Origin of the sequence: Roseburia rectibacter (genome assembly GCF_014287515.2) — a bacterium.
Classification (GTDB): Bacteria; Bacillota; Clostridia; order Lachnospirales; family Lachnospiraceae; genus Roseburia; species Roseburia rectibacter.
In genome coordinates this window covers 3,086,513-3,144,183 of record NZ_CP092473.1, presented here as the reverse complement: position 1 = coordinate 3,144,183, position 57,671 = coordinate 3,086,513, and the positions used below count along the sequence as shown (strand labels likewise).

The following is a 57,671-nucleotide window of genomic DNA, read 5'->3' as shown; positions in this document are numbered from 1 at the left end:
TGAAACTGAAAGGAATCGGTCATTATACAGCAGGTGCGGTTGCGTCTATTGCATATGGAATCCCGGTTCCGGCAGTCGATGGGAATGTGCTTCGTGTTTTAACACGCGTTTCGGCAGATGATACGGATATTATGAAACAGTCTTTCCGGAGTGAGATGGAAGCATTGTTGGAAGAACTGATGCATGGGACTGGTGACAGAAATGAGAAAAATATATTCCCATGGATGGAGGATGCAGTGGATCTGAGGGCACAGGTATATCATGGAAACCTTGCCGGTGCGTTTAATCAGGCGCTTATGGAACTTGGAGCGACAGTCTGTGTGCCAAACGGTGCGCCGTTATGTGAAGAATGTCCGTGGGAAAAACTGTGTGAGGCAAAAAAACAGGGACTGATAGAACAGATACCGGTTAAAAGCAAGGCGAAACCGCGTAAGATCGAGAAAAAAACGGTTCTGATCTTAAGGGATGATCAAAAGGTTGCAATCAGGAAAAGACCGGGAAAGGGACTTTTGGCAGGACTGTATGAACTTCCAAATGTTGAGGGAAATCTGGGGCAGGAGGAAGTACTTTCTCTGGTAAAAGAGATGGGATATGCACCGATCCGTATTCAGCCGTTGGGGGATGCAAAACATATTTTTTCCCATATAGAATGGCATATGACAGGATATGCGGTCCGTGTGGAGGAACCGGAAATGCAGCCACAGGTGCAGAGCGAAAAAATTGGTACAGACGGATTATTATTTGTGGATGCAGAAGATGCGAAAGAAAAATACGCCATACCATCTGCATTTGCTGCTTATGCAAAGTATATGAATATTTTGCTTGGAAATGAAAAGAACAGATAAAAAAGAGGGAGCCGGTGCAACAGCACCGGCTATTCATTATGAAAAAGAGTGTGTATGGAAAGTGAAGTGATTCACTATTTGCTGGGAGGAACCTTGCTTATCTGATAAGCAAGGCTGCCTGACTTACATCAGGTATGAAAAAAAGTTCTATGAAAAATTTTAACTTGTTGCCTTAACTGTGAGTTTAGTATACCGGGGAATTGTGACCGTCGTATGCCTTGTTTGTGAGAAATATGTAAATAAAATATGAACAACTACGGAATATGGTAAGAATTAAGAATATCTAAAGAAAAAATTGATTGGTTTGCAGTGGGAAAATGTGTATAATAAAGTGGCTATGATGTTATGAAAATCGGAAAACAAGAAGGAAAATCGTGCCGAGTTTGCTGGGCATGCTTGCCAGGGACTCGCATTTTCCTTCGGAAAACAAGGAGGATTTTATGTACGATTGTATCGTGATCGGCGCAGGAATTGCAGGTGCTGTCAGTGCGAGAAAACTTGCGGAAGAAGCCGGAAAGAAAGTGCTGGTTTTGGAGAGACGCAGTCATATCGGAGGCAACTGTTATGATGAGCCGGATGCACATGGAATATTAATACATAATTACGGACCACATATTTTTCATACAGGAATCGAGGAAGTGTATCAGTATCTGTCAAGATTTACGGACTGGTATGCATTTGGGCATGAGGTGGTAGCAAAGGTTGGAGATCGTCTGATCCCGGTTCCATTTAATTTAAATACACTTCATATGGTATATGATAAGGAAAAAGCGGATGCCTTAGAGCAGAAACTGATCGCTGCATACGGTGAGGGAAGCCGTGTACCGATCATGAAATTACGTGAAAATGATGATCCTGATATTCGTGAGATCGCACAGTTTGTATATGAAAATGTATTTTTAAAATATACAATGAAGCAGTGGGGACAAAAACCGGAGGATATCAGTCCGGAAGTAACAGGACGAGTTCCGGTGCTGGTTTCCTATGATAACCGTTATTTCCAGGATAAATATCAGGGAGTACCCAAAGAAGGATTTACACCGATGTTTGAGCGTATGTTAGATCATGAGAATATCACGGTTGAGACAGGTGTTGACTGCAAAGAACGGCTACATTTTGAGGAAGATCAGATTTATTTTGATGGAAGACCGTTTGATGGGGATGTTATTTATACAGGTGCACTGGATGAATTGTTTGACTGTCAGTTTGGAAGACTTCCGTACCGTTCCTTAAGATTCGATTTTGAACATTATAATGAAGAATCTTATCAGGGACACAGTGTGGTCAACTATACGGTCAGCGAAGATTTTACGAGAATTACAGAGTTTAAATATCTGACCGGACAAAAAGACACGGATGGAACCACGATCGTGAAGGAGTATCCGTTTGCTTATACAGGAGCGGAAGGAGAAATTCCTTACTATGCGATCTTAGAACCGAAAAACCAGGAACTGTATGAAAAATATCATGCACTTGCAGGCAGACTGCCACATTTTTATCTGCTTGGACGACTGGCAGAATACAAATATTATAATATTGATGCGATGACGAAAAAAGCGATGGAACTTGCCGATGCGATCATGGCAGAAAATACAAAAAACTGATCGGAGGATTTATATATGAAATTAATGACATTTGCGATTCCATGTTATAACTCACAGGATTATATGGAAAACTGTATCAAATCACTGCTTCCGGGAGGTGATGATGTTGAGATACTGATCATTGATGATGGATCAAAAGACAGTACCGGAGACATTGCAGACGCTTATGAGAAAAAATATCCGGGGATCATCCGGGCGATTCATCAGGTAAATGGAGGACATGGGGAAGCAGTTAATGCAGGCATCCGCAATGCGACAGGACTTTATTTTAAAGTGGTAGACAGCGATGACTGGGTAGATGGGGAGGCTTATAAGAAGATTTTAGATAAACTTCGTGAGCTGACCGGCGGCAATCAGACGCTTGATATGTTTATTGCCAATTATGTCTATGAAAAAGAAGGTGTACGCCATAAAAAGGTAATGCATTACACAAACCTGCCGAAAGACCAGATTTTTACATGGAATGATGTGTCACGCTTCCGAAAAGGCCAGTATATCCTGATGCATTCTGTGATTTACCGTACAAAACTGTTGCGGGAATGTGGATTGGAACTGCCGAAACATACTTTTTATGTGGATAATATTTATGTGTACAAACCATTGCCGAGCGTAAAGACGCTGTATTATATGGATGTCGATTTTTACCGTTACTTTATCGGAAGGGAAGATCAGTCAGTCAATGAGAAGGTGATGATCAGCCGTATCGATCAGCAGATCAAGGTAAATAAGATCATGGTGGATGAGTTTGATCTCTGGAAGATTCCAAACCGCAAACTGCGCCATTATATGTTTAATTATTTAGAGATTATTACAGTTATTTCTACGATCATGCTGATCCGCTCCGGCACCGAGGAAAACCTTCTGAAAAAACGTGAACTATGGAAGTATATCAAAGACCACGATATCCGTTTATTCCATCATTTACGTGCAGGAATCATGGGGAATGCAATGAATCTGCCGGGCAAGGGAGGCAGAAAGATCTCGGTTGCTGCATATCGTTTGTCGCAGAAAGTAGTTGGATTTAATTAAGAGGTAATGGGAATATGAGTGAAGAAAATAACTGGGATTATGGAACAAATGAGCAGAATATAAATCAGGGGAATCCTGTCAGCCTGGAGAAAAATATGACTGATGATGCGCAAAAGGTAAATTTAGAGAAGAATACAGCAGACAATCCGTATTATACAAATACTTCATATGGAAACGGTGGTACAAATTATAATTACGGACAGGCAAATGACAGTGCAGGTTATAACTATGGACAGCCGAATGGAAGCGCGGAATATAATTACGGACAGTCAAACGGAAGTACAGAATATAATTACGGACAACCGGCTGGCAGGTATGGAAGTAATAAGTCAGAAAGTGAAGGCTTTGGTATTGCGTCGTTAGTACTTGGAATCATTACGGCTTTGCTGTTCTGTACCTGTATCAGCTGGATCACCGGTATTCTTGCGATTATTTTTGGTATCATACAGCTTGTAAAAGGAAATAAAAAAGGAATGGCGATCGTTGGTCTGATCACAGGCGGAATCGGATTTATCGCATCGGTCATTCTGTATATTCTGATCTTCTTTACCGGTCTTGGATCGTATAGCAATTATGATGATATTTACAATCATATTTACGATGATATTTATGATGATATCGAAAATAGCATGGATGATGGAACAATCTGAAAAATTTTTGCTGGAACAGCATAGATGATGACAGAATGATTCATTTGTTTTTATGGAGAGGGTTATGGAAGAATTATTGAAAGTCAGTGGATTGTCTAAGACATTTCATCTGTCGAAGAAACAACAGAAACTGGAAAAGACCGCAGCCAAAGTTAAGGTTGCGGTGGATGATCTTTCCTTTTGTACTTACAGGGGGGAAGTTTTTGGATTATTAGGACCAAATGGAGCGGGAAAGACAACAACGCTTCGCATGTTAGCAACGCTGATCAAACCAGATAAAGGTGATGCTCTGATTGACGGAAGCAGTATTGTGACAGATCCGAACGGTGTTCGGAAAAAGATCGGATTTCTGACGAGTGAATTAAAACTGGAAGAATTTTTTACACCGAATTACCTGTTTGACTTTTTCTCAGAATTATACGGTATTGATCCGGCAGAGCGGGATGAGAGAAAACGGCTTCTGTTTCAGAAGTTTGGTGTGGATGAGTTTGCAGAGGTAAAAGTTTCTAATCTTTCAACCGGTATGAAGCAGAAGGTTTCATTGATCATTTCACTGGTACATGATCCGCAGATCATTATTTTTGATGAGCCGACGAACGGACTTGATGTTATCACGGCAAAGGTGGTGACTGATTTTCTGCAGGAGCTGAAAGCTGAAGGAAAAACGATCATTGTTTCAACGCATATTTTTTCGCTGATTGAAAAAATATGTGACCGTGTTGGAATTATTATCGATGGGAAAATGGTTTTGTGTGATACGCTCTCTCACGTGACTGCGGAAATGACGCTTGAGGATAAGTTTTTTGAAATCTATCAGGAAACGGCAGGTGAGATAGTATGAGTAAAAAAATGATTGCAATCATGAAAAAAGAGTTCGCCCGCTTTTTTGGAGATAGAAGACTGGTATTCACCACGATTTTGATGCCGGGATTGATGATCTACATTCTGTATACACTCCTTGGACAGGGAATCATGAAGCAGTTTGCAGCTTCTGAGGATTATGTGTATCAGATCTATACGGTGGATCTGCCGGAGTCATTTTCTTATTTAAAGACAGAATCTGATTTGGAAGTGACGGAAATTTCAGCAGAAACAGAGTCCGATGTCTTAGAAAAGATCGAGGCAGAGGAAGCAGATCTTTTGATGGTATTTCCATCAGATTTTGATGCGGCTGTTGCTGCATATGATCCGTTAGATACAACGCAGGTAGCTCCGGATATAAAGATGTACTATAATTCGGTTTCGACAGAATCGTCAACAATTTACAATCAGATGTATCAGGTTTTTGATGATTATGAATCTTCTCTGGCAAATAAGTTTGATATCAATGCCGAAGAAGGTGTGAAATATGATGTTGCAACGGAAAAAGATACTTCCGCGCAGCTTTTTTCCATGCTTTTACCGATGCTTTTGATGTCATTTTTATTCAGTGGCTGTATGGCGGTTGCCCCGGAATCCATCGTCGGGGAAAAGGAGCGCGGAACGATCGCAACGCTGCTTGTCACACCGATGAAACGCAGCGAGCTTGCCGTCGGAAAAGTCTTAAGTCTGAGTGTCATCGGACTATTGGGCGGAGTTTCCAGCTTTATCGGCACGATGCTGGCACTTCCGAATCTGATGGGCGGTGCGGCGCTTGAGGATGACAGTATGACAGACGGGGTGAGTGCAGCAGTATACAGTGGAGCTGATTATGTACTGTTGTTATTTGTCATTTTAAGTACGGTTCTGGTAATTATCGGTGCAATCTCCCTGATGTCCGGCCTGGCAAAGAGCGTCAAAGAGGCAGGAACGATGGTTTCGCCTCTGATGATCGTCGTCATGCTGATCGGTGTGTCGACGATGTTCGGGGATGGTGCGCCGAAGGAGGTTTACTGGTATCTGATCCCGTTTTATAACAGTGTACAGTGCATGAATGGAATTTTTTCCTTTGATCTTGTGCCTGTTAATTTTGTGGTAACAATCGTGGCAAACCTTTTGTATGCACTGGTTATGACGGCCGGGTTAGCAAAGATTTTTGACAGCGAGAAGATTATGTATAGTTGAGAGGCAGCAGGTTATAAATAAAAGTATAAAATCCGCAATATCAGTCATATATTACAGATAAGAGAAAATATAAAGTTATACAAATATGGGAGATTGCGCGGGTGCTTTTATCTGTAAAAAAGATTTTTCATAAACAAAGAGTTCATTATCCGAAAGATGTTCTGATCGCTGCAGTTATTTTTGCAGCAGCAGTCTGTCAGTGGGGCGGCAATCATGAAAATGCCAGAGAGACATTGTCTTTTGCGGCACAGGAAGATACCGCAGAAAAAAAGGTGGCGATTACTTTTGATGATGACGTTATAATAGGACTAAGTCAAGAGATTAGCTATAAAGAAGCGGTTTCTATGATTTAGTCCTATTTTCGCTATTCTAAGGAGAGTAGATAGGGCAGCGCTGTTATATTAAAATCTTATAGTGAATAGCCGGGATCTGTCAATATTAGGGATATTGGCTGATGTCGTTATGACCAAAGCAGGGCTAAATCTAAATTCCATGAAAATGGGATACTTGATTTAGCTCTGCTTTAATTTTTATCGGGAGGAGGCAAGTGCTTAACCCTATTTTTATCCAAGTGCATATAAAAAATGTGATGATATGCTGTGACAGTCTGATTATTCCGGTACAGTCGGAAACGCTGGCGGTAGAGGGAATGGCAGAGTTTCTAAGGGCTTTCCACAGAATCAAGAGCCACGCAAATGCAGAGACGCAGCAGGAGAAAACTAAGCAATGTCAAAGGAAACAGACTGAAAAAAAGTATTTAGGATAAAATAGAAATATAGTCTGGTTACACATTGGTAATAAACGTAAAATGACGTATATGTTAAGCTTAAAATGATAATTTTGCAAATAAAATAAAAAATTTCTTGTAGATTATTAAACCATAGCAAAATAAATTAGTATACAGAGCATTCTTAAATAGTCAAAGAAAAGATATGATAAAGGAAAATGAGTTTCGGAGATAGAAATGAAATTAGACTATTGCGCAATAGGTATGAGAATAAAAGAGCGTCGGATGAAGAAAGAATGGTCGTAGGAGATGCTGGCATCTACTGTTGGAATTTCTAATCCACATATGAGTAATATAGAGCGGGGAAAGACAAAAGTAAGCTTGGCAACTTTGATAGATATTGCAAACGCTCTGGATACGACATTTGACGCATTGATTTGTGATAATCTGGTGAAAGGGAAAGTTGTTTTTGATGAAGAAATTTCACAGGAATTGGAAGAATGCAGTGAAGAAGACATCAGAATTGTTTATGATATGGTAAAAGCGTTGGTTAAGAGTCTGGCAAAACGGAAACATTAGTTGTTACAGTGGGGGCAAAGATATATGATAAGGATCGGGATTTGTGATGATTTAGTAGAACAACTTCAGATACAGGAAGAGATGGTTAGGAATATCGTTTGCCGTTTGGGGCTGAATACAGAAATAAAATGTTTTCAAAGCGGAGAAGATTTGCTATGGGAAATGGAACAAAAAGGCAATATGGATATCATTCTTTTGGATATTGAAATGGGCGGGATAAACGGAGTTGAAACGGCAAGACTTATTCGGGAAAAGGATAACAGGGCGATTTTGTTCTTCATTTCCTACTATGAACAGTATTGTAAGGAAATCATTAATGTACAGCCATTTCGGTTTATAGACAAGCCTGTTTCGGAGGAGGAACTGGATCGTGGGTTTAGAGAAGCGTTTAAGGCGATGAGTCAAAAAGAAGAAATTTTTGAGTATACATATAAAAAAGTTCCACATAAGATTTTGGTAAATAAAATTCGTTATTTTGAGAGTGATAAGCGACAGGTGAATCTTTACAGTACAGACGGTGTTTCTTCCTTTTATAAAAAACTGGATGAAGTAGAAGTACAGTTAGAACAGATGAATATCAAGTTTTTAAGGATTAGTAAATCTTATCTGGTCAATGTGAACTATGTAAAGGAATTTCGGTATGAAAAAGTAGTGATGGATGACGGCAAAGAATTTAAAATAGGTCCCAGATATAAGGATAAAATAAGAAAAAGTTATATTGAATTGATGAGGATAAGCTAAATGATGAAAGTAATGCTGGCAGCCATTGAAATTTTTTCTTTAGTGTATCAGAGAATTTTTGCACAAAAAGTCCTGACACAAAGAAAGTATGGAAGAGTGTGGGAGTGTTTTGTATGGGGAATGTATTTTGTTATTTCTAATTTTTTTACTTACAGTTTTGCAAAAAGTGCGTGGGACAATACAGGAATATTTGTTGTCTCATTTTTTTTTGCTTTACGTATTTTATATATAGATTCTGCATGGGTTTTATCGGCAGTTACTGCTTTTATGGCAATTAGTGGAGCATTATCAGAAGTATTGACTTATTATGGATGGCAGATATTTGTTCAGAAAAGTGGAGTCAAAGTAGATACGGCAAATGAGGATTACTTACTATTGCTGGTTTCCAAGCTAGTTATGTTTTTCTTTATAAAAATATTGCTGGCGCTTATCAAGCGGCATAAAAATATCAGGTTGAATACACAGGAATGGGTTGAAATTTTTATGATTCCCGGAGGAAGCATTGTCATTTTAGCTGAAATGATCTGTCAAAAGGAAAGCATGAGCGAGACATTGGATTTTGTGGCAGCGCTTATGGTAATGCTGATAAATATTTTTACATATTATTTGTATGATAAAATTGGAGAAACAGCAGAAAAAAGAGTACGGGAAGAGGTTTTACAGGAGCAAAGTGAATATTATCTCAGACAGTACAATGAAAACATGAATCTGTGGGTAGAAATGAGTGAGTTCCGCCATAATATGACGGAACGGTATCTGATGGAGAAAATGTATCTGGAGAAAGGAGACTATGAGGCACTCAAAAAATATTGCGATAATTCTTTAGAAAAGTTACATAAGCAGAGAAAAGTATCTAATACAGGGTGTTTCTATTTTGACAGTATTATTAACTATAAAGCGGCGGTTGCTGAGACATTTGATATTAAATTTGAAACAAAGCTGATGATACCGAGAGATTTAAAAGTGGAAACAGAAGATATCTGTATCTGTCTTGGAAATTTGTTGGATAATGCGATAGAGGCATCCAAAAAAGTGAAAGCAGAAGAACGTAGTGTTTGCGTAGAAATACGAGTGGATAGAAGAAACCTTATGATGATGGTTTCTAACCATTACGAAGAAGAACGGAAAAAGAGCGGAAATCATTATATGACAACAAAAAAAGAAAAACACAGGCATGGATTTGGACTGAATATAATAAGGAAGATAGCCAGACGGTATGATGGGGAGGTTATCATTGATGATGGGAATCATCAATTTGTGGTGACAGTATTATTGTATGAGATTTTTTCTATGTAAAGAAATGTAAAGGGAAATAAGAGATGCGTGAGTGAGAGACAGGCGTCTCTTTTTTTTGCATAAAAATAAAAAAGTTACAGATAACCATACGATTCTTGACGTTTTGAAGATTCTGTGTCGAAAAATGGTATTATTAGGAAAAAAGAGAGGGGGAATCAAGATGAGAAATCTGTTAAACCGCTATTTGAGCAATTTAATGACATTTGGTCTGGAGAAAGTAGCAACAGGCGCTGCAACAAAATGCTGCTATTTTATTCTGCATCAGCCCAAGGTGCCGGAAAATCTCAAAAAGTTTTCTGAGAGTAAGAAATGAGAAAACTTTTTGAAAGAATCGTAGACTTCATGGAAGAAAATGGAAGCATTCAATCGGAGTACAGGGATATATATCTATTCGCGTTGCAGACCGTTGCTGTATATGCTTTCAATATTGGAACGGGTGTTGTCATTGGCGCGGCCTTTGGGGAATTGTTATATTGCATGATATTTCTGATTGCATTTATGCTGTTGCGGCAGGAAGCAGGAGGATATCACGCACCGGGATGGATGAGCTGCTATTTTCTTTCATGTGGGATTCTGGTTTTAACCTTGTTATGGATAAAAGCAGAATTTGCTTATCAGACCTGTCTTACAATCGCTGCGGCGTTGGCAGCGGGGATGGGGATATTTCTATTTGCTCCCCTGGAGGATAAAAATAAGCCTCTGGAGGAAGCAGAAAAGAAAGTAATCGGAAAAAAGGCGCAAATCATAGTTGTAACAGAGCTGATACTCGGAATGGTATTCTTAGCGGTAAATCAGAGAGCTGCATATGCGGTTTTGGGCGCAGTTATCTGGTGTGGAGTGATTTATCTGGCATGGTCAGTAAAAAGATATACGGAGAAAAATGGGAAAAGTAGAGAAGATAACAATTAAATTGGCAATGCTGTTCATAGGGCTTTCTTTGCTGTTTCCGGCAAGGGTTTTGGCAGCGGAGAAGAATGAAATCAATGAAATCACCGAAAAAAAGCAGATTATATTTTTGCTGGATGCAAGCAAATCAATGCAGGGAGACGGACAGTGGATTGAGGCAGCGGACAGCGCATGCATGATAGCGTCGGCGTTGCCGAAAGAATACGAAGTGGCATTGCTGGTATATAACACGGAAATTGTTTATGAGGAAGATTTCGGAAACATTAATCAGAAAACCAGACATGCACTCGAGACGGTAGAACTGCAGGGCTACACCACCCCAGCGGTGGCGTTGGAAACGGCGGCTGATATGTTTGACAGTGCGGCGGCAGATAAAAGAGTGGTATTTATTTCCGACGGGGAAATTTCTCTGCGGGATCAAAGCGAAACAGAAACTGCAATCAGGCAGTTTGAAAATATGGTGGATCAGATTGCAGAACAGGGAATAAAAATTGACATGTTTGCAATCCCCAATGATAAGACGGAGAATGAGGTTTCGTATGGAACGAAAGTGACGTCAGGAGAGCAGTATACAGTAGGCGAAAACCAGACGATTGAAGAAATCACTGCAAAATATCTGTTCCAGACGTTACAGATAGAAAAAATAGAACTTGGCGAGGCGGTTTCCGGAGAAGGAAATATGACAGTGGATCTGCAGGATACTTATATGCAGAATGCAAAGATACTTCTCGTGTCAGGGGAAAACATCGAGGATTTTCATGTTGCAGGACAGTGTGAGAGCCTGAATATGCTTCAGGGAAACAAGTTTGCGGTTGCTGAATTGGAAAATCCATTGGAACGGCAGATTACAATGGACTATTCTCTGGAAAACAGAGGAAATGTCCATACTTATCTGATAAAAGAATATTTTTTAAAAGCTGATATGGAGAAATCCTATACATCAGAGGAAGGGACATTTACCCTGAAGGTAAATGTTGTAAACCATCAGGAGAAGCCGGTTTTGGATTCGGAAACTTTAAAAGACAGTATTTCTGTTTTGATTAATGGCAAGGAAGCGTCTTACCGTGTGGAAAATGGCACGGCGATGGTTCCGTATCAGACAGACGAGACGGCAAAAGTGAATGTGGAAATTGCAATTCAGCCGTCGGGAAATGTGGTTCATTACATAAAAACGGCAGATACGGTGGAATTGACAGTTCCGGTTGTAGAGGAGGAACCTGATTATACGGTTCTTTGGATTGTAATTATATCTTTATGTGCAGTGGTACTTTTGCTCTCTGTTTTATATGAAAGGAAAAAGCAAAAAAAAAACGATGGTGAGACGGGTTCCATTATCATAGAGAAATCGGAACCTCCTGTGCTGCCGAAATATGATTTCTCGGGACAGTTGGCGGTATATTTGTTAAAGGGGGAGCAGGAAGACGACGTTGCGCCCTGCAGTATTAAGTTATTCGGAAAATCACGAAAAAGTATATCCTTTGACTGGATCAAAGACCGCTGCGGGATTGACTATAAATTATCGGATGCAGATAAAATCAGGTTTACTGGCGGAAAAGACCATGCACTGTGTTTCAAAAACAGTGGTTATGCAACAATCGTAAAAGAAAACCAGATTTTGAAACGGGAGAGAAAGTATTCTTTATACTATGGAGAAAAAATATTGCTGATTTTTAATAATGGAGGAACAGAAATTGAACTTCATTATAAAAATATGAAACCAAGCGAAAGGTAAGGAGGAACAAAGTGAATACAATAACACAGACAAACAGGACGATTCTCTTTGAGGAAATCAATCCGGAAAAGCTGAATCTTCTGACACTTGTTGGAGACGTCAGGGGGGTAAACAGCGTAAGTGACGACAAAATCAAAGAAATAAACGATGCCTTGCTGGTGAGAAGTTTTGACGAATTTTTGGAGAAATTTGAGCCGGTGGTGTATTCGTATTTTGACGCAAACAATCAGAAAGTAATCTATACGCTGAAAAAACCTGAAACGATTGAAGATGAGTTACTGAGTGAAATTCATCTGAACCGCCAGAATGATTATCTGAAAATGCTGATGACGCTTGTTGAGGCAAAGCGGGCGGAGGGAAGCATCAACGTAGATTTTAAATTTGAGAAACTGACGGATATGATTTCACCCAAAAAGGTCATGGACGATATCCGACAGAACCGAAAAGAACTTCAGTATACCTACAGCGAATATGCGAAACTTGAGGACGGCGATCCGAAGAAGTTAGATACGGCAGATAAGCTGAATCTGATGTTTGAAGAAGCAAGTGTCAATTACAACAATGTAATGGCAATGCTGCCGCTTGCGATAGAGGATATCAAGACAAGGCTGTTGTTGGGCGATGGACAGAAGAAAAAAGACGAAGCGCCGTTAAGCATTGGCGTGCTCAGTATGGATGAACACGGAGAACTTAAGATTTTAGAGGCGCCGAAGGAAAACAAAAAAGAGCTGATGGTATTAGACGACAATGCCAACGCCGGACTGATTCAGGCAATCGAGAAAGACTATATGGATTTGAACGAGGACGGAAATGAGTATGTTATGTCGTTGGTTGCAAGAACTTTCTGTCCGCTGGCATCTACGATGGAGAGTGTGGTAGATATTGAGAAAGAAGTAGCGAACTACAATTCTTACCTTGAGTTCTACAAGCGGAGCAAGGATGATTTTATCAAGACAGTAAAACCGTTGGTGGAAAAAATCATGGGGGTATGGGCTTTCTTCGAGCAGTATCCGAGAAACTGCAAGGGAATGAAACCTTCTCTGGTGGTATCGAATGTGAGCAACGATATGCTGGCAAAGAGCAGCAACATTCCGCGACTTTTAGCATATCTCAATACGGTAAACGCAAAAAATGATTTTGAGAATACCATCTGGTATGCCATTGTTCCGTCGGTTTCCTTAAACAGCAGTTCTAAGCTGAAGGCGGTAAAGGAGCGTTTTAAAGGAAATGAGAACGTAGAGAAAGAGGATGTGAACAGCATGGAATCGCTGGTTCGGATTCTGGATGCGCTGAAAGATTATGAAGTGCAGTGTTTCTTCAGCTATGAGACGGGGGACAAGACCACCTTTAATGTTATGGCGACAGAGGGAATTGAAAAATATGAAACAAAATGCACGCAGTTGATTGGCAAGCCTTTTAGTGAATATGCAATTCCCTGTATCCCGAATTTTACCGTAATACCAAAAGACAAGTCCGGCGTCATTCTGGATAACAAAATGTACATTACAGAGCAGAATACGGCAGCGCTGTCTAAAGAAAAAGAAGATGTTATGAAAATCTGGATTGATGGTGTCTACATAGGAGCTGCTTATGTGGCAGCCGGTTTGGTGGCAGCTTACCAGAGTCCGGACTACTTAAAAGAAGTGTTTAAGAAAAACGTGGACGATGAGCTTCCGGGTGTCCGGTTTGACATTGAGTCAGGAGATCACGCACTGCAGGTTCGGACTACCATGGCAAAAGAGATTACAGGATACACCAACGATATCAAGAGCGATATCAACCGGAAGAATTTCGGATTTGTATTTTCTTCCGAAAATGCAGTGCTTAAGGATATGAATATCCAGAACATTATGGTCTACAAGGCACGTAACCTGCTGACAGACGGAAAGAGTTATGAGCCAATCTATAAGACACAGGTGACTACTTACATTCAGAGAGTGATGCGTTTAGCGACAGGCGATTTTAAGCAGGAAAATATTGTGGAGTTTTTCTCCAGCAAGCCTACCAGCCAGAGAAGCAGATGGATGGAGAAGAAGGATTGCATCAATGCGATTATCGGAAACGGAGACGATATCCGGTATTCCATCGACGAGGCAGCGGGATACTGCACGCTTGATATCGCATTTAACGGTAACGTGAAGAATCTCGAAATCGAGATTAACCGGGTCAACAGCGAGGACAGAACATTTTAAATAAAGTCTAAAAGAAAAGAAGGAGGAAACGAACATGGGTTTTAGATTAGCAGTGAGTGGAGGCGCAGAGAACATCAATCTGGACGAGAAAACTATCCAGAAAGTTACGTTCAGTTCCGATTCCGCAACAGATTCCAACGCAAGGGCTACAGATTTTGGCATTGCAGTAAAGATTACCGGAAAAATGTTGTATAAGGTGGGAGCAGACGGAGAAGACGGAACACTTGGATTATCCAAATGGTCTCAGGTTCCGTCCGAGCAGGCAGACTGCTACAGAAATGCACAGATCGATGTTGTATCAGCAGGACAGGTGGTAAGAAAGTACACAATCCCCAATGCGTTTGTCATGGAATATGAGGAGCATATGGATGATGAAACCGGTGTGGGTACATTTTATCTCCACATCAAGCAGAAAAAAGACGAGAATGATGCGGTGAAGATCGAAGGCGGCTACGGTGAATAAAGAAAGGAGAGGAAATTATGTCATTTTTAGTAAAAGTCGAAGGAAGCGAGAGCTTTGAAGTGGCGAAGGAATGTGTCAGAAGCGTAAAGGTTACTACTGATATTCCGCTGGATTCTAATGCGAGAACGAAGGATGTCGGCGCAACTATGGTAATTACCGGAAAGATTTTAGCGGCTTTGGACGGGGATATTACTGACAGTACCAGGAAGCTGGCATTATGGTCCGTTGTTCCGGCGGAGAAAGTGGACTGTTATCGGAAGGTGACAGTAGAGCATGTGGCAGGCGGTGTAATGGAGAGAAAATATTGTTTCCCAAACGCATTCGTGCTTGACTACAAAGAAGAGTTTGGCGATGTAGAGGGAACCGGAACCTTCACATTAGTACTCAGACAGAAGAAAGACAAAATCGCTTCTGTAGCGGTAGAAGGAAATTATTCAGCATAACAGCAGGGCGCAGATTGTCAGCAAATAGGACAGCCTGCGCCTTAAATCGGCAATAGAAAGCGCATTTTACGGGCTTTCTATTGCCATGAATGAAAGGTTGGAACAAATATGAATCCATATCATGTATTAGGGGTTTCGCAAACGGCTGATGAGGACACCATAAAAAAGGCATATAGAAAAGCGGCAAAAGAATGCCACCCCGATACACATCCGGGAGATAAGCGGGCAGAGGAACGGTTTAAGGAAATCGGAGAGGCATACCGGATTCTGAGCGATAAACAAAAAAGAAAAGAGTACAACGCTAGGGCAGCGCAGAAAGAACAGAAAAGTGCGGCAGGAAGGAACAGCGCTGGGACAGGAAGGAACGGTGCTGGGACGGGCAGAAAGAATACCGGAGGAGGAACGATTGATCCGGGAGATATTGAAAAGGAATTTGAACGATTTTTTTCCATGGGAAAGCAGAGTGAGAAAAAGGAGAATCGCACGCAACAAAAGATTAATCCCATGGATGTGACAGATTTATTTGAACGTTATATGGGATTGAAACGTTGAGAAAGACGATTTGATTTTTCAGACGCAGATTTGCGGTGATATTGAGGTGAAAATGAATAAGAAAAATTTCATGGACATGATGATATGCAGTCTTTCCGCTGCAATTATAATTCTATGTTTTACATATATGGAGCAGAGCAGGGGGCGGGATACGCTTATGGCTGTCTGCGGGATTGTATTTCTGGCATTTTTGCTGCTGGCAGTGACGGATTCTCTGTCCGGCAGACAGAAAAAAAGAGGAAATGGGCGGGGAATACAGGAACTGTTGCTGTTAGATGAAGAGGGAAACGAAATATCAGCCTGGCATATTGGCGGAAAGACGTCCCTTTTAATCGGACGGGACGAGCATAAGGAAAACGTGGACATTAATCTTCAGAATACAGAGTATGGCGGAATGGCAGACCGTCAGCACGCCGTGTTAAATTATGCGGCGGGGCAGTGGTATATTGAAGATTTAGGAAGCAGAAACGGTGTAAGAATCCAGGATGCGAAGGATGGCAAAGTGTATCAGGTGTCAAGGGAGCATCCCTGCCGGATTAACACAGGCGATATTATTTTTATCGGGAATACCAGATTAGGGGCAAAATAGCGTGTACATATGGAGGAAAAAACATGAGTGGAAATTTAATTCGCTGTCAGAACGGACATCTTTTTTCAAGCAGGAGATATGGAACAGTGTGTCCGTACTGCAATATTGAGACAGCCACGAAAGAAAAAAAGTCAGTGGAAAAATCGCAGGAAGAAATTGAGGACATTCTTTTTCTGGAGGAGGAGAATCCGGTCTGCGGCTGGATTGTATGCGTAAAAGGTCCGAGAAGAGGCAAAGATTACCGGGTCATGGACGGAAAGAATTTTGTGGGACGGGCAGATGATATGGATATTCAGATTCTGGGGGATAACAAAATCGCACGGAGAAATCATGCGGTGATTGTATTTGATGCGAAGAAACGGGAGAACATGATTTTGCCGGGAGACAGCAACGGTCTGGTCTATCTGAACGGTGAAGCGGTCTATCTGCCGCAGCCGTTAAGTGCATATGACGTGATTGAGATGGGGGAGAGCACATTCCTTTTTGTCCCTTTCTGCGGGGAGCATTATATGTGGGAGGACGATAAATGAATGTCCCGTACCTGACAGTCTGTATCTTATGCGCTTTCTTAGGGATTGCATTTTTGTACCGTTTTTGTCTGGTATTCCGGAGCAGCAGAGAGGGATATGAGACGGGAGCCTGCAAGACCATCGGCAGCCGTGAAATACAGATGGATTACTTTACAATAGAAGAAAATGAGAATGGTTTACTGGCGGTTTTAGCAGACGGAATGGGAAAAGAAGCGGGCGGCAGAATTGCTGCTAAGACAGTCATTCGGGTTTTTAAAGAAATTTTTGAAACGTACAACATGGCAGACCACCCGTCCTATTTTTTTAAGAAAGCGTTTCAGATGGCAAACCGGGAAATTTTAAAACAGATGGATGAGGGAAGAGGAATGGCGGCAGTCAGCGCCGTTATGATACAGGGAGGATTTCTGTTTTACGGGATTGTCGGGAATGTAAAGATTGCAGTATTCCGAAATGAGGAATTGGTTCCCCTTGGAACGGGACACACCGTAGATGTGCTGGCACAGGATAAGTATGTGGAAGGCGTTCTGACAAGAGAAGATGCCCTGTCTATGCTGCAGGAAAAAAGAATTTACAATTACCTGGGAAGAGACGGTTTTAAGGAAATACAGTTCTACGACAAGCCGGTTCGCTTACAGGAAGGGGATGTGGTGGCAGTTTTCAGTAATGGAATGCAGGAGAGCGTGACATGGAAAGAGATGGAAGACTGCTTAGCCCGGAAGAAAAGCTGTAAGAGAATGGCATTTGATTTGGTGGAACTGGTAAATCAGAAAAAAGGCGATAAGGATAATGCCAGCGTAATTCTGATAAGAGTTGGAGAAATGACATGAGAAAACAGAACAGTGATTTTGAGGCACGGTTTATTTCCGAAGAGGGAAGCAGGTTAAAAAACAGAGATTATTTTGGGTATGTGGAATTAGATGAGTTCGCCTGCTATGTCATCGCAGACGGAATTACGGAGGTCACGGATGTAGAAAGCGCAAGGCTTGCCATTGAGACAGTCATTCTTAGTTTTCAGGAAAATCCATCTCTGTCAAAGCGGGCTGTAAAGAGATTGTTAAAGCGGGCAAACCGGGCATTGTTAGGAAAAGAAAGTGACAGACGGTTAAAGGCATCTATTACAGTGGTTGTAACGGATTACCAGAAGATGAGATATGGCTATGTGGGGAACACAAGGCTCCGCATGTACCGGGGAGGGGCGGTTTACCGTCAGACGAGGGATATGTCTCTTGCCCAGGAGATGGTGGAGCAGGAGAAAATTGCCAAAGATGAGTTGATGCAGCATGAAGAGAGGAATAATCTTTATGCCTATCTGGGACAGAAAAATTTTAAGCCCGTGGTTTCAAAGAAGATAAAGCTGGCGGAAACCGACATGATTGCTCTGTATACAAGGGGAATCTGGGAGAATGTGGACGAGGCGGAACTGGATGATGTCTTTGCAGAAGCTGACAACGAAGTGCAGACAACGGTGGATAATATCGAGGACTTACTGCTTTCAAGACAGCCGGAGAATCTGGACAACTATACGCTGGCAGTTATTTTTGTAAATAAAGTATACCAAAATCCAGAGAAGCGGAAACGGATAAAAAAAATAGTGATGATTACGGTTATTGTTGTCATAGCGGCAATCGTTATCGGTGTGGTGCTGTGGTTTCTGCGTGATAGAAAAGTGCAGCGTACTGAGGATATGAATTATCATTTTACCAATACGGTGGAATATATCAATACCGGAAATTATGTCAGGGCAAAGGAGGAATGCGAGCAGGCGCAGAAACTGGCAGAAAAGCTGAAAAACAGCAGTATGAGAAACCGTCTGCAGGAATATTCCTTTGTGATAGAGACTGTGATACTGGCAGATGAAAGCTACAGCAGCGCAGATTATGAAGCGGCCGAAGAATACTATCTTTCTGCATTGGATCGCACCAGATATGCGGACAATGTAGGGACGGATTACATAGAAAATAAGCTGGAGAATATCAGCGTATTCCTGTCGGTGGAGGATTATATAAACCTTGGAGATTCCCTGTTAGAGCAGGGCGATTATGATGGGGCGGAAGAGAAGTATCTGCTGGCAAAAAAAGCTGCATTGTCCGTACATGATACGGAGGGCAAACAGACCGCTATGGATTCTCTGGAAAAGCTTTATGAGGAAAAGGCAGATGCCGAGAGCGCGGCACAGGAAGAAGCAGACAGTCAGGCACAGCAGACAGTTGCCGCAGCGGAGATGGTGGCAGCGGGAGATAAGGCATGTCTGGAAAAAGATTATGTTGGGGCGAAAGTTTATTATACGATGGCAGTTACCAAATATGGTGAAGTAGCGGATACGGCGGGACAGGAAGATGCACAGAAAAAATTGGATGCCGTAGAAGAAAAATTAAGTGAACAGGAGAAACAGAAAAATACGGCGGCTGCCTATGAAAGCCAGGGAGAAGCCTGCCGGCAGTCCGGGGATTTGTGGGGAGCAAAATCACAGTATCTGTCTGCAAAATCGGTTTATCAGGAACTTGGGAGTGATGAAGATGTGCAGAGGATAGAGGGAATTTTGAGCGATATTGATATGCAGATCACAGAGGGGTAAATATTGTGGAAAGTATTACAGATTTACAGCAGCACATACGAAAAAGGCTGACAGAAATAGAGGATCTGGACGAGCGGAAGGACGCAAGGGAAATATTGTTGGAAGGTCTTGTGCCCATTTTTGAACGGATGGAAAAACGGTATCTGGATTTGGAAAATCAAATCAAACGGGAAATAGAGATTCCAAATGAGAAATATGCAGTCTCTATGACGGTTATCACCCAGAAAGATTATGACCCTATCAACGGAACACTGTACCCGGTTGTTCCGGCATTACTGCAGGAGGATAAGGAGCAGGAGAAGCAGGAAGCAATGCCCTGCATTATCTATTTTGCGGGCAGTTATCAAAAGAAAGCAGAATTTGAAAAAGCAGCAGATTTTCAAGGGGTCGATGACAGCGGCAAATCCTATACCGTCCGGGTGCACAAAGCAAAATGTTATCAGCAGGCGTTGTCGGAGCTGTATCAGGTATTCGTCTATAACAAGATATGCTGGACAACAGTCAATACGGGATATCTGGATAGATTTTATGAAATAGATACGGACGGGGAAACGGATGGAAACGGTTTGAAAATAGATTTTGGCAGCTATGAGGAAGATATTAAAAATGACATGCTGCTGTTATGGAATATAGAAAAGTTCACATTTCAGTGCCGTAAATTTATGGTTCCGTGCATTGATGAGAAATATTATGAACATGAACTGGATTTAAAAAACTATGATTTGGACAGCGGATATATGCTTGGAATCAATGAAGATGTTCTTAAGGTCAGGCATGAAAAAGACAAAATTATCATGACCTCATTGAAAGAATCCTTTCGTGATTGGGAGGCATACCGCTTTATTGGAAAGATAGATACAAGTTCCCATGGGTATACCTGCGAAATGTTAAGCAACAGCAGAAAAAGCAGTTTTTTTCAAAATTACAGAGAACGGCAGGAAAGTTCCCTTGACAGCCGGACAGAGTTGTTTTGGATGGTACAGAGCTTTGAACATAATGTTTATGTAGAGTTAGAAAAGTGTGAGGTGCTTGAAACACCACCGGAGTCCTGTCTGGAAGGGGATATGAATCCATTTTTGGGAAATACCGTTTTCCCGATGGAGACAAGAAAAATTCTGGCATTGTATTTTAGACGAAAGGGACAGAAAAACAATTTTTGCGAAGATATGGTACGTTTTTTTGTGTCACAGATACAGTTATCGGTCTGTGAATATAAGTGTGTTGGTATTCTGATGGATTCGCACCTTTAACCATTTTATGTTAGGCGGTACAGCCTTGTAAAACGACAGGGAGACAGGACATAGGACAAAGGAGTTTAAGTGTATGCAGTATATCTGGGAGGTTGTGCTGGCAGCAGAAAAAAATGGAATCAGGGAAGCCGATTTGCGGTATGAGGTGGCAGAGGTGCGAAACCCATATCTGGAGGTTTCCTTTAGTGACTTAAATACGCAGACCGTAGAGCAGACTGTTGTAGAGGTAAATCCATTTTACCGCTTTTTTGATATTTTCAGTGAGATATTGGATATTAACCAAAAGGAATATGAAAAGACAAGGGAAATCTTTGTGGATACAGTCTTTCATTATCTGGCATTGACGGACTTGAGGATGGGCATGAGCAAAAAAGATTACTATCTTAAGTTCTTAGCAGAGGAATTGGGAAGCGGACAGTTTGGAAGTAAGGCAAAGGCGGCAATGCGGTTATTTTCACGGTATGAAAAAAGATATCTTGTACTGGCTCTCATGGATGTGGTGGCTTCCCGCAATTATCTTGAAATTTTCAAATGGTTGTTTCAGGAGATATATATAAATTCCATGATATACGTCAGCATGGATTGTGCCAATGAGCTTTATATTTACGTTGGAAGTGCAGAAACGCAGGAAGAAAGGAAAAGGGTTCAATTTTTATTAGACACTTTTTTACCGATAGGAGTGAGGACAGAAGTTTTTTATCTGGAACATTTCGGAATTTTGGAAATAGAAGAAACTATGATATTAGATAAGGTACTTTTAATATAGAGGCGGAGGTGATAGGTATGGAGGCAACCGGAACGGATACAAGGAAAAACGAAATGAAATATGAAAAATCAGAACTGGAGTTGATGACCACCTATCAGCTAAGGGAAATCTGCCGTCGTGAAAAGATTATGAACGGTGTGATACACCCTCTCGATAAAGAAGAACTGATCCAGACGATTATGCGTTACATGGGAAAAAGACAGGACTTCCTTATCTGTGACAGGAAAAAAAGGGGAGAAGAGCGGGTAGAGGAATTTTTAAAAAATACCAGGATTGTAATAAAGCCCAGTGAAGAATTATACTGCCAGTCCCAGATTTTAGCTTATGAGGGACTGTCTATCGAGTATTATGACGACTATACCATTCCTTATAAGAAAGAGTTGGCAGGAACAAATGCCTTTTTAATAGGAAGCGATAAGACGCTCTGTGCGATTTTAAATCTCAAAGAGCATGGGGGAAAACAGGAAAAATTGTATCTTACCAAGGCGGCGGAGCTAGAGACACGGGAGACGCAGAGAAAAGATTACAGGATTTTCTGCATGGGACGTCAGAACTCAGAGTGTATGTATCACCTGTACTATGGAGAGCAGACGATACTGCCGGAGCATATCGAGGTTTACAGTATACCACTGATTGATTTTGTGGTGAGAAAACCTGTCACACTGATGCTGCCTATGGCGATTGATTTTGGTTCTGTAAATACCACTGCCGGGGTGTATCTGGATTCTGCTTATTTTGAAAATGTCGGAGAGCAGGCTGCGGTAAAAAATTGCAGGGAAAATGAGATAAATTATACAGCTTTTGAGGATGGTAACGGAGAAAGTATGCTATTGCCTAGCGTGATTGGAGTATTGGCAGTGGAAGAAGAGGATTACAAGCTGCTGTTCGGTTATGATGCGATAAGGCTGGCAAATGCAAGTTATGTGGATGAGGGTTTTTGTGTCTTTTATGATGTGAAACGCTGGATTGGGGAATATGACAAAGAGGAAGAAATTGTTGACAGACAGGGACGGCGGAGGCTGGTAAAGCGGGCGGAGATTTTACGTCGATTTTTCCTGTATATCATAAGAAAAACGGAGAACCGTTTTAAATGCCGCATTTCTCAGGTACATATCTCAAGTCCGGTGAAGCAGAAGCATTATTTCCGCAGAATGTTCCGGGAGATACTGCCGGAATATATGGCGGGTCAGGAAACGATGCTCGATGAGGGAATGGCTGTATTATATAACACCATTTCTAATATGTTAGAGCAGGATACTTTGGAAGAAAATGAAGAATATGAAGCGCTTATCATAGACTGTGGAGGAGGGACAACAGATTTATGCTCTTATCGTTTTCGCATTCAGGACCGCAGAGCCGCTTACAAAATCTATATGGAAACTACATACGAAAACGGCGATACGGACTTTGGCGGAAATAACCTGACATACCGCATTATGCAGATATTGAAAATCGCACTGGTGCGTGCCAAAGGAAATCAGAATGTAAGCAGTGTGAAAGAAATTCTAGAATACATGGATACGGATATTTACCGTTTTATTGATTCGCATGGAGTAAAGGAGTTTTATCAGTATTTGGAACAGGAATATCAGAAAGCGGAAGAGACACTGCCGACACGTTTTGCAGATTTTGAGAGATATAACCGCAGCGAATATTACAAGGTAAAAAATAATTTTTATACCTTATTTAATACAGCGGAACAGATAAAAAAACTATTTTATGGGAAAGTCGGAGCGTTGGAGGTCACGGTAACTTCGGAACAGAAGGAGCAGAGGGAAAATACTGTTTTATTGGATAAGTGGAAGCTGTCTTTCTGGAAAGGGAACAGCCTTACGGTGGAAAAGATGATACCGGAAGTGATGATGAACTATTTTGAGATAGAGCTGCTGTTATCCGGCGAGATATACGGCATTGTACAGAAATTTATGGAGGAATTATACCACAGCGGAAGAATACAGGATTTTTCCTTTATTAAGCTGACGGGGCAGTCCTGCAAGATTGATTTGTTCAAGGATGCGTTAAAAGAGTTCGTTCCGGGGAGAATGATACAGTTTCGGAAAAGGGCGAATATTGATGCGGCAGATTTTGAATTAAAGATGACTTGTGTGGACGGGGCGCTGAAATATCTGCGTGACCGGAAATATGGGCTGGCAGATATTCACCTGAACAATGGGAAAGCTGTGTTCCCCTATCGGATTACCGCTTATACCCATAATGGAAAAGAAGTGGTACTGGTGGATGGTTTTAAAGACTGGGATACGGCGGGAACTATTTCGAGGAATATGGAGGATTTGATTCTTCCGCTGTATTTGAAAAATACGGACGGGGAGGAACATTGCCGTTTTCAGTATGTATGCAGGCAAGAAGATTTTTCACAGAAAAGCTATGAGGAGATTGAGGCGGTTTATGGTTCCCATATTCTACAGAAAGAGACGGACAGTATTGAGAATGGAGATGTGAAGTTCTTCGTATGGGCAGAACAGGAGGAATGGGGATTTCAGGTTGTTCCGGTTTACTGTAAAATAGATGAACTTTATCTGGGGAAAGCAGAATTTTTCAGTTTCGAGAGTGATAACTGGGTGAACAGTTTTTTTGACGGGAAGAAATAGGAGTGTGAAGTTTCATGGAAATCAGGGTTCCGGTGTTTGCGGGCAGGCGTATTTTGAAAAAAGAAAGTTTGTGGGATATCAGGGATTACACCTATGCAGGATGGCAGTTGTATTATTCGGAGTATACGGATGGCCTGTTAAAGGGCTGTGATATACGGGCGGAAGATGGTCAGCTTGTCATTGGGAAGGGAATGTTGAAATTTCACGATTTTATTTATCTGATGATGGAAGAGGAGAGAGTGGATTATCAGCCGAAGAACAGGTGGCAGGTGTTGAAAGCAGAATTTTCAGAGGATGAGACAAATCTGGACTATAAGGCATACCGGGTTAGATTCTTTTTGGACGAAGAGATGGAACTGGGGGAGAACCAGATAGAAATGTGTCGGTTTTATCTGCGGGAGGGTTCGGTGCTGCGGGATAGTTATAAGAATTTTGCGGATATGTCAACGGAGTACGATACGGTAAATCTGATCTGTGCTACGGTGGCGGGAATTGGGGAGAAAACGCTGCATCCGTTGGTGGTTAAGCAGTTTGGTGAAGAGCTTTGGAACATGGAGGAGAAGGATCAGTTTGATTTTGGATTTTGCAGTCTGGTTTGGAATACACAGGGGAGGGTGGAGCGAAAAGTGATTGCGGCATATTTAAGTAATAAGATGAAGAAAGCTGTAGTGGCTAATATCATGTCGTACGATAGCCAAATGGTATATGAGAAGCTGGAGAATATCGTGGATAATATGGGAAAATTCAAAAGGGAAAAAGTAAATTCTAAAGTGATTATTGTAGATTAGTCGATAGAACAGAAACGGAGAGTGTAATTTGAAATATTTTGAGATAGTAGAAGCACCAGAACACAAGTATGCACCAAGAGTAAAGAATTGGTATGGAAAGATTGATGTGAGAGATATTTGTATAAAAAAATATCCTGATTTGCCTAAAAGAGAATTATTTGTTATTGAATCATCTGAAAAAACTATTTTTACAGATATTATTTTATTTCCTTTTTTATTACTTTCACCGAATGTAATGGATGTTATTAAAATGTATCATGAAAGATGCTTTTATAGAGAAGTTATTCTTCTTGATCAGCTAAATGGAAAATCTGAATTGTATTATTTGCCAGTATTTGATGAAACAGAAAAGCTTTTGATTAGGAACAGGGAAGATTTAATGCAAGAGGAAGAGGTAAATTTAAAAAAAGAAATTTTTTGGATTCGGGATTCATTCAAAAGACATACAATCATTTCTCTCGAGTTGGCAGAAAGTTTATTGTGGAGAGAAATAACAGGTCTTGGCATAAAAGAAGTTAAACTGTATACTAATTAATAAAGGAGAGCGAAAGATGAGGGAAGAAAGAATAGTTGTTCATCCTTTTGAACAGTTAAAGATTGAAAGCTATCAAAGTGTGGAAGAAGTAAATGAACATGCGTATATTAAAATGTCAGGTCAGATTCCATTTAAAAAGAAAGATGAGTATATGTACAAAGGGGAAAGCAATCCCTGGGTTCGGGTGATTGCTGTAGCGAATAAAAAAGAACATACTTTATTGTATGGGATTATTGCAATTATCCGAATGGAAATAAAAAATAAAACGTGCCGTATGGAATTAGTTCTTCGGTCGGGAACGGTTCAGATGGATTGTAGAGAGAGAATGCGCAGTTTTCAATCTGAAAGTTTGACTTATAGTGAGGTATTGGATATATGTAATCAAAATTATAATGCTGACGGAATTATGTCAGTTGCAAAGGGAACAGCTATTAATCGATTTATTATGCAGTATCAGGAAACGGATTGGAATTTTATAAAACGGCTAGCAAGTATAAATCAGACGGTGGTGATTGCTGATAGTTCGGCACGGACTTCCCGCTATTACTTTGGACTTCCGGATAGAGAGAATACAATAAAAGGTGATAACATTGAATATGATACATGCTATGATGTGCAGGAATATTGGTTAAAAAAAGGCAAAAATTTAGAACTTTCACCAGTCGATACTATGATATATGTATGGACAAGCAGAGAAATTTATCATCTCGGAGATTGTGGATTGGTTCAGAATAAGCAGTTAATTGTGTGGAAAATTATTACGGAGATGAAAGGCGGCGTTTTGTATCACACTTATTATATGCGTACAAAATCAGGATTTAAGATACCTGTGATATATCATACAGAAAATTCTGGAGCATCGTTATTTGGAGTTGTGAGAAATGTAAGTGAAGAGAAAGTACAAATAGAAATTTTTGGTGATGAAAATAGAGAGCGGACGGGGGCGCGTTGGTTTCCGTACGCTACGGTATATTCTTCGGAGGATGGAACAGGTTGGTACTGTATGCCGGAAATAGGGGATAAAATCAGGCTATATTTTCCAACAGAAAAAGAACAGGACGCATATGTTATCAGCGCATATCATGAGGGAAATGGAGGATTAAGAACAAATCCGCAATGCAAGTTTTGGAGAAACAGGGAGGGGAAGGAGATACAGTTGGCTCCCGGAAGAATATTGCTGACAAATAATAACGGAACATACATTGAATTGTCTGATTCAAATGGAGTAGAGATTGTGAGTGGAGGTCCGGTAGTATTATCGGCAGGAGGGGCACTAAGAATCTCAAGTGCAAGTTCCGGTATAGAGTTAAGTGCACCTAATAAGGTAAAGCTAAAACAGGGAGACACTGAGATGAGTCTGGGAGGAGATTTGAATATGAGTGGGGCACAGATTAAACTATAATGAACTATAGTATGGATGAAAATAAGAAGTGATTCAGCGGCGAGGAAATATTATGGAGATAAGGATAACAGATAGTTTAAAGCTGCAATGTGAAATACCGTTTGTATTAATTGAAAAGTTTCAGTTTGTATGGGAGCCAAATCAACATGCAGTTTTAGGGTTGGAAGGTTACATAAATGGAAATGCACAATATATAACGGATAAATTATACGACAGTAAAATTAAAATATGGATGGAGAAAAAGCAAAGCAAAAGGGTACTTTTCTGCGGGTATTTAATAAAAGTACACGAGTGCGCTGTTGGAAAAACCAAAAGAGTCAAGATACAAGCGGCATCGGGGTCATATAAGTTAGATCAGTGCGTAGAATCGAAGTCATTTCAGAATACAGAGAGTACTTATGCAGATATTGTTATGCAGACAGTTGAGAATGCTGGCGGCAAGGTGATTTGTACAGAGGGAATTAATAAAAAAATAAGTAAACCGGTAATACAGTATAATGAAACAGCGTGGGGATTTGCAAAGCGGATGGCGAGTCAGGTAGGAGCATATTTGTTTCCTGACATTGAGACAGGAGGAATTAATCTTTGGTTTGGAGAGAGGGAAGGAAATGCTGCTGCAAAATTTTCGGAAACGGAATATGTAGAAAATATGTACCGGGAAATTGATACTAATACAATGAAAAGCTATTATGAGATAGACAGTAAGGAATTTTATGAAATCGGTGATAAAGCAAAAATTTGCGGCTTGGAATTGCAAATCTGGGAAGTAAAAGCATCTTTTGAACGTGGGGAGCTTAATTTTAAATATATATTAAAGAAAAATGCTTCCATTTCAACCATATATCAGAACCAATTTGTAGGATTGGGATTACAGGGGACGGTTGTAGAAACAAGAGGAGAACAGATAAAAGTTGCTTTGGATATTGATGGTGGTAAAACTACAGGAGACTATTTTTACGATTGGTATCCGGAAACGGGGAATGCACTTTATGCAATGCCGGAGATAGGAACTCAGGTACTTTTATACTTTAATAGTAAAGACGAGAGAGAAGGATTTGTACTGCATTCTCTGCCTAATTCTGTACAACAAAATACAGATTATAAGAACCGATATTTTAATACGAAAGAAGGAAATACAGTACATTTGTATAAAGACAGCGTAGATTTTTCTTGCCAGGGAAATCATAATTTGGCTCTTGCAGATAGTTTTATTTCTGCGGGGAGTAGTGGAACTGTTAGTATTTCTGCACAGGGAAGTGTAAAGCTGAGTGCACGCAGGATTACAATCAGTACGCCGGATGAGTTGAATATATGCCAGGGATAGCGAGGAGAATAACGATGGAATATTTTGATGAAGAGATTTTGGAGGCAAGGAGAGAACTGGAGCGTTTAAAACATACAACATTAGAAACAGGTATTTATGTGGGAGATGAATTAATTACTTTTACGAATATTACGCTGCCACAAACGAAAATTCATATATATCTGCCGGAACAGTTTATTGTTATGCCAGATTTGGTTAAAGATATGAAATATCCGTCAAAAAATGCACCAGATTTAATCATTACCAGTTTGGACAGTATGGTAAATTTTGGGTTTAATATACTTTCTGTGTCTATGGAAGAAGGGGACACGAAAGTGATGAGCAGCCAGTTCCAGAATGCGTTACGTAATGTTAATCCATCTATAAAGATTAAAAAGCAGGTAAATGATGTGACTACGGAACATGGAAATGAGATGAGTTGGTTTGATTTTAAAGGTTATCTTATAGATGGACAAAATTATAACAGAATGTATCTTGTGAAGATGAGAGAAACTGTGTTGCATGGAATTTTTAATTGTCCAATGCAATTTAAGGATGAGTGGGGAGAGATAGCTGAGAAATGTTTTATGTCGATTGAGGAAGAATTATAACGGAATTTTCTATATAGGGGGAAGCGTTATGTCGAAAGAGAAGGTATACAAAAATGGAGATTCTATTATAGCAGGAGATTTTACTTTTGAACTGGAAGGAAATTGCCTTCGAAAGTTTTTGAAAGGAATTTTTAAAAAACAATACCAAGATATTGCGTGTGATATGATGGTGAAACACTATGCTTTTTACGAAGAGTTAAATAAAGTAGGTATTGTAAAAGAAGAGGAATATGTCACAAGAGAAGCAACTATTTGCTGTTCTAACGGAACGGAAGTAGTCCAACTGGATGCTTATGAAGATCATGGAATACTTGCTGAAAACGGGAAACCGCTTATGACATGCAGTGATTGTGAAGTTAATAAGAATATCTATTCATTTGGTACTTGTAAATGTGGTGATATATATATAGTGAGAGTCTGCCTCATCCAAGTGAGGAGGGTGAGCCGGATGAGCATGGAAATGTAAGGTATAAATGTATGCCTGTTTTATGTGGAAATTGGAAACAGGATACAGGGGATTTACTTATATCAGAAGGGGAAGAATTTGTAGAAGCATTACGTTCAGGAGCTTTTTTAACGTGCATATATGAAGGAAAAATAACGGTAATAGGAATACCCGAAAAAGAAGCCGAAGAAAGGAAAAAAATACAAATATCTTCATGGCTTATTGCATATGAAGGAGAACCAACGAGAACGGGTGGAGTAGAAATAGATATACGAACAGAAGAAAGAGAGAAATTAAAAGAAAATAATATAAAAAGAGATGGAATTTCTAACGTAGATTGGTATTCATATGAAGAGTATACTACTGAGGATGGAAAGTTGACTATAAACAAATATGCTGTAGAACAATATAAAAATATAGGAGGAAAGGTAAGTGAGCAACCAGATGTCAATGGGGCATTTGTAAATGAAAAAGGAAGGTATTGGGTGGCAGTAGGACCCGAAATATTAAGCCCTGGATATAATGAGCAACCCGTAGAAGAGCAGACAATTTCAGATAATCAATTTAAATATGGCACAGAAATAGATGTGGTATTGCAAAACAGTAAGGATAAGAGTGAAGTTTATATTGAGTGTATTATAGGTGATGTTAAAGCTCATACATATCCTAATGGAGTATTTCAAACAGGGGATGCGTATCCTAACTGCTCAAGCAAAGATGATGGTAGTAAGCATAGAAATGGATCTTATATTGAATTTATCAATGAACCTAAATTTGAAGATAATTATATTAATGGGAATATGTCTGATTATGTTGTGATAGATATTATTGTATATGAGAGAGGGATGTAGGTTGTTTTGAAAAGAAAGATTGTGAATATGGGGACGATAGGAATAGTAGTTATAATTCTGCTGGTTGGTGTCTTAAATTATAAACAGGCAGCAGAAACCAAAATGAAAAAGATTGAAACAGAGGAAAACAGAGTAAGAGAAAACAAAACAAATTATACAAACGAACAGGACAGCAGCAACATATGTGAGTCAGTAAAGAAAGTTGATTTTTCGTCAAAAGAATATTCGATTAATTGGGAGATTTATACAGATCAAGTGGAACTGGCATATAAAGAGAACTTTTATAGGATCATTACAAATCAGATGCCATTGGAGTATGGAGAAGAAAAGGCTGTCTATTTTCGGGATCATCTACGAGGGATAGCGGATTTAGATGACATGGAGTTTATAGAACAATTTGTAAAAAAAACAAGATATCGTTTTATTGATTGTGATGGGGATGGACTTCCAGAATTGCTAATGGATATTGGAATAAATGGTTTCTGCATATTAAAGTATCTTGTGGAAGAACAAAAAGTGGAAGTTTATCACTGGCTGAACGAATATGAAGTACTTCTTGGTTCGAATCAGATAGGATACTGTAATTCTACGAGTGCAAATAATACCCGATATGGATATAAAACATTGAATAAGGCAGGAGAAGTGGAGAATGAAATTTATTTTACTGCTTATTATGGCGAGACTGGAATAGAATATGAAATTTATATATTCGGAGATGAAAGTATGAGCGGGCATCTGAATCAGGAACAATGGGATGAAGTGACAAAAGACTTTTTTACAATGCTTGATTGCCCTGTTACTATGGTAACGTATGAGGAAGCTTTCGGGAAAAATTTTACTGGAACAGAAGCGCTGCATGGGAATACTGATGAGGCAATGAGGGCATATGATGAGTTTTTGTCAGGAGAGAGAGCGTTGGAAAATTCTGGTGGAGGTACGATAGCAGATATGGATGATGGAAGTATGAAGTATTTGACGTGTGACATAAATGGAGATCATATACCGGAGTTACATATTCAGACATTGGGAGATTATTATATTCTTGCATATCAAAATAATATGCTGTTTGTTTTGTTTCATGAACAGGTGGAAGAAACATTAAAATGTTATGATGTTTGTAAAAATGGCGTGATTGTGTATAAATATACAAAAGAAAATAAAGAAAGCTATTCCTTTTATAAATTTGAGTTTTCTGGAAATGCGTTTAAAACAATTGCATTTTACCGGAATGACAGTAATGGAAATGGTGTATATGATGAGTATGAATGTAATGAAACTATTTGCACGTTTGAGGAGTGGACTAGCAGTGCAGAAGGATATTTCAGTATCGATAAAAATGGGGATGTGCAGATTTTACATATGATGGGATGGAAAAATTACGATGAATCAAAGAGATGGAAAGATGCTGAAGGAACAAGCTGCAAGAGTTCTTTTTTATTATATGTATTCGGATGAGGGGGATTATGATTCAATAGTTGTAAGAACATATAAACAGGAACAGTCGGTATATGTATATCAGTTTCCAGAAGATCAGGAGTTTCCTTGTGTAAGAAATTTTTCATGTAGAGGTATGACGGAAGATCAGGAATATTATATTTTTGCAGATTATACAGACTATTATACTCATGGTTATGAACCTGTTTTTACTCATTATCATTATCTTACAAGTTATGCTGTTAACAGGGAGACGGGCGAAGTGCTTCGGGAACGGGAATGGAGTGATATAGAGTGTGAGTGGTTGTATAATGAAGAGTATAGAAAAGCAGTTAAATAGTGGAAACTATTTATAGGTAATTGCGAAACAAGTTCGCAATTCTGATTGAAAATACGTAAGAAACATAACGGAATTTTTATATAGGGAGAAAGTTTTATGCCGGAAGAGAGGGTACAGAAAAATGGAGATGCCATTATAGCGGGAGATTTTACTTTTGAATTGGAGGGAAATTGGCTTCAAAAGTTTTTCAAGGGATTTTTTAAGAAAAAATATGAAGATACCGCATGTGAGATGATGGCGATGCATTACGCTTTTTACGAAGAGTTAAATAAAGTAGGTAGTGTACAAGAAGAGGAATATGTTACAAGAGAAGCAACTATATGCTGTTCTAACGGAACGGAAATGGTTCAATTGGATGCTTATGAAGATCATGGAATACTTGCTGCGAACGAAAAACCGCTTATGACATGCAGTGATTGTGAAGTCAATAAGAATATCTATTCATTTGGTACTTGTAAATGCGGTAATATATATAGTGAGAAACTTCCTCATCCAAGTGAAGAGGGTGAGCCGGATGAGCATGGAAAGGTAAGGTATAAATGTATACCTGTTTTATGTGGAAATTGGAAACAGGTAACAGGAAATTTACTTATAGCAGAGGGTGAAAATTTTGTTGAGGCACTACGTTCAGGAGCTTTTTTAACGTGCATATATGGAGGAAAAATAACGGTAGTAGGAATACCTGAAAAAGAAACTGATGAAGAAAATATTTCAAGCGAAGCGTTGATTTCTTTAGATAACTTAGATGATTTTGGTTTTTTTATTGGAATTAATAGTAAAGAGAGGGAGGCAGGAATCAAAGAATTGAAAAGAGTGTTAATAAAATATAATATTACTTCGAATGAGGAAATAGCTTTTTTTATGGGAGAAGTTGCCAAGGAGAGTAATTTTGGAACCAGAACTGTGGAAATGTTTTCTGGAGATGATCCAGAAGAATATTTCAACAATAGGTATAGTAACAATAGTGGCTTGGGAAACAAAGGTGGTAATGATGGTGAATTATATCGAGGAGCTGGATATATTCATCTGACAGGAAGATATAACTATGAAAAGTTTGCAGAATACATAGAAGATGATGAGATTGTTACAAGAGGATATAAAGTAGTTGGTGGAGAGTATAACAAGGATGTAAGTGACATTGAGCCAGGTGAAGTGGGGGTAATAGATATAGGGGAATATGCTTGGGAGTCGGCGGGATGGTTTTGGACTGAAGGTAATCCCAAAGGGTGTAATTTAAATGATTTTGTTGCAAAACTTGATTGGAAATCTGTTTCGGAAGCAATCAATAAAGGGGATAAAGGAACTTTTGTTGAACGAAATGGATACATTAATGATTTTTATGAGATATTGACGGGAAAATCGCTTGGTTTGCCAGATAGTTTAGAATAACTGGTTTTATCGTAAATACTCTGAAAAGTCAGAAATAACATTATTTGATAAGAAAAAATTCGAAGTGTGATTAAGTGTTTATTTGGGAAAACATTTAAAAATATATGAGAGGTCTTTGATAATGAAGTTAAGACAGAATAGAGAGATTAAGAAAAGTATAAAAATATATAGGAAAGAGGTATTTTGCGGAATAGTTGGTATTTTGCTCATAAGCTTGATTGTTTTTTATACAGTATTAAACAGCATGGAGAATAAGCGAACTTTACAAGTGAAGAATGATGTATACTCTCTTGGAAGGGAAAGAAATGAAACAAATATATACAATATAACGATAAATTATCCACAATTGGAAGATGGTATCGGTTTGAACATAGACATAAATAAAGTGAACTCACTTTTAAAAGATGCTGCATTTTCTGTGTATGCGAAAACATATGTGAAAGCCGTTGCACAGCTGGAAGAGGAAGTTCAAGATGCACATGCCTATGCAGGCGATGTAATTGATTATGATCTTCTGTGGTTGGATAATGATTATATAAGTCTAGTTTTTTCTATAGATTCGTGTGTGGGAGGACCGTCCTATACGCATCAATATCCGGTTACTATTGATATAGAAAAAGGGCAATACATTTACTTTAGTGATTTTGCAGACATTAATGAGGTACTGCAAGCGCTGCAGACGGGAAATTTTGAGGTATATGCAGGAACTTACAGTGAATTTAGTTCCGAAGATGCGCATGCCCCGGATGTAATTAAACAGTTTTCGGAAACGTTTCAAGAACAAGTTAGTGCAAGTACGACAGGAGAAGGTTTTGACTGTTTTAGTAGTCAGAATATTGGGTTAGATCAACAGTATTTATATATTTATTTCCCTTTTGAAAAAGGAATATCTTTTCATGGATATTATATTTTAGGTATTCCAAAGAATAAATTGGAGAACCAGAATTGAGTGATATAGAGTGTGAGGGGTTTAATGAGGAGTATAAAAAAGCAGTTAAATAGTGGAAATCTAGTTAATGAGAAAGGAAAAGGATGAACCGTTATATAGAATTAGAAAGTCACATACAACAATACTGTTTTGATAGAATGAATGTCAAATGGGAATATATAGATAATCATTATAGTATGCTATTTCCTGCTTTTGTGGAGAAGTTAGATATGTTAATGAAAAGATGGTGTGATGAACACTAAGATAAGAAGCAGGATAAAGTAAAATATCTTATTTTCCAACGACTACGAACCAGCGGATACACAGGAACTTATGAAATTTCTATGGGATTGAGTAATGACATGATCTATTTGGATGAACATATGTCCTGTGTATATTGGAGACCAGATTTAATATTTAAAGATATAGATCGTGACATGCTGGATGTCAATAAGAAGCTGGCACAGAAATATATTCGGATAGAAGAGTATGAACTGTTATATTTAAAACAGAGAATTCTTTTGGATGACTGGAAACTATTTTTTAAAGTTTTAGAAAGATTATCTAGTAAAGTTGCAGAAAAGACACAGGAACGATATGAAATATTTGAAGATGAAATTGATATACTAGCTGGGGATTATATGGACAGGCTTGATGTAATAAGCAGTATTAGTGTAAATAGAGAATTGTATAGCGAGAAAGGAAGATAGACGTGGGAAAACAAAAGAGTTCTTTTCATATGGGAGACGAATTTAATGGAAATGGAAAAAAGACTTATCTTAGGGCAACACAACATAACACCTATACTCCTCTTCCACAGCATCATGTAAGGGTGACACCGGATTTTAAACAAAATTTGCCAAAGGCTTTGGGGGCGATGCCACTTGTTATGAATCCAACATCAAAAAATGCGGGTATGTCGTTAAAAGCGATTGGAAGTATGCCTGGAGTAGAGCAGGTAATTATAACAAAAGATAAAAAGAACGGAAAGTATCAAGTGAGTTTTAAAGTGAGAAAATTGCAGATGACCACGGGTTCATATCTGCATTCAAGCCAAAAACAAAATAAAATTGATAAAAACATGGAAATACAACAATTTGTTAAACAGGTAGTTAGTAATTTTATCAAGAAATAGTAGAAGATTACATACAGTTGGATATAGATGCCAACAAGGGGCAGGGATATCCGTGGATATGGACACCGGAAACAAATAATCTGTGCTATTGTATGCCGGAAGAGGGAACAAAAGTTACATTATTTTTTCCGACACAGAAAGAGAGGGAGGGGCAGGCAATCCTTGCTGTAGTGCATCGCACAAACAGAGAGATGTATGGAGATGAACAAAACAGAGAGTTTGTCACTGCAAGCCGTAAAAAACTGGGACTCTATCCACAGAAACTTTTTTTGGAGAGTGTGGGTGAATGTCTGAAATTATCAATGGAAGATTCTTATGGGGTACAAGTTGATCCACGATTATTGTTGGCTATTATTGTAAAAGAAGGGACTGGCAGCTTTAATACAAGTTTTGATAATAAAGCAGGAGATGGAGGAAATGGTGCTGAGACTAATTTTGAAAGTGACTGTGAAAAGGCCGTTGATTTATTGGGAGGAAAAATTATTGCATATATAATATTTCATGGAGATTTTTCAAAGGCAAGGGCAGAAGCATACAATAAAGGATACGCAGGTATTAAAGATTATGATGATATCTTACACTATTTAAATTGGGAGACTCCTCGTTTGTCATTTCTTTCAAAAACATTTATATCTGGAGTCTATGCGGATGATAACAATTGGAATTCTGGAGTTCGACAAATATATAGTGAATTTGTCTATGATGATGTAACGGCAGAGTATACAAATTATGTTAAAGGTTTGAAACAGGATATTTTTGAAAATAATGCTAAAAAAGAAGGGATAAAAGTGACGACGAAGGTGACGTTTAAGGAAAGTAAAAATGGAAGAGATAGTCAGAGAAAATATAATAATGAATACACGATAATAGGAGTTATACCCAAAATATGAAAGAGGCAGTTTATAAAATAAGTTCGGCTTCTATTGTAATAGGATTAGTAATTTTTATGTGGTTTGCTAGCAAAGACATGCAAAGGGCGAAGATGATAGAGCAAGCGGTAACAGTGGAGAAGAGGGATGAATCAAACTCCAAGATGACAGAGGAAGAGGCGGCAAAGGCTGTTTTTTATTACATATATTCAGATTATGATTACAATTCCATGGTGACAGTTGGTATGACAAGTGAGGGCTTGGTATATACATACCAGACGCCGGAACAGGAACCTACTGAAAATGAAATGCTCTATAGCAAAGGTTTAACAGGAGATGAACGATATTATATTTTTGCACATGATACGATGTATAGAGTAAATGCTCATTCATATAGATACGACTATAATTATCACACAGATTATGCTGTTAATAAGGAGACAGGTGAAGTTTTACAGGAGCGCCAATGGGTAGAGACGGATGAAGGGTATGAATTGATGTATAGTAAAGAATATGAAAATGTTATTACTCAGTTGTATTTTAATGAAAAAATTTCAGATGGGAAAATGACAGAAGAAGAGGCGGCAAAGACACTTTTTTATTATATGTATTCAGACAGTGATTATTACGATTATGATACGTTGGTTGCAAGAACAGTTCAAGGAGAACAGTCGATGTATGTATATCAGCTTCCGGGAGATGCGGAGTACCCTTATGTAAGAATTTTGTCATGCGAAGGTCTGACAGAAAATAAGCAATATTATGTTTTTTCATTTTATACGGAGTATTACACATCTACTGCTGAACCTTTTTTTACTCATTCCTCCTATTCTACAAGTTTTGCTGTTAATAGGGAGACAGGCGAAGTGCTGCAGGAATGGCAATGGAGTGATGATACAGAGCCTATGATGTTGTATAGTGATGAGTATAAAAGAGCGGTCAGTCAGTGAATGTGTTTGATATAAGTAGAGGAAAAGCGGTTAATAGAGAAGTATAGAGATGCATGACTGGGGGAAATATGAAAAGAGTATTTTATAAAATGAGTTTAGTTTTCGTTGCAATAGTAATAGGATTAGTAATTTTTATAAGGTTCTTTGTCAAAGATGTATATTTTTCCAGAATGACAGAAGGTGAGGCAGTAAAGATTCTTTTTCATTACATAAATTTCGGTTGTGACGATGATTATGATTCCATAGTGACCTCTGCTGTAGTACAGGGACAAGTGGTATACTTATATCAGACGCCGGAGCAAAAGAATAATCAGCATGAAATGCTGCAATGCAAACAATTAACAGATGATGAACGATATTATATTTTTTCACATTATACACAGTATGAAACGGATGCTCTTTCGTGTGGATATTACTATGAATATCATACGGATTATGCTGTCAACAGAGAAACAGGTGAAATCCTTTTGGAGCGTCAATGGCTAAAAAAAGGTGAAAGTTATGAAGTCATTTATAATAAAGAATATGAAAGAGAAATCATCCAAAAATATTTTAACGAGAATATTTCAGATGGGAAAATGTCGGAGGAAGAGGCGGCGGAAACACTTTTTTATTATTTGTATCCGGCAGATGGTTACGACTATGATTTGATGGTTGCAAGAACAATTCAGCAGAAACAGTCGGTATACGTATATCAGCTTCCCGAAGAACTGCCTTGCATAAAGCAATTCCGTTGTAAAGGTTTGACAGATGATAAGCTGTATTATGTTTTTGCACATTACACGGCTTGTTATACTTACAACTATGGACCTATGTTTATTTGCAATCAGTATAGCATGAGTTATGCTGTCAACAGGGAGACAGGCGAAGTAATTCCGGAACGGGAGTGGAGTGTTAAAGAGGCTGAATGGTTATATCGCGAAGAGTATGAAAAAGTGGTTAATCAGTGAAATGTGGCAGGGAAAGAAAAAAAGATGAATCTAGACCAACAGTTGAAGGAGATGGAAGTACGGTAGAATTTTTGGGGTATGATATTTTATTAAAAGATGGAAAGTCTAGTGTAAATGTAACTAATAATTATAAATTAATAGAGCTTATAGTTTATGATGGGGTGTAAATTATTAAAGCTGTCTACAAAAGAGTGGCAATGATTTGCAATAAATTAGAATATAAATGCGTTGAAAAGGGGTACCACAGTATGAAAAGGAATCTGGTAGTTCTATTACTTTTCTTATTTTTTATAGTTGTGATGAGCATGAGAGATTTTTCGATATATGAGGAGGAAGGCGGAAAAATTTCTTCAGAAGATTTCGCAGAACAGGCAATGTTAGTGTATGAAAAATTTTTAGAAGGAAAAATAGAATGTGATGGCATAGACATTGATTTTATTACGACGCCTAAAGGGGAGCCAAATAAGAGGTATGATACCCAATATGCTGTTTTTGATTGCAATGGCAATGGAGAGGCGGAACTTCATGTGCAGTCAGCAAGATATTATTACATATTCCAGTATAAAAATGGTGCTTTGCAGTTATATAAAAATCTATCACCTTATCCGCATTACTATGCTTTGAAGAATGGTGCATTCATTAGTCATGATTTTGGGGCGGGACCTTTGTCTGATGAGTATCGCTATTATATTTTTGATACATATGGAAATGAAACCTTTAGTATTGGATTTACGAAGTATGATAAAAATTTTAATGGAGAATATGACGAAGGTGATGAGTATGTATTTGACAATGTAGAGGTGACGAAAGATATTTGGGAAAAATTAACCGAAAGATTCTTGTATATAGATGAAGATGGGATAGAAAGGATAAAAAACGAAATTGAATGGACGGATTTAACAGTATAAGCGATTTGGTGCATTGAGAAAGGGGAAGAGAAATCTATGATGCGTTGTAAAGAGCTTGAAGAGTACATACAAGAATATTGTTCTGAGAGAAGAAAGATTAAATGGGAATATCTAGACAAGCATTATAGTATGTTATTTCCAGCTTTCGTGGAGAACTTAGATATATTAATAAAAAACTGGTGTGGTGAACAAAATGATAAGGAACAGGATAAAATAAGATATCTTATTTTTCAACGTTTACGAACCAGTGGTTATACAGGAACTTACGAAATATCTATGGGATTGAGTAATTCCATGCTATATTTGGACGAGCATATGTCCTGTGTATATTGGAAACCGGATTTAATATATGAAAATATAAATAGTGACATGGAAAATGTCAGAAAGAAACTGGAACAGAAATATATCAGGATAGAAGAGTATGAATTGTTATATATAAAACAAAAACTTCTTTTGGATGACTGGAAGCTATTTTTTAAAGTTTTAGAAAGATTGTCAGATAAAGCTGCAGAAAAGATCCAGGAAAGATATGAAATATTTGAAGATGAAATTGAGATATTGGCTGGGGATTATATGGACAGGCTGGATATAGTAGGTAGTATTAGTGTAAATAGAGAATAATGTAGCGGGAAAGGAAGATGAACGTGGGAAAACAAAAGAGTTCTTTTCATATGGGAGACGAATTTAATGGAAGCGGGAAAAAGACTTATCTTAGGGCAACACAGCATAATACATATACTCCCCTTCCGCAGCATCATGTAAGGGTGACACCGGATTTTAAGCAAAATCTTCCAAAAGCTTTGGGGGCAATGCCTCTTATTATGAATCCTACGTCCAAAGGTGCCAGTAGTGCATTGAAAGCACTTGGAAGTATGCCGGGATTAGAGAAGGTAATTATAACAAAGAATAAAAAAAGCGGAAAGTATCAGGTGAGTTTTAAAGTGAGAAAATTGCAGATGACTACTGGATCTTATCTGCATTCCAGTCAGAAACAAAATAAAATGAATAAAAATATGGAAATACAACAATTTGTTAAACAGGTCGTCAGTAATTTTGTCAAGAGATAGTAAAAAATAATATAGGAGAGCAAAATGTCAGTTTTTGATAGGTATGGAAATTTTGTATATTTAAATGATGGTTCTTTAAGCAGTGAAGAAGAGGCAGAAGAAGAGAAGAAGCGTCAAGAGCAATTATGTGAATTGATGAGTATGTATCAGCATTATCGTGGAATAGTTGCGGAACCTCAATATGTACCAAGAGGTTCAAAACTTAGATGTCAGTATGGAACTGAATTTGTGCAGCTAGATTGCTTTGAAGATTATGGAATATACAGAGGTATATGGCCATTACTGACGACATTGGATTGCAGACCCGAAAATATACATAATTTTGGTTCATGCCTGTGTCCGGAAGCAAATTATCGTAATCGGCTGCCTATGACGGTGGCAAATACTGTAGATGGAAAAACAGCAATAAAGGCAATTTATAATGAGTTCCCACATATTTGTATTCCACTTGTCGATGAAGAAAATGGTTGGAGACAAGTAAAGAAGGATTTACTGGTGGAAGCAAATGCACATAGAGATGCTTCGGTGTTATTGAGTAATGCAGTTTTGGTTTGCCAGTATGGGGGAATAATTACAATAGTGGATGTGCTAAGTGGGAATGAGGATGATGAAAATAAAGGTAATTTGTTAGAACAACTAAGTACTGAATATATAGAATGGCTGATAAAAGCAGAGGGAACCAAATTGTATCCCTATATAGATGAGAAGGATAATGATGAAGCTAAATCAAGAAAAAATGTTACACTGGGACCGGGAATTACTTTCGATAGTACTACAAGAAATTGGGATATCTTAGAGACGTATTTAGGTTGGACGGAAGATGATATAAATACGATAATTACAGATTTATATGATAGGGGGGTAAAGTATTCGGAAGATTCTAAATATGCTATTACACTCCAAAATGCAAAACAGATACTTAATGTATTAGCCCAAGAGATATATATACCAGATGTTAATAGAGCAATTGAGGCGTATAGAGATGAAGCAGATGAAGAAGTTATTTATTCACAACGTGAATTAGAAGCAATGTTTGATTATTCGTTTAATACAGGATTATCTGCGACGGCAGATACCGGTTATACATACAGTTCATCTATAGATAATCCCGACAAAATTATATATTATTATTTAAGAAAAGATTTGCAAGGGGCAGTCGGTGCAGTAAAAAAATTTGGTAATGAGGGGAATAGACGCAGAATAAATCAATTATACTTATTTTTTAAAGGGTACAAATTCATTGATGGTGCGGATGAGGCGTTGAAACCACATAGAGATGAATTAGGCTTTTGAATTATTTTAGGAGTAAAAGAAGATGAAAAGGATTTTTTTTCTAATATTAATTAGTGCATTGTTGATGTGTAATGGCTGTAATATATTTAAAGAGAACATAATAAGTACAGAAATTGACAAAACGGAACAGGATACTACTGATTCAAAATATCAGACTTTGGACACAGATTTGTTAGATAGAGAGTTTCTGGAAGTTGGAGGGATCGAATTATTAGAACTTGGGATGAATGAATATTTGAGCAGATATACAAGCAGTGAAGGAACATTTACAATCTCAGGTGCAGACGCAACCAATGATTTTCCAGAAGAATTGGTTACAATGACAGAAATACTTTTACATGATTCTTGTAATGGTGATAGGGAGGAACTGGAAAAGGCATATGAAAAGTTGGCAAATACATTTGGGGCGGTAAAATATTCCATGAATATCGAAGAACTTTATCTGTTATTTCCAAAATTGTTGGATGTAGAAGAACAGCCTGCAAATTTGGAAGATGTATATAGAATGTTGCCGGAAATTTATTTAGTGCCACAGCACCTTATTAATATTTTTCGTATATCAGGGTCAAATGGGCAAGAACAATATATCTTTGAATATGGTACAGGTGGTTCGAATGGGGGAGTTTGTGTTTCTGTGAACGATTATATTGATGGTGAATTTGTTTTGGTAAGTAAGTTTGAAACACAAAACGAGGGAATGGGGAGAGTTATAAAATATGAAAACTCATATTATTATACATATCTTTCCTGTAATTATAATTTGAAAGAGTACGATGGAGTACGATTGCATAAATTAGATTCCCAGCCAGAGACACAAAACTTATTGATAAGATATCTTCCGAAAGAATATACACGGAGACAGTTGTATTTCAATGCAAATGCGACGTCAGAAATAGGAGAGAGTATAGAAGACTATTTAGAGAAAACAGGAGCAGAGTTTATGACAGCTCAATACCTTGATTATGGGAAAGGAACAGTTGATGAATATTATGGTGATGAAGAAAAAGCAGAGAAGGTTTTAGAGACAGGAGAAGCTGTTTACATGGCTGATATTGCAAATTGCGGATTACCGATATATATGAGTAAGTCGGAATATGAGCCATCTAATATGAGCACGGCGGAATATTTAAAAATTAGGTTTTATTATTTTAATCCGGAAGAGGATGTATTTGTAAAGATGGAAAATTTGAGTATGGAAGAGTATGAACCGGGAATAAGATTGATGCAGTTATGGGTGAAGGAATTTGAAGATAGTATTTATACTTTTAGGGTTTATCATGTATCAGACTATAGTTATTTGTTGAATATTATAAAACTTGATGAGGATAAGGTGACGCATATTGCTACATATGCGTTATTGCCTGAAAAAGAGTTTGCATTGATAGAAGGAGAGGTTGTTAATTTGGGAATGTAATAATATATGAGCAAATTACAAGTAGAAAGAGGAAATATGTTGAATTTCCAAGCGCAAGGTTCGATCCTCCACCTTTTAGGCGGTCGAGTTTTCGGTAAAGATTTTATTGGAAAAGAAACATTGTCTGGAAATTCGGATGAGGCAGTGAGGATGTTCATTTGCAATCAGTATAGCATGAGTTATGCTGTCAACAGGGAGACGGGCGAAGTGATTCTGGAACGGAAGTGGAGTGTTAAAGAGGCTGAATGGTTATATTGCGAAGAGTATGAAAAAGTGGTTAATCAGTGAAATGTGGCAGGGAAAGAAGAAAAGATGAATCGAGACCAACAGTTGAAAGGGATGGAAGTACGGTAGAATTTTTGGGGTATGATATTTTATTAAAAGATGGAAAGTCTAGTGTAAATGTAACTAATAATTATAACTTAATAGAGCTTATAGTTTATAATGGGGGGGAAAATTATTAAAGCTGTCTACAAAAGAGTGACAATGATTTGCAATATATTAGAATATAAATGCACCAGAATTAACAGAGGCGTATAGGGAGGCATATTTGCAAGCCCAGGAAGAAGAGGAAGAAGTGACTTATACCTATGATGAACTGTTTGGTTCACTCGAATAATATTTTTTGCTGTATGATGTCCCTATATTGACGTGTAAAGCAAGATATTTAATTTTAAACGATATGCTAAAACGGTAGATTTTGACAGTATAGCGATGTTTTCAACCACCTGTTGGTGGGGTATTTTATAGTTGTGAAAGCAGTGTTCGGTATTGCAATAGCATATCTAATGGTATCTTTGTGTTGTCATCTTTCAGAAATACAGTAATGAACTATAGGAAGGATATGGGAAGCTTATAACCAAGGGCAGGCAATTTTTCTATGATGAAGAGGGAAATCTGGCGAAGAAAATAGAACCGGATGGAGGTACATGGACGTACCATTATTTTGGAAACGGCATGCTCCGGGAAGTAACCAGACCGGACAAAAGCTGTGTCAGCTTCCAATATGATACTTTTGGCAGGAGGATTGAAAAGTCAGTAACCAGTATACATAGTAAAGGAGTATCAGAGGGAAGGCAGCAAAAAGTAATAAGATTCCTGTGGAATGGAAATAACTTGTTTCATGAATGGGAAGAGAAATGCACAGTGGGCAGAAGGAAAACTGAAAATAAAGTAGATTTCAAAGCGGATTATATTTTGAAGCTGGAAAAACGAGAGGAGGAAAAAGCAAAAAAGAAGCAGGGCAGGGAGAAAATATACCGGATAATCTGATTACACGGGTATTTCAGGATGACTTTATTCCCAGAGGAAAAATCACTAAGGATGGGAATTACAGTATTATAAGTGACTATCTGGGAACTCCAGTGGAAGCCTATGATGAAGAGGGAAAGAAGGTTTGGGAAAGAAATCTGGATATCTATGGGCGTGTAAAAACGGAGGAAGCATTAGGTGAAAAGAATTTAATTCCATTCCGTTTTCAGGGACAGTATGAGGATGAAGAGACGGGATTGTATTATAATCGTTTCCGGTATTATTCGCCAGAGGAAGGATGTTATACGCAGCAGGATCCGATTGGATTGGCAGGTGGTAATCCAACTCTGTATGGATATGTTTATGATACATTGTGTGAGCTTGATCCATTTGGTTTGGCAATTTTGTTTGAAACTGGTACTTACGGGGGATTAAATAGCAGTGTTCATGTTGGGGATGGTTTACAGGCTCATGAATTAATACGTCATAAATATTTAGTTCAGAAGAAACTTACTAGTCAAAGAGTACGATTATCAGGTAATCCTGCAATTGCTCTTGATAATGTACATCATACTAGAGTTGGAGGAGCTCATTGGTGGGAAACTCAAATTAGAAAATCACAAGGATTGGGACGCAACCAATTCCATCCAAACTTAAAAAGGGAACTTGATATTACGCAGGGGGGATTGAGAAAAGCAGGATATCCAGCTAGTCAAGCAAGAAAACTTCGGAAAGAAGCTGAAAAATTCTATAAAAGACAGACTAAATTAAAATGTCTAGGATAATGAAAGGAGAATAAATGCAATGTCAAACTTAGTAAGATTTGAAAAGGTAGATAACGAATTGAATATTTTGCGTATTGGAGGAAAAAGTTTTTTACCTCCTGATGTAGAGTGGCCTACTAATCCTAATGGAGAAAAAATGGTTTTTATTTTTAATATACCTACAAATTTTTTAAATTCAACTCTTCAATTTAATTATCCGAAGGATCAGGTTATTTCTGTATTTACTACTTATAATAGAGAAGATTATTTTTTGGACTCGATCGTTTATAACGGTGATATAGAAGAACTTCAGAATATAAAAAACGGATATACAAAAGTAATTTTACATTCTGTTGCTTCTCCAAGAAATGATGCGGATTTTTTGATTTCAGCAAGAGAAATAGTAATTGATAAAGAAATGAATGAATTTGATGGTTATTATGGCTCTCTTTTTGGTGCAAATCCTGTATTTTTACAAGAAGAAAAGTTAGAACTTGCCTCCTATCAATTTTGCATGCAGATATATGGAGGAGATTTTCCAGAAGAATTTCAAGATATCTTCTATTTAGATGATGCAATAGGTTATCTATTTTTAAGTAAAGAGGAAAAAGCAAATGATGTTGGAGTATTTTTTGTACAATGCACCTGAAATGGTAGTGGGGTGCGATTTATAAAGAAATGGAATCCATGTGGGATGGAACAATGTTCATAGTGAGTACAATCAATATATTAGTCAAGAATTGGATACAATTAGCATGCTTGCTAAAGAAAACAATTGGGGAAAGAGGAAAATTCAAAAAGAAATTAGAATGTTACAAAGCGAAGTTAAAAAAAATTTAAAAAAAGGAGTGATAAAATGTCATTAAAATTATATAAAATAAATACAACTCTAAATCATCCTGATTGTATGGCAGGATTTAAAAAAAATGATGATGAAATTTTTTCATTTTTTAGATTGGACATAGGAAATGAAGAAAAAATAAAAAGAAGAAGATTGGAGTTTGTTGCGGGCACTGGTTATACACTGGAAAATATTGAGAAAACAGATTATATTTTTTGCCCATCTGCATTGTTGTTTTCTAAGCGATTTGTTGAAAAAATTGGAAATTTATTGAGAGAAGAAATGAAGTTTTTTTCTTGTAGATTAGTTTGTCAAGACGTTAGTTTAGAATGGTATGCCGCTAAAATCATACTACGTATACCTATAATAGATAAAGAAGCATCAACATATCGTACATTAAGTGATGGTGAGAGAGTGTTAAATTTTATAAAGTTTAGAAGAGATATTGAAGAGGAATTTTTTATTGCGAAAGATAAAGAAAGTATTACAAATTTTGTTGTAAGTGAATTGTTCGTAGATATATGCAAGAGAAATGGTTTGTTAATTGATTTTAAAGAAGTATAGGTAAGAAAATAAATTACCAGTTAAAGAGGTAGAATTCTGTAAAGGAGTTAAGTTGCCCTCTTGGTTATGAACAGGTGGAATGAAGTAAGCGAGGGATTCTCCGGAAAAGTGAGGTAATCCTTGTAGACACGGGAGGTATGTTGCCGCAGAGGGAAAGGTGTACACAAGGTCATGCAAAACGAGAAACAGCGATGTTTTACTTCATAAATCCTGATATCACTATTTTTATATGAGTTACTGAGAAATGTTCATTACTTTGACTCATTTATCAGGGAGTAAACAATAATAAAACCTTGTTTTTAAAGGGAAAAACGCTTGACTAAATAAGGAGGTTACGAATGGACTGACAAAAGGAACAACAGTGTATTCTTATGATCAGTTTAGTAACTTAGTAAGTGCAAAAGAATCTGGTTTTGAGACAATTTTTAGAAGTACAGATATTGTAGGAAATCTGTATGAAACAAAAGATTGCAGTGATCGTATTTACGGAGCGGGCAGCCGCTTAGAGAAATCCTGTATTAACTTGAAGGAAAAGCGGAACAAATATCAGGGAGGATATGGGAAGCTTATAACCAAGGGCAGGCAATTTTTCTATGATGAAGAGGGAAATCTGGCGAAGAAAATAGAACCGGATGGAGGTACATGGACGTACCTTTATTTTGGAAACGGCATGCTCCGGGAAGTAACCAGACCGGACAAAAGCTGTGTCAGCTTCCAATATGATACTTTTGGCAGGAGGATTGAAAAGTCAGTAACCAGTATACATAGTAAAGGAGTATCAGAGGGAAGGCAGCAAAAAGTAATAAGATTCCTGTGGAATGGAAACAACTTGTTTCATGAATGGGAAGAGAAATGCACAGTGGGCAGAAGGAAAACTGAAAATAAAGTAGATTTCAAAGCGGATTATATTTTGAAGCTGGAAAAACGAGAGGAGGAAAAAGCAAAAAAAGAAGCAGGGCAGGGAGAAAATATACCGGATAATCTGATTACATGTGTATTTCAGGATGACTTTATTCCCAGAGGAAAAATCACCAAGGATGGGAATTACAGTATTATAAGTGACTATCTGGGAACTCCAGTGGAAGCCTATGATGAAGAGGGAAAGAAAGTTTGGGAAAGAAATCTGAATATCTATGGGCGTGTAAAAACGGAGGAAGCATTAGGTGAAAAGAATTTTATTCCATTTCGTTTCCAGGGGCAGTATGAGGATGAAGAGACGGGATTGTATTATAATCGTTTCCGGTATTATTCGCCAGAGGAAGGATGTTATACGCAGCAGGATCCGATTGGATTGGCAGGTGGTAATCCAACTCTGTATGGATATGTTTGTGATACAAATATTGAACTGGATTTATTGGGACTTTTTAAAGTTTGGAGAAATTTACGTCCTGACGAAGTTGTATCTGATGGTTTATCAGCTAAATTACCAGGAAGAAATATGAGTATTGCGGGACATCTTATGAATGGAAGCAGACATAATGGCGCACAATTTATATCAACGACAACAGATCCTAAGGTAATTGAAAAATGGAATGAACCAGGGCAAAGGATAGTTATGTTTGATACGGATGATGTTATTCCAGATGTTTTAGGGAATAAAAACATTATAGATGTTTCTACTCCAGAAAAGGCACGTGCAGCGGGATTGAAGAGAGGAAGACCATATTCAAATGCTGTTTCGTCTAAAGAGGTATTAGTTGAAGGAAGAGTACCTGCAAATAAGTTGACAATAACGTGTCCAGGTTAACTGAAAATATATTATTGAATGTATTTTTAGTATGAAATATTAGAGAAGTTTACAAAGTAAAAAAGAAGAGTATGTGGAAATTTGATTATGGTTAAATTCTTATAAAAAGAGGTAATTGTTTTATGAATTTATAAGAAATAGAAGAGTGAGTTACTATATTTTATAAGTATATAAAATGGTTGAAGTTATTGAAGAGTGTGATTATAGAGATTTCTAAAGGAGTATTTTTATGGATATAGAGCAGGCTATAGAGACTATATATACTGGATTGGTAAGTGAGGAATCTGTTCCAGTGAAATTAAGAGCATTTCGAGAATTGGACAGGGAAATGCTAGGACAAGTGCAAGAAGCACTTTCCTTTGCAATAGAGTATTACAAAGGAAAGTCATTAGTACCTAAAAAATTAGCGATGGCAATGGTCGATATTTTTGGTGCGTTTTGCTTTAATAGTGGTTTTAGTGAAAAAGAGCTGAGAGAGCTTGAGGATATTGGAATGAAATTACAGGAACAAGCATTAGAGCTTTTTGATGAATAAAATAGCTAATCTTATAGTTGGACTTGAGTGAATGTAGAAACTATTTTAAAAAAGTAAAACTGATAAAAAATACATTATATGATGTCTCCGAATTCTGATTGATTATGCCAGCGAAACTCTGGCATTGAAGTTTGACAAGTAAATATTATCCGAAATTGAAAATAAGAGTACAAGAAATAGACATAGTACTGTTGTTATACCGAAAAATAAGGTATGATATCTATAGGATTATGCTACATTCAAAACCAACTTTCTGAGGGAAATTCAAATGGCAGATTCCATGCATCCAGATGCTGTAACATCAGGATGTGATAGAGGCGGCAGTACCACATCTTAGTAGAGCGGTGTCTGCCGTTTTCTAATTTGAAGTCTATTTTCTCACGCTTATTCGAGCGTTCAGCAGAAGTTCTTGCATTGTATTTTTTTCTTTTACGTTGCCACGCGGCGGTATATTTATAAGACGTGGATTGGCTTTCATAGCCAGATGGACGGTTCTTTCGTACTTTGAATCAGAACATGGGGATTCACAGGAACAACCATATTTGTAGCTTGCCAACGGTCATCATAACTTGATTCTTGTTTTCGAAATTTCAACACCATCATGATTCATTTTTCTTCCAGTTTTGCAGACAGGGATAACGGATAGATTTTAAGCTGTACAATCCAGTCAGTCAAAGATGTAATTTTAAAATCAATGGAAAGAAGATAAGAATGCTGCATACAGGAAGGAGTTCTTAGGGCAGGACCATACTTGGAATATTTATTCAGTATCAGTTCATCTGTGTATGAAAAATCCAAGTTCCTAAAACGGTCAATGAGGTCTTAGGTGTCGCTGGAAATGGCATCTGGATCAGGATAATATTTACAGAGATTTTCAAAAAGAAAGTTTTGATAGTTAAAATGACAGATGTAATTATCTGACAATAAAAATCGCCTTCAATCAAAAATTTACCGGCTGTGCTAGAACAAATATGCTTTCTGATTAAACAGGCGCAATGCGCCGCATTTTTGAGGCTGTTTATCAAGTGTTTTTTGATAAAAAGTGGGGGATTTTAATAAAAATGGAATCTGAAAGCCTTATGTTTAGTGGCTTGGAGATACCGAGAGATTATTTATGAAAAAAGGAGGTTATCAATATGGCAAAACGCCCTGCATGGAGTGTTCAAGATGATGTTGTTATATGTGAAAATTTTGATTTTATGTGGAGTGGAGGATTTTCGATAACACAAAAACAAAAAAATATTAGAGCGTTACATCAGTCTATCTATGAAATGAAACATGAAAAGGCATTGGAAGTGTCAAGCAAGAGTGAGGTACGGGTTGGAAAAGAGATAGGAGCATTTTCTTTGGAATTAGATGGTATTTTTTTGGAAAATGTTTTTCAAGCAGCAAAGCAATATGAGAATGGGGGACCATATTTAGATTTGTTAAACGTGTCTCCGAAACAGGCAAAGAGAGATGAACGACACTGTAATTCTGGAAAGTTGGTGGGATTTGTGAGAAATGATGAAATATGGACGTTAGAGCCCAAAACAGCATTTTATGATTATATATATATTTCTGCTTTAATAAAAAATTTTGGCTATGACTTGAATATATCTGAATATCAGTGGTTTACAGACATAGAATTTAATCCACAAAAGTCAATTAATTGTCAAGCGAGAGCAGTGGCAATATATGTAGCATTACAGAAAACAGCTTTATTTAATTCATTAAAAAGCAAGGATAGTTGGATTACTTTCCATGAGAGACATGTAAAAGGTTAGGTTCTTATTGGACTAAAGTAAAAATTATTTATGTAATTGTATTTTGGTTCTAGATATTCTATGGGGGGTGCAAAAACAGGTGAAAAAGAATTTTATTCCATCTCGTTTCCAGGGGCAGTATGAGGATAAGAAAGAAAATCGGTCTGTATTATAATCGTTTCCGCTACTATGATCCAAGTCTTGGTCAGTATACGCAACAGGATCCGATAGGGCTGGCAGGTGGAAATCCAACATTGTATGGGTATGTTTTTAATACAATGTGGGAACTTGATCCGTTTGGATTGGACTGGAAAGATCTTTTAGAGACTGGATTAGGGCATCACCTTTTCCCAAGGTCTGTTGCGAAAAAATTAGGAATTGAGGAGTGGGCTAAACTGACGGCATATTCATGGTATCCATATGAGACAGCTGGATCGGGGGCGCTTCATCAAAAACTTCATCGTCTTCTTATTGAGCAAGGAGTACCTTTCCACGGAAGCAAATTTATGGGAACACTGGAAGATTTTTGGGAGCTAGGAGACAAAGCTTATGAGAGTATTGATGTTAAGGGGTATCTAAAAGGTTCCATTTAGCAAGAATTCTAAGATTTATAACGACTTGACACCACAGGAAGCATTGAGGAAAATAAGAGAATTACAGGAAGCACAAAAAGCACAAAAAGCTTCTGTAAAAGTAAATTATTAATATAAAAGGAGAAGTGCTATGGATAGGATTTTAAGTACATATAGTTATGGTATTTGTTTATTTTCAATGGAAGTTCTACAAGATTTTTTGAAAAAAGAAAAAATTAGATCAAAAAAATTATTACATAAATTTCAAAAGGATAAAAAATTATATTTAGCTATGCAAAAAGAAGGGATTTGGTTTCCTATTTCGAAAATAAATTCGGGACAACATCTTATTAAACTGGAAGGATATGATAATACATTTAATGATGAGTGGGAACAAAAGTTTGAGATTGAAGGATTTAATTTAAAAATAGAAGGTGGACTTTGGATTTCAGATATAGGTTCCTTCTATACATTCAATGAAGGTGAATTTTGTGGGGAAGCAATATCGTTTAAGACGGGGGATGGTGACATACAATATTCAGATTTTAAATATGATGTTCCTGCCGGAAAATACTTATTATCAGTAAAAGGTTTTTTGAGAAAGGAAAAAAAAAGATTTCCTAATCCAAATTCAGGATTTTTATTTTCTCTTGTAAAAGTTGATGAGTTTAGCGGATTTAAAAATCCAAGAGAGGACATTTACAATTTCAATGTGACTAATATGTAACACCTTATAAATTAGATACTAAGACTTCTCATACCTAAAATGGGGTTCGTACCTTGAAAATTCAATATTTCAGCTAACAAAATAGTAATTTATGCCATTGCAATCTCTGGGTGGAGTGCATTGCGCAGATATTCTGGTAATCTTGCTTCAAAATCAGCAGTAAAAGCAGTCAGTTGTTCGTCACTGAGCTTTAAGATTTCCTGAAGGCTTGCCATTAAGGCAGCCATCAGAATACCAAGTGATCTGTTGAAAGTAATATCTGCCATTTCATCGACAAGAAGGAAGAACAACTTCCCAAGCGTTCTCTGATCTTCATTTTGACGTTGCTCCATTGCAAGTAACATATATCTGGTAAACACAATGGCCACATGGGCTGTCAGTGCATCATAAGATAAGCTGTGGCATTCTCCAATCAGGTTCAGCATGGATTTACAGGTTTTGAAGAAAACCTCGATCTGCCATATGCCGATATCTGCATAACGCTCCAGCGGTAAAGGTAAGGATATGGCTACCAAGCAAGGTAATAGAAGATTGCAAGCGACGATATACTTTTTTGCGGTTCAGATGATACAGATATCCTCAAAGGGTACACCCATCCAGCTTTTTGTGCGTATTACGAGAAGCGTAAAGAAGAAGGTAAATCAGTATTATATATGGAATGTTAAAAAGTGGTATGGAGTACCAACTGCCAGCAGTGGAAAATGTTGGCGAAAATATATGATGAAAATGGCAGATATGTGATATTATTTTAAGCAGATGGAACGGTATTCGGACAATTTACGATAAAGTAAGGAGAGTGATATAATTAGAGATTTCTTGTTGTTTTTTAATGAGAACATCGTGATTGAGTACTCAGAAGATTTGTATAATGATTTTATCATGCAATTAGGTGGAAAAAGATTTGGACATGGGCTGTTTAATTCATTTTCAAAGGATAATGTAAAGAAATGGACAGAAATTGTCAGTGAAGCATATCCAGAATTCCAGAATTTGTTTAAAATTTTTGGTTATGATTGGCTTGGACGTTGTTTTGGAATTGATTTAAGGAAAAGTACATATGGAAATATTTTGATGTTTGAAATAGGAACTAATGATGTATTAGAAATTCCTTGTACATTTGACAAATTTCTTAATGAGGAAATTCCATTATATGCTGATGTATGTTAAGGCCACCAACCACCTAAAAATTAATCACGGTCATTAAATTAATCGGAATGGCTCTCACCGAAGGTGATGTAATCCATGTAGATTAATTTGAAGACCCTAGGGCGAAATTTTCCATTTGGGTGCACTTAAGGACATCCGAAATCAAAACTGAATATTTAGTTCCAATAAGCTGATATTAACGCACTACTTTCAAAACAATTTTTTGTTGCGAAAGAGCTGCGTTTTTATGCGTGTAAGAAAAATGAATCAAGTTGACGTGAAACTACATGATTTAACCAAAGTAAAATTGAAAAAATATCGGCTGAATTGGGAAGAAACAGGGAATCCGGTGCCGAGGATCCGAAACTGGATGGAGAGACTGGATTATCAGGCAGTTCAAAGAAGAGAATTGGCGAAGTTACCGGAGCGAACCATTCTTTTTTTGGAAGAAAATCAGGATACACTGTTTTCTGATGTGATAGAAAAACCGTTTTTGCTGGTGTCGAAAATGTTTTGGGATGTATCAAAAATGTATAAAGTGCCGGTCAGGGGAAAAGAAATGGTTTTGCTTGATGGAGTGAACGGCTTTGCAGAAATTTATTATATGCCAGTGTATCCACGATATCGTTGTCTTTCAGAAGAAAGGACGAAAGAGTGGGAAAAATGAATATGTTGGTTATTCTGACTTTTAAATTATTAGGTTGAATTAGAAGATTAGAACAAGCTACTTTGCAATCTTTAATATACAACCCAAAATGGCAACAATATATCTACTTATTCATCATATCATACCATCAAATTGGGCAGTATAATAGACACAGATGGGTAGGTGTTAGGGTGGATATACAAGGTAGAATACGTGAATTAATTGAAGAGCGCAGTTGGACGGAATACCGCTTAGCTAAAGAAGCGAATTTGTCGCATTCCACAGTGGCAAATATGTTTAACCGGAACAATGCGCCGACTTTTCCAACATTAGAAGCAATATGCAACGCATTTCAAATGACGTTATCTCAATTTTTCTGCGAAGATGGAAATCTAATTGAATTAACAGACGAAGAGAAAGAACTGATTTCAAGATGGAAACAGTTGAGCGCAGAACAGAGGAAAGTGTTATTGGAATTGATGGGTGTAATATAAAGCCTGCACGGTGTGAGTGTTAGGCTTTTTTTGTTGTATCAAAGATTAAAGTGGTGAGGAAATATGTTGAGGATAGGTATTTGTGATGACATAAGAGAAGAGGTTGAAAAACAGGAAAAACAGGTACGGCAAATTACATATCAGATAGGAATCCGGGCAGACATCAGAAAATGTTATTCAGGTATGGATCTTTTGATGGAAATAGAACTGAGCGGACAATTCGATATTATCCTGCTGGATATTGAACTTGGTGGGATGAATGGCATTGAGACGGCACGCCAGATCAGGGAGAGCGATGTAAATTGTAATATTATTTTCATCACGTCCTTTGAACAATACAGTAAGGAAGCAATCAGCGTACACCCCTTTGCATTTGTTGATAAACCTATTACATATGCACAAATGGAAAAGCTTATCAGTGATGTTTACGAAAAATTACAGATTGATGATAAATTTGCCTTTAAATCTAACAAAACATACTACAATATTAGTCTGAATAAAATTATGTATTTTATGAGTGAAAAAAGAATTATAAATGTATATTGTATAGATAAAATTTGTACATTTTATGGTAAAATGAATGATGTAGAAATAAATTTGAGGAAGAAGCAGGTGGACTTCTGGAGGATACATCATTCGTTTTGGTTAATCCGAGGTATATAGAAGAGTACCATTACGACAAAGTTGTTCTGCAGAATGGCATATCATTGGAAATCAGCAGGGCAAAGAGGGAGAATACACGTTTGATGTACATGAGGAAACTTGGAAAATAGGGAGAGAGAGGAAGGAAAATGACAATCGCATTAATATTGGTAGAAATATTTACAGTGATTATGCAGAGAAATGTATGTGAAAAAGCATTTGACCGAAAACCGGCAGGAACAGCGGTACAGGTCATGGTATGGGCAGCCTTTTATATTATTTCAAATGTGACTACATATTTTTTTGAATTGCCGTCATGGCTAAATATGGTAATTTTTTCAGTGTCCTTTTTTGGCGTTTTAACCTGGTTATATGAAGGTTCTATTAGAATCAAACTTGTGCTGGTTCTGTTTTTGTGTCTGATAGGAATGCTGTCAGAGGTGATGGTTTGCTTCATCGGAATTTTGTGCGGCATAGATATTATACATATGATGGGAAATACAGATGTCGCAATCATGTATACGATTTTATCAAAATTAGTCTGGTTTGTTGAAATCAAGATTGCGCTGCTGTTTTTGAAAAAGAATAAAAATATAGTAATCAGAAATATGGACTGGCTAGAGGTGTTTATTGTGCCGGTGAGCAGTATTTTTATTGTTATGGCGATGTTTGTACCATTGACAGATGAGTATGTATGGGCGAAATTGCTTGCATCCATATTGATATTGATTGTAAATCTTTTTACATTTTATAATTATAATGAATTACAGGAAAAAGCATTGTATCAGGCGGAAAGGCAGTTCTTGACGCAGCAGGTGGAAAATTATGCGGTTCAGCTTCAGGAAATGAGTAAAACATGGCAGCAGGCACGGGAGTACCGTCATGATATGAAGCAAAGGTATCTTTTGATTGAATCCTATTTAAATCGAAATGAATATGAAAAGATACGGGAACTATATCAGCAAAGTGTAGAGACTTTAACAGAAGAGGATAATCTTTCAAAGACAGGAAATGTAACTTTTGACACAATAGTCAATTACAAGGCGGCAGTTGCGCAGAAGAACCATATAAACGTAAAATTGGATACCATGATTCCGTATGATATGAAATTAGAGGACGTCGATTTATACAGTCTGTTGGGAAATCTGTTTGATAATGCGATTGAAGCAGCTAGTAAAGTAGACATAGAAGAGAGAGAGATAAAACTGCTGGCAAAAATGTCTGGAAATAATTTGTATTTGGAAATGGATAATCCCTATACTGGCAATCTGAGAAAACAGGGGCGGAATTATCTTACAACAAAAGGGGATAAGAATGAACATGGATTAGGGCTTAGAATTGTAGAAAATATTATCAACCGTCATAGCGGTCAAATGATTATAGATGATAAAGAGAATTATTTTAGAATAAAAGTGCTTCTTTATAATATTGGAAAATAGTATTAGAAATAAGAGCGACTGTCGTAATATGTGTGTTGCGGAACCCAGGTGTTGAAATCAAGCAGATTTTGGCACCTGTTTTTTTGCCTGAAAACAAAAAGTTACAAGTAACAATGAAGTTTTTTACAAAAATAGGGAGAAAAAAAAGAAAGCCATATACTTTGGGATATACGCAGTAACCTACAGAAGAAAAATGGAGGAAAATGCAGCATATCCCAGTAAACATGAGAAGACTGATAAAAAGTACTGCTCAAAAAGCGGTGTATGAGATATGGAAGAAACAAGTAAAAAGGCAAATGCCAAAATGCTTGTTAATTTCATCATACACTGCTTTTTTTGTTTGACATAAGAGTGGCTCGCGAAGCGTGTCACTCGTTGTTTTTCATGAAGTTCATGAAGTGTAATATCCGGGCGCTGCCCTTTTCGATTTTGAAAATTTACAAAATCGGAAAGGAGCAAGTCAAAGATGGCAGAAAGAGAAAAATATTATATCGGATTGAACGGACAAATCTTTGAAGTCAGTAAGGAACTTTACGAGACATATTACAAAGGGCAGCGCAAGGAGAAATACTTTACCCATGATCTGAAGCAGGAACATACAAAGGTGGATAAGGAAACCGGAGAGATGATTGTCATTCCCAGCAGGGAAGATTCTTATGAGCGGCTTCTGGAAGCAGAGAAGCAGTTTGCAGAGGAAACGGAGAAAGTAGAGGATGTGGCAGTTCGGGCGGTCATGCTGGAGTAATTGAACGAAGCCTTACGTACACTTACAGACGAGGAGACAGCTATCATTCATGCCCTGTTCTACCAGGAGATCAGTGAGGTGGAACTGGCGAAAAAATTAGGAATAGCCAGAACAACCTTACAGTCACGAAAATATAAGATTTTAGAGAAATTGAGAAAATTATTGTAAACTATTGCCTCTTCATTTATTGGCTAAGTAGATGAAGGGGCAATAATCAGTTATATAATAAATCAGCAGATTCTTGATGGTAATTCAATTATAAAGACAATTACCATGCTGAAAATATAAAGAATATGGCAACTAAAAATGTATGATTGCAGATATATATGCTAAATATTATTATATGTCTTATCTACAAAATAAACCAGGAGGTTTTTGCAATGCTTTTAAAAGAAGAAATCAATAAATATTTGAATTATTGTAAATTTCAAAAGGAACTTGATGATAAGACAATAAAGGCATATAAGGCGGATTTGGAACAGTTTATTACAGTAATAGGAGAAAATAATCCAGATAAAGAAATGCTGAATGCATATCTTGTATACCTTCACCGTATGTATAAGCAAAAAACAGTCAAGAGAAAAATTGCCAGCGTGAAGGCACTGTTTCATTATTTAGAGGAAGAAGAACTGATAGAGATAAATCCATTCCATAAAGTAAAGACAAAGTTTCGGGAGGAAGTGATTTTACCCAAAATTATTCCGAGAGATATTATAGAGCAGTTGCTGAATCATCTTTATAAGGAAAGAAGTATTAAAGAATATTCAGAGTGGCGTAAAAAAATCATTTTAAGAGATATCGCAGTAGTGGAGACGCTTTTTTCTACAGGGCTGCGCATCTCGGAATTGTGCCATTTGCAAAATAAATATGTAGACTTAAAAAACGGTGTGTTATGTATTCAGGGCAAGGGAGGAAAGGAGCGATATCTTCAAATAGGAAATAATGACGTACTGTCTATACTGAATGCCTACAAAAAGTACTTTGAAGATGAGATAAAGAAGCAGGGATATTTTTTTGTCAATCGTTATGGAAATGCGCTGTCTGAGCAATCAGCCAGGAGCATGATACATAAATATGCCG

Annotated in this window: 65 protein-coding genes and 1 pseudogene (2 of these 66 running past the window's edge); 65 read left to right on the top strand and 1 reads right to left on the bottom strand. The window is 37.8% G+C overall.

The window, feature by feature from the left end; genetic code table 11:
- The 57 genes from H8S51_RS14570 to H8S51_RS14295 form a co-directional block, all read left to right on the top strand.
- Nucleotides 1–845, top strand: the 3' portion of a protein-coding gene (locus tag H8S51_RS14570; protein WP_186899592.1) for an A/G-specific adenine glycosylase. The gene continues 343 nt to the left of window position 1, outside the view; only the last 845 of its 1,188 coding nucleotides appear in the window; the start codon falls outside the window, past its left edge; the stop codon is at nt 843–845.
- A gap of 440 nt (nt 846–1,285) precedes the next feature.
- A complete protein-coding gene (gene glf, locus H8S51_RS14565; protein ID WP_186899593.1) occupies nt 1,286–2,449 on the top strand; it encodes a UDP-galactopyranose mutase in 1,164 nt (387 codons plus the stop codon).
- A gap of 15 nt (nt 2,450–2,464) precedes the next feature.
- A complete protein-coding gene (locus H8S51_RS14560) occupies nt 2,465–3,478 on the top strand; it encodes a glycosyltransferase family 2 protein (RefSeq protein ID WP_186899594.1) in 1,014 nt (337 codons plus the stop codon).
- A gap of 14 nt (nt 3,479–3,492) precedes the next feature.
- Nucleotides 3,493–4,128 carry a DUF4190 domain-containing protein gene (locus H8S51_RS14555; protein ID WP_186899595.1) on the top strand — a complete coding sequence of 212 codons (636 nt, stop codon included), beginning with the start codon at nt 3,493–3,495 and terminating at the stop codon, nt 4,126–4,128.
- Nucleotides 4,129–4,192: 64 nt separating this feature from the next.
- Nucleotides 4,193–4,969, top strand: coding sequence for an ABC transporter ATP-binding protein (locus H8S51_RS14550; RefSeq protein WP_330646647.1), 777 nt, complete (start codon nt 4,193–4,195; stop codon nt 4,967–4,969).
- The gene (locus H8S51_RS14545) at nt 4,966–6,171 is read left to right on the top strand and encodes an ABC transporter permease (protein ID WP_186899597.1); all 1,206 of its coding nucleotides are present in this window, start codon (nt 4,966–4,968) and stop codon (nt 6,169–6,171) included. Before H8S51_RS14550 ends, H8S51_RS14545 begins: the two co-directional genes overlap by 4 nt.
- Nucleotides 6,172–6,272: 101 nt before the next feature.
- Nucleotides 6,273–6,524, top strand: coding sequence for a hypothetical protein (locus H8S51_RS14540; RefSeq protein ID WP_241070754.1), 252 nt, complete (start codon nt 6,273–6,275; stop codon nt 6,522–6,524).
- A 683-nt stretch (nt 6,525–7,207) separates the two neighbouring features.
- The gene (locus H8S51_RS14535) at nt 7,208–7,477 is read left to right on the top strand and encodes a helix-turn-helix domain-containing protein (protein WP_015560316.1); all 270 of its coding nucleotides are present in this window, start codon (nt 7,208–7,210) and stop codon (nt 7,475–7,477) included.
- Between the two features lie 24 nt (nt 7,478–7,501).
- A complete protein-coding gene (locus H8S51_RS14530; protein ID WP_186899598.1) occupies nt 7,502–8,218 on the top strand; it encodes a LytR/AlgR family response regulator transcription factor in 717 nt (238 codons plus the stop codon).
- Nucleotides 8,219–9,514 carry a sensor histidine kinase gene (locus H8S51_RS14525; protein ID WP_118210345.1) on the top strand — a complete coding sequence of 432 codons (1,296 nt, stop codon included), beginning with the start codon at nt 8,219–8,221 and terminating at the stop codon, nt 9,512–9,514.
- A gap of 160 nt (nt 9,515–9,674) precedes the next feature.
- Nucleotides 9,675–9,827, top strand: a complete 153-nt coding sequence (locus H8S51_RS14520) for a cyclic lactone autoinducer peptide (protein WP_241070752.1) — start codon at nt 9,675–9,677, stop codon at nt 9,825–9,827.
- Complete coding sequence (locus tag H8S51_RS14515) at nt 9,824–10,423, top strand: accessory gene regulator B family protein (RefSeq protein ID WP_186899599.1); 600 nt, start codon at nt 9,824–9,826, stop codon at nt 10,421–10,423. The genes H8S51_RS14520 and H8S51_RS14515 overlap by 4 nt, the downstream gene beginning before the upstream one ends.
- Nucleotides 10,395–12,152, top strand: coding sequence for a vWA domain-containing protein (locus H8S51_RS14510; RefSeq protein ID WP_055193076.1), 1,758 nt, complete (start codon nt 10,395–10,397; stop codon nt 12,150–12,152). Before H8S51_RS14515 ends, H8S51_RS14510 begins: the two co-directional genes overlap by 29 nt.
- An 11-nt stretch (nt 12,153–12,163) precedes the next feature.
- On the top strand, nt 12,164–14,344 hold the full coding sequence (locus H8S51_RS14505; RefSeq protein ID WP_006858384.1) for a hypothetical protein: 2,181 nt from the start codon (nt 12,164–12,166) through the stop codon (nt 14,342–14,344).
- A 34-nt stretch (nt 14,345–14,378) separates the two neighbouring features.
- Nucleotides 14,379–14,807, top strand: a complete 429-nt coding sequence (locus H8S51_RS14500) for a hypothetical protein (protein ID WP_006858383.1) — start codon at nt 14,379–14,381, stop codon at nt 14,805–14,807.
- Nucleotides 14,808–14,824: 17 nt separating this feature from the next.
- Nucleotides 14,825–15,250: a hypothetical protein gene (locus tag H8S51_RS14495; protein ID WP_006858382.1), complete on the top strand. Its 426-nt coding sequence runs from the start codon at nt 14,825–14,827 to the stop codon at nt 15,248–15,250.
- 108 nt (nt 15,251–15,358) lie between these two features.
- A complete protein-coding gene (locus H8S51_RS14490; RefSeq protein WP_186899600.1) occupies nt 15,359–15,802 on the top strand; it encodes a J domain-containing protein in 444 nt (147 codons plus the stop codon).
- Between the two features lie 52 nt (nt 15,803–15,854).
- Nucleotides 15,855–16,391, top strand: coding sequence for an FHA domain-containing protein (locus H8S51_RS14485; protein WP_147350176.1), 537 nt, complete (start codon nt 15,855–15,857; stop codon nt 16,389–16,391).
- Nucleotides 16,392–16,414: 23 nt separating this feature from the next.
- Entirely contained in the window at nt 16,415–16,921 is a 507-nt protein-coding gene (locus H8S51_RS14480; RefSeq protein ID WP_006858377.1) for an FHA domain-containing protein, read from the top strand.
- Nucleotides 16,918–17,748, top strand: a complete 831-nt coding sequence (locus tag H8S51_RS14475) for a PP2C family protein-serine/threonine phosphatase (RefSeq protein WP_118592436.1) — start codon at nt 16,918–16,920, stop codon at nt 17,746–17,748. The genes H8S51_RS14480 and H8S51_RS14475 overlap by 4 nt, the downstream gene beginning before the upstream one ends.
- Entirely contained in the window at nt 17,745–19,496 is a 1,752-nt protein-coding gene (locus tag H8S51_RS14470; protein WP_186899601.1) for a hypothetical protein, read from the top strand. The genes H8S51_RS14475 and H8S51_RS14470 overlap by 4 nt, the downstream gene beginning before the upstream one ends.
- 5 nt (nt 19,497–19,501) lie before the next feature.
- The gene (locus H8S51_RS14465) at nt 19,502–20,746 is read left to right on the top strand and encodes a hypothetical protein (protein WP_186899602.1); all 1,245 of its coding nucleotides are present in this window, start codon (nt 19,502–19,504) and stop codon (nt 20,744–20,746) included.
- A gap of 73 nt (nt 20,747–20,819) precedes the next feature.
- A complete protein-coding gene (locus H8S51_RS14460) occupies nt 20,820–21,512 on the top strand; it encodes a hypothetical protein (RefSeq protein ID WP_186899603.1) in 693 nt (230 codons plus the stop codon).
- A gap of 17 nt (nt 21,513–21,529) precedes the next feature.
- Nucleotides 21,530–24,121 (top strand): acetate and sugar kinases/Hsc70/actin family protein, encoded by a 2,592-nt coding sequence (locus H8S51_RS14455; RefSeq protein WP_186899604.1) that lies wholly within the window; start codon nt 21,530–21,532, stop codon nt 24,119–24,121.
- Between the two features lie 14 nt (nt 24,122–24,135).
- The gene (locus H8S51_RS14450) at nt 24,136–24,909 is read left to right on the top strand and encodes a hypothetical protein (RefSeq protein ID WP_186899605.1); all 774 of its coding nucleotides are present in this window, start codon (nt 24,136–24,138) and stop codon (nt 24,907–24,909) included.
- A 28-nt stretch (nt 24,910–24,937) separates the two neighbouring features.
- Nucleotides 24,938–25,444 carry a hypothetical protein gene (locus H8S51_RS14445; RefSeq protein WP_186899606.1) on the top strand — a complete coding sequence of 169 codons (507 nt, stop codon included), beginning with the start codon at nt 24,938–24,940 and terminating at the stop codon, nt 25,442–25,444.
- Between the two features lie 16 nt (nt 25,445–25,460).
- Nucleotides 25,461–26,846 carry a hypothetical protein gene (locus H8S51_RS14440; protein WP_241070751.1) on the top strand — a complete coding sequence of 462 codons (1,386 nt, stop codon included), beginning with the start codon at nt 25,461–25,463 and terminating at the stop codon, nt 26,844–26,846.
- A 52-nt stretch (nt 26,847–26,898) separates the two neighbouring features.
- Nucleotides 26,899–28,170 carry a hypothetical protein gene (locus H8S51_RS14435; RefSeq protein ID WP_186899607.1) on the top strand — a complete coding sequence of 424 codons (1,272 nt, stop codon included), beginning with the start codon at nt 26,899–26,901 and terminating at the stop codon, nt 28,168–28,170.
- Nucleotides 28,171–28,184: 14 nt separating this feature from the next.
- The gene (locus tag H8S51_RS14430; RefSeq protein ID WP_118091986.1) at nt 28,185–28,760 is read left to right on the top strand and encodes a hypothetical protein; all 576 of its coding nucleotides are present in this window, start codon (nt 28,185–28,187) and stop codon (nt 28,758–28,760) included.
- Between the two features lie 28 nt (nt 28,761–28,788).
- Nucleotides 28,789–29,226: a PAAR-like protein gene (locus H8S51_RS14425; RefSeq protein ID WP_186899608.1), complete on the top strand. Its 438-nt coding sequence runs from the start codon at nt 28,789–28,791 to the stop codon at nt 29,224–29,226.
- Nucleotides 29,227–29,237: 11 nt separating this feature from the next.
- Complete coding sequence (locus H8S51_RS14420; RefSeq protein ID WP_186899609.1) at nt 29,238–30,056, top strand: hypothetical protein; 819 nt, start codon at nt 29,238–29,240, stop codon at nt 30,054–30,056.
- 6 nt (nt 30,057–30,062) lie between these two features.
- On the top strand, nt 30,063–31,511 hold the full coding sequence (locus tag H8S51_RS14415; RefSeq protein WP_186899610.1) for a hypothetical protein: 1,449 nt from the start codon (nt 30,063–30,065) through the stop codon (nt 31,509–31,511).
- Nucleotides 31,459–31,830: a hypothetical protein gene (locus H8S51_RS14410; RefSeq protein ID WP_241070750.1), complete on the top strand. Its 372-nt coding sequence runs from the start codon at nt 31,459–31,461 to the stop codon at nt 31,828–31,830. Before H8S51_RS14415 ends, H8S51_RS14410 begins: the two co-directional genes overlap by 53 nt.
- A 96-nt stretch (nt 31,831–31,926) precedes the next feature.
- Nucleotides 31,927–33,219, top strand: a complete 1,293-nt coding sequence (locus H8S51_RS14405) for a PAAR-like protein (RefSeq protein WP_186899611.1) — start codon at nt 31,927–31,929, stop codon at nt 33,217–33,219.
- Nucleotides 33,220–33,340: 121 nt separating this feature from the next.
- Nucleotides 33,341–34,168 (top strand): polysaccharide deacetylase family protein, encoded by an 828-nt coding sequence (locus H8S51_RS14400; protein WP_186899612.1) that lies wholly within the window; start codon nt 33,341–33,343, stop codon nt 34,166–34,168.
- A 323-nt stretch (nt 34,169–34,491) separates the two neighbouring features.
- On the top strand, nt 34,492–34,857 hold the full coding sequence (locus H8S51_RS14395; RefSeq protein ID WP_241070749.1) for a hypothetical protein: 366 nt from the start codon (nt 34,492–34,494) through the stop codon (nt 34,855–34,857).
- A 2-nt stretch (nt 34,858–34,859) separates the two neighbouring features.
- Nucleotides 34,860–35,282 carry a hypothetical protein gene (locus H8S51_RS14390; protein WP_186899613.1) on the top strand — a complete coding sequence of 141 codons (423 nt, stop codon included), beginning with the start codon at nt 34,860–34,862 and terminating at the stop codon, nt 35,280–35,282.
- 17 nt (nt 35,283–35,299) lie between these two features.
- A complete protein-coding gene (locus H8S51_RS14385) occupies nt 35,300–36,172 on the top strand; it encodes a hypothetical protein (protein WP_241070748.1) in 873 nt (290 codons plus the stop codon).
- A gap of 92 nt (nt 36,173–36,264) precedes the next feature.
- On the top strand, nt 36,265–37,101 hold the full coding sequence (locus tag H8S51_RS14380; protein ID WP_241070747.1) for a hypothetical protein: 837 nt from the start codon (nt 36,265–36,267) through the stop codon (nt 37,099–37,101).
- 68 nt (nt 37,102–37,169) lie between these two features.
- Complete coding sequence (locus tag H8S51_RS14375) at nt 37,170–38,051, top strand: hypothetical protein (protein ID WP_241070746.1); 882 nt, start codon at nt 37,170–37,172, stop codon at nt 38,049–38,051.
- Nucleotides 38,048–38,218 carry a hypothetical protein gene (locus H8S51_RS14370; RefSeq protein ID WP_007884979.1) on the top strand — a complete coding sequence of 57 codons (171 nt, stop codon included), beginning with the start codon at nt 38,048–38,050 and terminating at the stop codon, nt 38,216–38,218. The genes H8S51_RS14375 and H8S51_RS14370 overlap by 4 nt, the downstream gene beginning before the upstream one ends.
- Nucleotides 38,219–38,299: 81 nt before the next feature.
- Entirely contained in the window at nt 38,300–38,959 is a 660-nt protein-coding gene (locus tag H8S51_RS14365; protein WP_241070745.1) for a hypothetical protein, read from the top strand.
- A gap of 36 nt (nt 38,960–38,995) precedes the next feature.
- Nucleotides 38,996–39,580, top strand: coding sequence for an enolase family protein (locus tag H8S51_RS14360; RefSeq protein WP_007884986.1), 585 nt, complete (start codon nt 38,996–38,998; stop codon nt 39,578–39,580).
- A 23-nt stretch (nt 39,581–39,603) separates the two neighbouring features.
- Entirely contained in the window at nt 39,604–40,026 is a 423-nt protein-coding gene (locus tag H8S51_RS14355; RefSeq protein WP_147402616.1) for a hypothetical protein, read from the top strand.
- 24 nt (nt 40,027–40,050) lie between these two features.
- Entirely contained in the window at nt 40,051–41,319 is a 1,269-nt protein-coding gene (locus tag H8S51_RS14350) for a PAAR-like protein (RefSeq protein WP_006859535.1), read from the top strand.
- Nucleotides 41,320–41,341: 22 nt separating this feature from the next.
- The gene (locus H8S51_RS14345) at nt 41,342–42,733 is read left to right on the top strand and encodes a hypothetical protein (RefSeq protein ID WP_186899618.1); all 1,392 of its coding nucleotides are present in this window, start codon (nt 41,342–41,344) and stop codon (nt 42,731–42,733) included.
- 6 nt (nt 42,734–42,739) lie between these two features.
- Nucleotides 42,740–43,021: an ABC transporter substrate-binding protein gene (locus H8S51_RS14340; protein ID WP_186899619.1), complete on the top strand. Its 282-nt coding sequence runs from the start codon at nt 42,740–42,742 to the stop codon at nt 43,019–43,021.
- On the top strand, nt 43,018–43,197 hold the full coding sequence (locus H8S51_RS14335) for a hypothetical protein (RefSeq protein WP_186899620.1): 180 nt from the start codon (nt 43,018–43,020) through the stop codon (nt 43,195–43,197). Before H8S51_RS14340 ends, H8S51_RS14335 begins: the two co-directional genes overlap by 4 nt.
- A 900-nt stretch (nt 43,198–44,097) precedes the next feature.
- Nucleotides 44,098–44,769 (top strand): RHS repeat domain-containing protein, encoded by a 672-nt coding sequence (locus H8S51_RS18130; protein WP_007885000.1) that lies wholly within the window; start codon nt 44,098–44,100, stop codon nt 44,767–44,769.
- Between the two features lie 19 nt (nt 44,770–44,788).
- On the top strand, nt 44,789–45,397 hold the full coding sequence (locus H8S51_RS14325) for a DUF1963 domain-containing protein (protein ID WP_118489525.1): 609 nt from the start codon (nt 44,789–44,791) through the stop codon (nt 45,395–45,397).
- A 40-nt stretch (nt 45,398–45,437) separates the two neighbouring features.
- On the top strand, nt 45,438–45,614 hold the full coding sequence (locus H8S51_RS18530) for an AHH domain-containing protein (protein ID WP_117922698.1): 177 nt from the start codon (nt 45,438–45,440) through the stop codon (nt 45,612–45,614).
- Entirely contained in the window at nt 45,605–46,153 is a 549-nt protein-coding gene (locus H8S51_RS14320) for a hypothetical protein (protein ID WP_186899621.1), read from the top strand. The genes H8S51_RS18530 and H8S51_RS14320 overlap by 10 nt, the downstream gene beginning before the upstream one ends.
- A gap of 361 nt (nt 46,154–46,514) precedes the next feature.
- Nucleotides 46,515–47,900, top strand: a complete 1,386-nt coding sequence (locus tag H8S51_RS14315) for an RHS repeat domain-containing protein (RefSeq protein ID WP_186899622.1) — start codon at nt 46,515–46,517, stop codon at nt 47,898–47,900.
- A 229-nt stretch (nt 47,901–48,129) separates the two neighbouring features.
- Nucleotides 48,130–48,435, top strand: a complete 306-nt coding sequence (locus H8S51_RS14310; RefSeq protein WP_015520303.1) for a hypothetical protein — start codon at nt 48,130–48,132, stop codon at nt 48,433–48,435.
- A gap of 1,136 nt (nt 48,436–49,571) precedes the next feature.
- Nucleotides 49,572–50,201 carry a DarT1-associated NADAR antitoxin family protein gene (locus H8S51_RS14305; protein ID WP_006859662.1) on the top strand — a complete coding sequence of 210 codons (630 nt, stop codon included), beginning with the start codon at nt 49,572–49,574 and terminating at the stop codon, nt 50,199–50,201.
- Between the two features lie 119 nt (nt 50,202–50,320).
- Nucleotides 50,321–50,773 (top strand): RHS repeat-associated core domain-containing protein, encoded by a 453-nt coding sequence (locus tag H8S51_RS14300; protein WP_241070744.1) that lies wholly within the window; start codon nt 50,321–50,323, stop codon nt 50,771–50,773.
- Between the two features lie 130 nt (nt 50,774–50,903).
- Nucleotides 50,904–51,479: a hypothetical protein gene (locus H8S51_RS14295; protein ID WP_241070743.1), complete on the top strand. Its 576-nt coding sequence runs from the start codon at nt 50,904–50,906 to the stop codon at nt 51,477–51,479.
- 89 nt (nt 51,480–51,568) lie between these two features.
- Here H8S51_RS14295 and H8S51_RS14290 read toward each other — a convergent pair.
- Nucleotides 51,569–51,940 (bottom strand): annotated as a pseudogene (locus tag H8S51_RS14290) (IS4 family transposase); the annotation flags it as partial.
- A 379-nt stretch (nt 51,941–52,319) separates the two neighbouring features.
- On the opposite strand from H8S51_RS14290, the gene H8S51_RS14285 reads away from it, so the two are divergent.
- The 8 genes from H8S51_RS14285 to H8S51_RS14250 all read left to right on the top strand — a co-directional run.
- Nucleotides 52,320–52,646, top strand: a complete 327-nt coding sequence (locus H8S51_RS14285) for a hypothetical protein (protein WP_227970751.1) — start codon at nt 52,320–52,322, stop codon at nt 52,644–52,646.
- Between the two features lie 226 nt (nt 52,647–52,872).
- A complete protein-coding gene (locus H8S51_RS14280) occupies nt 52,873–53,292 on the top strand; it encodes a hypothetical protein (RefSeq protein ID WP_118772529.1) in 420 nt (139 codons plus the stop codon).
- Between the two features lie 170 nt (nt 53,293–53,462).
- On the top strand, nt 53,463–53,765 hold the full coding sequence (locus H8S51_RS14275; protein ID WP_241070741.1) for a helix-turn-helix domain-containing protein: 303 nt from the start codon (nt 53,463–53,465) through the stop codon (nt 53,763–53,765).
- A gap of 63 nt (nt 53,766–53,828) precedes the next feature.
- Nucleotides 53,829–54,428 (top strand): LytR/AlgR family response regulator transcription factor, encoded by a 600-nt coding sequence (locus H8S51_RS14270; RefSeq protein ID WP_241070740.1) that lies wholly within the window; start codon nt 53,829–53,831, stop codon nt 54,426–54,428.
- A gap of 128 nt (nt 54,429–54,556) precedes the next feature.
- Nucleotides 54,557–55,846: a sensor histidine kinase gene (locus H8S51_RS14265; RefSeq protein WP_186899623.1), complete on the top strand. Its 1,290-nt coding sequence runs from the start codon at nt 54,557–54,559 to the stop codon at nt 55,844–55,846.
- Between the two features lie 466 nt (nt 55,847–56,312).
- On the top strand, nt 56,313–56,591 hold the full coding sequence (locus H8S51_RS14260) for a hypothetical protein (protein WP_241070739.1): 279 nt from the start codon (nt 56,313–56,315) through the stop codon (nt 56,589–56,591).
- Entirely contained in the window at nt 56,592–56,759 is a 168-nt protein-coding gene (locus tag H8S51_RS14255) for a sigma factor-like helix-turn-helix DNA-binding protein (RefSeq protein WP_241070738.1), read from the top strand.
- 212 nt (nt 56,760–56,971) lie between these two features.
- Nucleotides 56,972–57,671, top strand: partial view of a tyrosine-type recombinase/integrase gene (locus tag H8S51_RS14250; RefSeq protein ID WP_186899624.1) — the 5' portion only. The gene runs 239 nt beyond the window's last position; the window shows 700 of its 939 coding nt (coding positions 1–700); its start codon is at nt 56,972–56,974; its stop codon lies beyond the right edge, outside the window.

Excerpts from the sequence above, each read along its gene's own strand:
- H8S51_RS14430 (WP_118091986.1), top strand. The coding sequence starts at position 28,185 with ATGGAATATTTTGATGAAGAGATTTTGGAGGCAAGGAGAGAACTGGAG.
- H8S51_RS14480 (WP_006858377.1), top strand. The coding sequence starts at position 16,415 with ATGAGTGGAAATTTAATTCGCTGTCAGAACGGACATCTTTTTTCAAGC.
- H8S51_RS14485 (WP_147350176.1), top strand. The coding sequence starts at position 15,855 with ATGAATAAGAAAAATTTCATGGACATGATGATATGCAGTCTTTCCGCT.
- H8S51_RS14295 (WP_241070743.1), top strand. The coding sequence starts at position 50,904 with ATGGATAGGATTTTAAGTACATATAGTTATGGTATTTGTTTATTTTCA.
- H8S51_RS14305 (WP_006859662.1), top strand. The coding sequence starts at position 49,572 with ATGGCAAAACGCCCTGCATGGAGTGTTCAAGATGATGTTGTTATATGT.
- H8S51_RS14325 (WP_118489525.1), top strand. The coding sequence starts at position 44,789 with ATGTCAAACTTAGTAAGATTTGAAAAGGTAGATAACGAATTGAATATT.
- glf (WP_186899593.1), top strand. The coding sequence starts at position 1,286 with ATGTACGATTGTATCGTGATCGGCGCAGGAATTGCAGGTGCTGTCAGT.
- H8S51_RS14400 (WP_186899612.1), top strand. The coding sequence starts at position 33,341 with ATGAAGTTAAGACAGAATAGAGAGATTAAGAAAAGTATAAAAATATAT.
- H8S51_RS14520 (WP_241070752.1), top strand. The coding sequence starts at position 9,675 with ATGAGAAATCTGTTAAACCGCTATTTGAGCAATTTAATGACATTTGGT.
- H8S51_RS14375 (WP_241070746.1), top strand. The coding sequence starts at position 37,170 with ATGAAAAGAGTATTTTATAAAATGAGTTTAGTTTTCGTTGCAATAGTA.
- H8S51_RS14425 (WP_186899608.1), top strand. The coding sequence starts at position 28,789 with ATGTCGAAAGAGAAGGTATACAAAAATGGAGATTCTATTATAGCAGGA.
- H8S51_RS14555 (WP_186899595.1), top strand. The coding sequence starts at position 3,493 with ATGAGTGAAGAAAATAACTGGGATTATGGAACAAATGAGCAGAATATA.
- H8S51_RS14475 (WP_118592436.1), top strand. The coding sequence starts at position 16,918 with ATGAATGTCCCGTACCTGACAGTCTGTATCTTATGCGCTTTCTTAGGG.
- H8S51_RS14500 (WP_006858383.1), top strand. The coding sequence starts at position 14,379 with ATGGGTTTTAGATTAGCAGTGAGTGGAGGCGCAGAGAACATCAATCTG.
- H8S51_RS14395 (WP_241070749.1), top strand. The coding sequence starts at position 34,492 with ATGGGATTGAGTAATGACATGATCTATTTGGATGAACATATGTCCTGT.
- H8S51_RS14350 (WP_006859535.1), top strand. The coding sequence starts at position 40,051 with ATGTCAGTTTTTGATAGGTATGGAAATTTTGTATATTTAAATGATGGT.
- H8S51_RS14340 (WP_186899619.1), top strand. The coding sequence starts at position 42,740 with ATGAGCAAATTACAAGTAGAAAGAGGAAATATGTTGAATTTCCAAGCG.
- H8S51_RS14545 (WP_186899597.1), top strand. The coding sequence starts at position 4,966 with ATGAGTAAAAAAATGATTGCAATCATGAAAAAAGAGTTCGCCCGCTTT.
- H8S51_RS14405 (WP_186899611.1), top strand. The coding sequence starts at position 31,927 with ATGCCGGAAGAGAGGGTACAGAAAAATGGAGATGCCATTATAGCGGGA.
- H8S51_RS14510 (WP_055193076.1), top strand. The coding sequence starts at position 10,395 with ATGGGAAAAGTAGAGAAGATAACAATTAAATTGGCAATGCTGTTCATA.
- H8S51_RS14550 (WP_330646647.1), top strand. The coding sequence starts at position 4,193 with ATGGAAGAATTATTGAAAGTCAGTGGATTGTCTAAGACATTTCATCTG.
- H8S51_RS14515 (WP_186899599.1), top strand. The coding sequence starts at position 9,824 with ATGAGAAAACTTTTTGAAAGAATCGTAGACTTCATGGAAGAAAATGGA.
- H8S51_RS14320 (WP_186899621.1), top strand. The coding sequence starts at position 45,605 with ATGTCATTAAAATTATATAAAATAAATACAACTCTAAATCATCCTGAT.
- H8S51_RS14280 (WP_118772529.1), top strand. The coding sequence starts at position 52,873 with ATGCGTGTAAGAAAAATGAATCAAGTTGACGTGAAACTACATGATTTA.
- H8S51_RS14365 (WP_241070745.1), top strand. The coding sequence starts at position 38,300 with ATGAAAAGGAATCTGGTAGTTCTATTACTTTTCTTATTTTTTATAGTT.
- H8S51_RS14525 (WP_118210345.1), top strand. The coding sequence starts at position 8,219 with ATGATGAAAGTAATGCTGGCAGCCATTGAAATTTTTTCTTTAGTGTAT.
- H8S51_RS14360 (WP_007884986.1), top strand. The coding sequence starts at position 38,996 with ATGATGCGTTGTAAAGAGCTTGAAGAGTACATACAAGAATATTGTTCT.
- H8S51_RS14270 (WP_241070740.1), top strand. The coding sequence starts at position 53,829 with ATGTTGAGGATAGGTATTTGTGATGACATAAGAGAAGAGGTTGAAAAA.
- H8S51_RS14420 (WP_186899609.1), top strand. The coding sequence starts at position 29,238 with ATGCCTGTTTTATGTGGAAATTGGAAACAGGATACAGGGGATTTACTT.
- H8S51_RS14440 (WP_241070751.1), top strand. The coding sequence starts at position 25,461 with ATGAGGGAAGAAAGAATAGTTGTTCATCCTTTTGAACAGTTAAAGATT.
- H8S51_RS14450 (WP_186899605.1), top strand. The coding sequence starts at position 24,136 with ATGGAAATCAGGGTTCCGGTGTTTGCGGGCAGGCGTATTTTGAAAAAA.
- H8S51_RS14560 (WP_186899594.1), top strand. The coding sequence starts at position 2,465 with ATGAAATTAATGACATTTGCGATTCCATGTTATAACTCACAGGATTAT.
- H8S51_RS14535 (WP_015560316.1), top strand. The coding sequence starts at position 7,208 with ATGCTGGCATCTACTGTTGGAATTTCTAATCCACATATGAGTAATATA.
- H8S51_RS14260 (WP_241070739.1), top strand. The coding sequence starts at position 56,313 with ATGGCAGAAAGAGAAAAATATTATATCGGATTGAACGGACAAATCTTT.
- H8S51_RS14455 (WP_186899604.1), top strand. The coding sequence starts at position 21,530 with ATGGAGGCAACCGGAACGGATACAAGGAAAAACGAAATGAAATATGAA.
- H8S51_RS14460 (WP_186899603.1), top strand. The coding sequence starts at position 20,820 with ATGCAGTATATCTGGGAGGTTGTGCTGGCAGCAGAAAAAAATGGAATC.
- H8S51_RS14470 (WP_186899601.1), top strand. The coding sequence starts at position 17,745 with ATGAGAAAACAGAACAGTGATTTTGAGGCACGGTTTATTTCCGAAGAG.
- H8S51_RS14490 (WP_186899600.1), top strand. The coding sequence starts at position 15,359 with ATGAATCCATATCATGTATTAGGGGTTTCGCAAACGGCTGATGAGGAC.
- H8S51_RS14410 (WP_241070750.1), top strand. The coding sequence starts at position 31,459 with ATGCTGAAGGAACAAGCTGCAAGAGTTCTTTTTTATTATATGTATTCG.
- H8S51_RS14265 (WP_186899623.1), top strand. The coding sequence starts at position 54,557 with ATGACAATCGCATTAATATTGGTAGAAATATTTACAGTGATTATGCAG.
- H8S51_RS14380 (WP_241070747.1), top strand. The coding sequence starts at position 36,265 with ATGATAGAGCAAGCGGTAACAGTGGAGAAGAGGGATGAATCAAACTCC.
- H8S51_RS14300 (WP_241070744.1), top strand. The coding sequence starts at position 50,321 with ATGAGGATAAGAAAGAAAATCGGTCTGTATTATAATCGTTTCCGCTAC.
- H8S51_RS14310 (WP_015520303.1), top strand. The coding sequence starts at position 48,130 with ATGGATATAGAGCAGGCTATAGAGACTATATATACTGGATTGGTAAGT.
- H8S51_RS14495 (WP_006858382.1), top strand. The coding sequence starts at position 14,825 with ATGTCATTTTTAGTAAAAGTCGAAGGAAGCGAGAGCTTTGAAGTGGCG.
- H8S51_RS14530 (WP_186899598.1), top strand. The coding sequence starts at position 7,502 with ATGATAAGGATCGGGATTTGTGATGATTTAGTAGAACAACTTCAGATA.
- H8S51_RS14345 (WP_186899618.1), top strand. The coding sequence starts at position 41,342 with ATGAAAAGGATTTTTTTTCTAATATTAATTAGTGCATTGTTGATGTGT.
- H8S51_RS14435 (WP_186899607.1), top strand. The coding sequence starts at position 26,899 with ATGGAGATAAGGATAACAGATAGTTTAAAGCTGCAATGTGAAATACCG.